At 60.0% G+C, this 57,302-nt stretch carries 53 protein-coding genes (1 of these 53 cut by a window edge); 22 read left to right on the top strand and 31 right to left on the bottom strand.

Going from position 1 to position 57,302, the window contains the following annotated elements:
- Positions 1-137, top strand: the 3' portion of a protein-coding gene (locus ACRZ94_RS01945; RefSeq protein WP_480650722.1) for an NAD(P)-dependent oxidoreductase. The gene continues 1,198 nt to the left of window position 1, outside the view; the window shows 137 of its 1,335 coding nt (coding positions 1,199-1,335); its start codon lies beyond the left edge, outside the window; the stop codon is at positions 135-137.
- A gap of 44 nt (positions 138-181) precedes the next feature.
- A complete protein-coding gene (preA, locus tag ACRZ94_RS01940; protein ID WP_480650724.1) occupies positions 182-1,486 on the top strand; it encodes an NAD-dependent dihydropyrimidine dehydrogenase subunit PreA in 1,305 nt (434 codons plus the stop codon).
- 48 nt (positions 1,487-1,534) lie between these two features.
- On the opposite strand, the gene ACRZ94_RS01935 is transcribed toward preA, so the two are convergent.
- Together ACRZ94_RS01935 and ACRZ94_RS01930 are read right to left on the bottom strand one after the other, a co-directional pair.
- Complete coding sequence (locus ACRZ94_RS01935; RefSeq protein ID WP_480650726.1) at positions 1,535-1,759, bottom strand: N-(5'-phosphoribosyl)anthranilate isomerase; 225 nt, start codon at positions 1,757-1,759, stop codon at positions 1,535-1,537.
- A 35-nt stretch (positions 1,760-1,794) separates the two neighbouring features.
- On the bottom strand, positions 1,795-2,403 hold the full coding sequence (locus ACRZ94_RS01930) for a TetR family transcriptional regulator C-terminal domain-containing protein (protein WP_480650728.1): 609 nt from the start codon (positions 2,401-2,403) through the stop codon (positions 1,795-1,797).
- 171 nt (positions 2,404-2,574) lie between these two features.
- Here ACRZ94_RS01930 and ACRZ94_RS01925 point away from each other — a divergent pair, with 171 nt between their 5' ends.
- The 10 genes from ACRZ94_RS01925 to ACRZ94_RS01880 all read left to right on the top strand — a co-directional run bounded on the left by ACRZ94_RS01925 (position 2,575) and on the right by ACRZ94_RS01880 (position 12,045).
- Positions 2,575-3,825, top strand: a complete 1,251-nt coding sequence (locus ACRZ94_RS01925) for a Zn-dependent hydrolase (protein WP_480796548.1) — start codon at positions 2,575-2,577, stop codon at positions 3,823-3,825.
- A gap of 92 nt (positions 3,826-3,917) precedes the next feature.
- Complete coding sequence (gene hydA / locus ACRZ94_RS01920; RefSeq protein WP_480650732.1) at positions 3,918-5,372, top strand: dihydropyrimidinase; 1,455 nt, start codon at positions 3,918-3,920, stop codon at positions 5,370-5,372.
- 9 nt (positions 5,373-5,381) lie between these two features.
- Positions 5,382-5,876, top strand: coding sequence for a DUF4760 domain-containing protein (locus ACRZ94_RS01915; protein WP_480650734.1), 495 nt, complete (start codon positions 5,382-5,384; stop codon positions 5,874-5,876).
- Positions 5,873-6,664, top strand: a complete 792-nt coding sequence (locus tag ACRZ94_RS01910; protein WP_480650736.1) for an ABC transporter ATP-binding protein — start codon at positions 5,873-5,875, stop codon at positions 6,662-6,664. Before ACRZ94_RS01915 ends, ACRZ94_RS01910 begins: the two co-directional genes overlap by 4 nt.
- A gap of 24 nt (positions 6,665-6,688) precedes the next feature.
- Positions 6,689-7,621, top strand: coding sequence for an ABC transporter permease (locus tag ACRZ94_RS01905; RefSeq protein ID WP_480650738.1), 933 nt, complete (start codon positions 6,689-6,691; stop codon positions 7,619-7,621).
- On the top strand, positions 7,618-8,463 hold the full coding sequence (locus ACRZ94_RS01900; RefSeq protein WP_480650740.1) for an ABC transporter permease: 846 nt from the start codon (positions 7,618-7,620) through the stop codon (positions 8,461-8,463). Before ACRZ94_RS01905 ends, ACRZ94_RS01900 begins: the two co-directional genes overlap by 4 nt.
- A gap of 56 nt (positions 8,464-8,519) precedes the next feature.
- Complete coding sequence (locus ACRZ94_RS01895) at positions 8,520-9,509, top strand: ABC transporter substrate-binding protein (RefSeq protein WP_480650742.1); 990 nt, start codon at positions 8,520-8,522, stop codon at positions 9,507-9,509.
- Between the two features lie 258 nt (positions 9,510-9,767).
- Positions 9,768-10,481 (top strand): ABC transporter permease, encoded by a 714-nt coding sequence (locus ACRZ94_RS01890; protein ID WP_480650744.1) that lies wholly within the window; start codon positions 9,768-9,770, stop codon positions 10,479-10,481.
- Positions 10,474-11,208, top strand: a complete 735-nt coding sequence (locus ACRZ94_RS01885) for an ATP-binding cassette domain-containing protein (RefSeq protein ID WP_480650746.1) — start codon at positions 10,474-10,476, stop codon at positions 11,206-11,208. The genes ACRZ94_RS01890 and ACRZ94_RS01885 overlap by 8 nt, the downstream gene beginning before the upstream one ends.
- A gap of 21 nt (positions 11,209-11,229) precedes the next feature.
- On the top strand, positions 11,230-12,045 hold the full coding sequence (locus ACRZ94_RS01880) for an ABC transporter substrate-binding protein (protein WP_480796547.1): 816 nt from the start codon (positions 11,230-11,232) through the stop codon (positions 12,043-12,045).
- Between the two features lie 6 nt (positions 12,046-12,051).
- Here the strand turns inward: ACRZ94_RS01880 and ACRZ94_RS01875 are convergent, their stop codons facing one another.
- From ACRZ94_RS01875 to ACRZ94_RS01825, 11 genes are all read right to left on the bottom strand, one after another.
- Positions 12,052-12,924, bottom strand: coding sequence for a substrate-binding domain-containing protein (locus tag ACRZ94_RS01875; RefSeq protein WP_480796546.1), 873 nt, complete (start codon positions 12,922-12,924; stop codon positions 12,052-12,054).
- Positions 12,925-13,050, bottom strand: a complete 126-nt coding sequence (locus tag ACRZ94_RS01870) for a hypothetical protein (protein WP_480796545.1) — start codon at positions 13,048-13,050, stop codon at positions 12,925-12,927.
- Positions 13,047-14,327, bottom strand: coding sequence for a c-type cytochrome (locus ACRZ94_RS01865; protein ID WP_480650753.1), 1,281 nt, complete (start codon positions 14,325-14,327; stop codon positions 13,047-13,049). Before ACRZ94_RS01865 ends, ACRZ94_RS01870 begins: the two co-directional genes overlap by 4 nt.
- Complete coding sequence (locus ACRZ94_RS01860; protein WP_480650754.1) at positions 14,328-15,524, bottom strand: formate dehydrogenase subunit gamma; 1,197 nt, start codon at positions 15,522-15,524, stop codon at positions 14,328-14,330.
- Positions 15,525-15,553: 29 nt separating this feature from the next.
- A complete protein-coding gene (locus ACRZ94_RS01855) occupies positions 15,554-15,904 on the bottom strand; it encodes a putative quinol monooxygenase (RefSeq protein WP_480650756.1) in 351 nt (116 codons plus the stop codon).
- Between the two features lie 102 nt (positions 15,905-16,006).
- Complete coding sequence (gene fdh3B, locus ACRZ94_RS01850) at positions 16,007-16,603, bottom strand: formate dehydrogenase FDH3 subunit beta (RefSeq protein WP_039530246.1); 597 nt, start codon at positions 16,601-16,603, stop codon at positions 16,007-16,009.
- 15 nt (positions 16,604-16,618) lie between these two features.
- Positions 16,619-19,513, bottom strand: coding sequence for a formate dehydrogenase subunit alpha (locus tag ACRZ94_RS01845; RefSeq protein ID WP_480650758.1), 2,895 nt, complete (start codon positions 19,511-19,513; stop codon positions 16,619-16,621).
- Between the two features lie 104 nt (positions 19,514-19,617).
- Positions 19,618-19,806, bottom strand: a complete 189-nt coding sequence (locus ACRZ94_RS01840) for a ubiquinol-cytochrome c reductase iron-sulfur subunit N-terminal domain-containing protein (protein WP_480650760.1) — start codon at positions 19,804-19,806, stop codon at positions 19,618-19,620.
- Between the two features lie 57 nt (positions 19,807-19,863).
- Complete coding sequence (locus ACRZ94_RS01835) at positions 19,864-20,472, bottom strand: TorD/DmsD family molecular chaperone (RefSeq protein ID WP_480796544.1); 609 nt, start codon at positions 20,470-20,472, stop codon at positions 19,864-19,866.
- A 4-nt stretch (positions 20,473-20,476) separates the two neighbouring features.
- On the bottom strand, positions 20,477-21,052 hold the full coding sequence (locus tag ACRZ94_RS01830; RefSeq protein ID WP_480650763.1) for a DUF3306 domain-containing protein: 576 nt from the start codon (positions 21,050-21,052) through the stop codon (positions 20,477-20,479).
- Positions 21,049-21,603, bottom strand: coding sequence for a DUF3305 domain-containing protein (locus tag ACRZ94_RS01825; RefSeq protein ID WP_480650764.1), 555 nt, complete (start codon positions 21,601-21,603; stop codon positions 21,049-21,051). Before ACRZ94_RS01825 ends, ACRZ94_RS01830 begins: the two co-directional genes overlap by 4 nt.
- Positions 21,604-21,852: 249 nt before the next feature.
- On the opposite strand from ACRZ94_RS01825, the gene ACRZ94_RS01820 reads away from it, so the two are divergent.
- Positions 21,853-23,805 (top strand): 4Fe-4S binding protein, encoded by a 1,953-nt coding sequence (locus ACRZ94_RS01820; protein WP_480796543.1) that lies wholly within the window; start codon positions 21,853-21,855, stop codon positions 23,803-23,805.
- Here ACRZ94_RS01820 and ACRZ94_RS01815 read toward each other — a convergent pair.
- A complete protein-coding gene (locus ACRZ94_RS01815) occupies positions 23,799-24,527 on the bottom strand; it encodes a c-type cytochrome (RefSeq protein WP_480796542.1) in 729 nt (242 codons plus the stop codon). The two genes, ACRZ94_RS01820 and ACRZ94_RS01815, sit on opposite strands and share 7 nt — an antisense overlap.
- Before the next feature lie 108 nt (positions 24,528-24,635).
- On the opposite strand from ACRZ94_RS01815, the gene ACRZ94_RS01810 reads away from it, so the two are divergent.
- From ACRZ94_RS01810 to ACRZ94_RS01800, 3 genes are read left to right on the top strand one after another with little or no spacing between them, the layout of a single operon-like run.
- Entirely contained in the window at positions 24,636-25,697 is a 1,062-nt protein-coding gene (locus ACRZ94_RS01810) for an Mrp/NBP35 family ATP-binding protein (protein ID WP_480796541.1), read from the top strand.
- Positions 25,694-26,389 carry a biotin/lipoate--protein ligase family protein gene (locus ACRZ94_RS01805; protein WP_480796540.1) on the top strand — a complete coding sequence of 232 codons (696 nt, stop codon included), beginning with the start codon at positions 25,694-25,696 and terminating at the stop codon, positions 26,387-26,389. Before ACRZ94_RS01810 ends, ACRZ94_RS01805 begins: the two co-directional genes overlap by 4 nt.
- Positions 26,386-26,865: a DUF6505 family protein gene (locus tag ACRZ94_RS01800; protein WP_480650774.1), complete on the top strand. Its 480-nt coding sequence runs from the start codon at positions 26,386-26,388 to the stop codon at positions 26,863-26,865. Before ACRZ94_RS01805 ends, ACRZ94_RS01800 begins: the two co-directional genes overlap by 4 nt.
- Before the next feature lie 3 nt (positions 26,866-26,868).
- Here ACRZ94_RS01800 and ACRZ94_RS01795 read toward each other — a convergent pair whose 3' ends face one another.
- From ACRZ94_RS01795 to acs, 8 genes are all read right to left on the bottom strand, one after another.
- Entirely contained in the window at positions 26,869-27,369 is a 501-nt protein-coding gene (locus ACRZ94_RS01795; RefSeq protein WP_480650776.1) for a flavin reductase family protein, read from the bottom strand.
- Positions 27,370-27,458: 89 nt separating this feature from the next.
- Positions 27,459-28,871: a 3'-5' exonuclease gene (locus ACRZ94_RS01790; protein ID WP_480650778.1), complete on the bottom strand. Its 1,413-nt coding sequence runs from the start codon at positions 28,869-28,871 to the stop codon at positions 27,459-27,461.
- Between the two features lies 1 nt (position 28,872).
- Positions 28,873-29,391, bottom strand: coding sequence for a hypothetical protein (locus tag ACRZ94_RS01785; protein ID WP_480650780.1), 519 nt, complete (start codon positions 29,389-29,391; stop codon positions 28,873-28,875).
- A gap of 93 nt (positions 29,392-29,484) precedes the next feature.
- Positions 29,485-31,308 carry a DUF294 nucleotidyltransferase-like domain-containing protein gene (locus tag ACRZ94_RS01780; protein WP_480796539.1) on the bottom strand — a complete coding sequence of 608 codons (1,824 nt, stop codon included), beginning with the start codon at positions 31,306-31,308 and terminating at the stop codon, positions 29,485-29,487.
- Positions 31,309-31,418: 110 nt separating this feature from the next.
- A complete protein-coding gene (locus ACRZ94_RS01775; protein WP_480650784.1) occupies positions 31,419-33,203 on the bottom strand; it encodes a sodium:solute symporter family protein in 1,785 nt (594 codons plus the stop codon).
- A 15-nt stretch (positions 33,204-33,218) separates the two neighbouring features.
- The gene (locus ACRZ94_RS01770; RefSeq protein WP_480650786.1) at positions 33,219-33,503 is read right to left on the bottom strand and encodes a DUF4212 domain-containing protein; all 285 of its coding nucleotides are present in this window, start codon (positions 33,501-33,503) and stop codon (positions 33,219-33,221) included.
- A gap of 182 nt (positions 33,504-33,685) precedes the next feature.
- Positions 33,686-34,369 (bottom strand): adenylate kinase, encoded by a 684-nt coding sequence (locus ACRZ94_RS01765; protein ID WP_480796912.1) that lies wholly within the window; start codon positions 34,367-34,369, stop codon positions 33,686-33,688.
- Positions 34,370-34,376: 7 nt separating this feature from the next.
- Complete coding sequence (gene acs, locus ACRZ94_RS01760) at positions 34,377-36,341, bottom strand: acetate--CoA ligase (RefSeq protein WP_480796538.1); 1,965 nt, start codon at positions 36,339-36,341, stop codon at positions 34,377-34,379.
- 407 nt (positions 36,342-36,748) lie between these two features.
- On the opposite strand from acs, the gene ACRZ94_RS01755 reads away from it, so the two are divergent.
- The 3 genes from ACRZ94_RS01755 to ACRZ94_RS01745 all read left to right on the top strand — a co-directional run bounded on the left by ACRZ94_RS01755 (position 36,749) and on the right by ACRZ94_RS01745 (position 39,866).
- Positions 36,749-37,765, top strand: coding sequence for a C4-dicarboxylate TRAP transporter substrate-binding protein (locus ACRZ94_RS01755; RefSeq protein WP_480650791.1), 1,017 nt, complete (start codon positions 36,749-36,751; stop codon positions 37,763-37,765).
- A gap of 64 nt (positions 37,766-37,829) precedes the next feature.
- The gene (locus ACRZ94_RS01750) at positions 37,830-38,453 is read left to right on the top strand and encodes a TRAP transporter small permease subunit (RefSeq protein ID WP_480796537.1); all 624 of its coding nucleotides are present in this window, start codon (positions 37,830-37,832) and stop codon (positions 38,451-38,453) included.
- Positions 38,454-38,462: 9 nt separating this feature from the next.
- Positions 38,463-39,866: a TRAP transporter large permease gene (locus tag ACRZ94_RS01745; RefSeq protein WP_480796536.1), complete on the top strand. Its 1,404-nt coding sequence runs from the start codon at positions 38,463-38,465 to the stop codon at positions 39,864-39,866.
- Positions 39,867-39,996: 130 nt separating this feature from the next.
- Here ACRZ94_RS01745 and ACRZ94_RS01740 read toward each other — a convergent pair whose 3' ends face one another.
- Positions 39,997-41,040, bottom strand: a complete 1,044-nt coding sequence (locus ACRZ94_RS01740; protein ID WP_480650797.1) for an ornithine cyclodeaminase — start codon at positions 41,038-41,040, stop codon at positions 39,997-39,999.
- Positions 41,040-41,960, bottom strand: a complete 921-nt coding sequence (gene rocF / locus ACRZ94_RS01735; RefSeq protein WP_480796535.1) for an arginase — start codon at positions 41,958-41,960, stop codon at positions 41,040-41,042. The genes ACRZ94_RS01740 and rocF overlap by 1 nt, the downstream gene beginning before the upstream one ends.
- 86 nt (positions 41,961-42,046) lie before the next feature.
- Between rocF and ACRZ94_RS01730 the strand changes: the two genes are divergently transcribed.
- Complete coding sequence (locus ACRZ94_RS01730; protein ID WP_480650801.1) at positions 42,047-42,475, top strand: Lrp/AsnC family transcriptional regulator; 429 nt, start codon at positions 42,047-42,049, stop codon at positions 42,473-42,475.
- 90 nt (positions 42,476-42,565) lie between these two features.
- The gene (gene mprF, locus ACRZ94_RS01725; protein ID WP_480650803.1) at positions 42,566-45,172 is read left to right on the top strand and encodes a bifunctional lysylphosphatidylglycerol flippase/synthetase MprF; all 2,607 of its coding nucleotides are present in this window, start codon (positions 42,566-42,568) and stop codon (positions 45,170-45,172) included.
- 3 nt (positions 45,173-45,175) lie between these two features.
- On the opposite strand, the gene ACRZ94_RS01720 is transcribed toward mprF, so the two are convergent.
- The 4 genes from ACRZ94_RS01720 to ACRZ94_RS01705 all read right to left on the bottom strand — a co-directional run bounded on the left by ACRZ94_RS01720 (position 45,176) and on the right by ACRZ94_RS01705 (position 49,177).
- Positions 45,176-46,738, bottom strand: a complete 1,563-nt coding sequence (locus ACRZ94_RS01720; RefSeq protein ID WP_480796534.1) for an efflux transporter outer membrane subunit — start codon at positions 46,736-46,738, stop codon at positions 45,176-45,178.
- Between the two features lie 11 nt (positions 46,739-46,749).
- Positions 46,750-47,895 (bottom strand): HlyD family secretion protein, encoded by a 1,146-nt coding sequence (locus ACRZ94_RS01715; RefSeq protein ID WP_480796533.1) that lies wholly within the window; start codon positions 47,893-47,895, stop codon positions 46,750-46,752.
- Positions 47,896-47,916: 21 nt separating this feature from the next.
- Entirely contained in the window at positions 47,917-48,279 is a 363-nt protein-coding gene (locus ACRZ94_RS01710) for a DUF3302 domain-containing protein (RefSeq protein WP_480650808.1), read from the bottom strand.
- 136 nt (positions 48,280-48,415) lie between these two features.
- Positions 48,416-49,177, bottom strand: a complete 762-nt coding sequence (locus ACRZ94_RS01705; protein WP_480796532.1) for a DeoR/GlpR family DNA-binding transcription regulator — start codon at positions 49,175-49,177, stop codon at positions 48,416-48,418.
- A gap of 188 nt (positions 49,178-49,365) precedes the next feature.
- On the opposite strand from ACRZ94_RS01705, the gene glpD reads away from it, so the two are divergent.
- The gene (glpD, locus tag ACRZ94_RS01700; protein ID WP_480796531.1) at positions 49,366-50,952 is read left to right on the top strand and encodes a glycerol-3-phosphate dehydrogenase; all 1,587 of its coding nucleotides are present in this window, start codon (positions 49,366-49,368) and stop codon (positions 50,950-50,952) included.
- A 37-nt stretch (positions 50,953-50,989) separates the two neighbouring features.
- On the opposite strand, the gene ACRZ94_RS01695 is transcribed toward glpD, so the two are convergent.
- The 3 genes from ACRZ94_RS01695 to metG all read right to left on the bottom strand — a co-directional run bounded on the left by ACRZ94_RS01695 (position 50,990) and on the right by metG (position 57,282).
- Positions 50,990-54,127: an efflux RND transporter permease subunit gene (locus ACRZ94_RS01695; RefSeq protein ID WP_480796530.1), complete on the bottom strand. Its 3,138-nt coding sequence runs from the start codon at positions 54,125-54,127 to the stop codon at positions 50,990-50,992.
- 3 nt (positions 54,128-54,130) lie between these two features.
- The gene (locus ACRZ94_RS01690) at positions 54,131-55,291 is read right to left on the bottom strand and encodes an efflux RND transporter periplasmic adaptor subunit (protein ID WP_480650816.1); all 1,161 of its coding nucleotides are present in this window, start codon (positions 55,289-55,291) and stop codon (positions 54,131-54,133) included.
- A gap of 269 nt (positions 55,292-55,560) precedes the next feature.
- Positions 55,561-57,282, bottom strand: coding sequence for a methionine--tRNA ligase (gene metG, locus ACRZ94_RS01685; protein ID WP_480796529.1), 1,722 nt, complete (start codon positions 57,280-57,282; stop codon positions 55,561-55,563).
- Between the last annotated feature and the right edge of the window lie 20 nt (positions 57,283-57,302).

Below are 57,302 nucleotides of genomic sequence, written 5' to 3'. Positions count from 1 at the left end.
GCGGGGCCGGGCGGACCTCGGTGGCCGGTGTCTGGGCCGGGGGCGATTGCGCGGCGGGCGGGGAAGACCTGACCGTGACCGCAGTGGCCGAGGGCCGGGATGCCGCGATGGACATTCACGCGACTCTGAGCGCGTGACACTCATGATAAAGATGCTGATCTGCATCAGGGAGGCCGGATAAATGGCTGATTTGAAGACAAACTTTCTGGGCATTGAAAGCCCGAACCCGTATTGGCTGGCCTCGGCGCCGCCGACCGACAAGGAATACAACGTGCGTCGCGCTTTTGAGGCAGGATGGGGCGGCGTGGTCTGGAAAACACTAGGGGCCGAAGGCCCTCCGGTCGTGAATGTGAACGGGCCGCGCTATGGTGCGATCTACGGGGCGGATCGGCGGCTGCTGGGTCTGAACAATATCGAACTGATCACCGACCGGCCGTTGGAGGTGAACCTGGAAGAGATGGCGCGGGTCAAGGCCGACTACCCGGACCGCGCCCTGATCGCGTCGATCATGGTCCCGTGCGAGGAAGAGGCATGGAAAGCCATCCTGCCGCGCGTGGCCGAGACGGGTGCGGACGGGGTCGAACTGAACTTCGGCTGCCCGCATGGCATGAGCGAACGCGGCATGGGCTCTGCCGTCGGGCAGGTGCCGGAATATATTGAGATGGTGACCCGCTGGTGCAAGCAGTACTATGACCGCCCGGTCATCGTGAAGCTGACGCCCAACATCACCGATATTCGCAAGCCGGCCGAGGCCGCAAAGAATGGCGGGGCGGATGCGGTGTCGCTGATCAACACAATCAATTCGATCACCAGCGTCAATCTGGACACGTTCAGCCCCGAGCCTTCGATTGATGGTAAGGGCAGCCATGGCGGCTATTGCGGCCCGGCGGTGAAACCGATTGCGCTGTCGATGGTGTCCGAGATTTCACGTGCACAGGCGACGCATGGCTTGCCGATCTCGGGTATCGGCGGTGTGACCACGTGGCGTGACGCGGCAGAATTCATGGCTTTGGGCTGTGGTACCGTGCAGGTCTGTACGGCTGCGATGACTTATGGGTTCAAGATTATCGACGAACTGACTGCGGGCCTGTCCAAATGGATGGATGAGAAGGGCTATAAGGATGTGTCGGAAGTTGTTGGTCTTGCGGTTCCGAACGTGACGGATTGGCAGTACCTGAACCTGAACTATGTGGCCAAAGCCAAAATCGATCAGGACCAGTGCATTAAGTGTGGACGCTGTTATGCCGCCTGCGAAGACACCAGCCACCAGGCGATTTCGATGTCCGAGGATCGCGTGTTCGAGGTCATGGATGACGAATGCGTCGCCTGCAACCTATGTGTGGATGTCTGTCCGGTGGATGGATGCATCTCGATGGTGCCGATGCAAGCGGGAGAAGTTGATCCGCGCACCGGACGCGAAGTTCAGCCGGATTATGCGAATTGGACGATGCATCCGAACAACCCAATGGTGAAAGCGGCGGAGTAAGAGATTTTTCGACGAAAAATCTCGCTAGAGAAAATTCGTCGAATTTTCTCAGAACGGGATGTCGATCGGGCCGCTGTGGCAGATTACGATGTACTGGTTGGCAGTGCGGATCAGGTGATACCCGCGCTGCCTTATTTCTTTTTGGAAGCGTTCATGCCCAACTTCGCGCTCGACCCAGGAGATTGAACGCCGAACCACCGCGCCGCGCCGCGCGGATTTGGTCGAGAACATCTGAGCAATCCAGGGTTCAGGGTTGGGGCGCAAAGAAACCATGCGGCGACTTTGCTGCGTTCAAGGTTAACAGAGGCTTAAGGGGTAAGCAGTTTGCGATACAGCGTATCGATGAATGTCTCTGCGCCCTCAAAAGGATCTTCGTCGCCCAGCACTGCGCGGACCTGTACATCGAAATCGGCATAGTGCTGAGTGAGCGCCCAGATCGAAAAGATCAGGTGATACGGGTGAATTTGGGCGATCCTGCCGGTCTCCATCCAGTGTTTCAGAATGTCGGTTTTTTCGTCCACCAACTGTTTGAGGTCCTGCGACAGAGCGTCGTGAATGCGGGGCGCACCCTGGACAAGCTCATTGGCGAAGAGGCGGCTTTCGCGCGGCAATTCGCGGCTCATCTGCAGCTTGCGGCGAATATAGCTGAGGATTTCCTCCATCGCGTCGCCGTCCGCATCCAGATCGTGCAGCGGCGCCAGCCAGACATCCAGAAGGCCGGACAGAAGGGCGGTGTGAATCGCCTCTTTGGACGGAAAATAATACAGAAGGTTCGGCTTGCTCAGGCCCGCTTCGGTGGCGATCTGGTCGACCGTGGCACCGCGAAACCCGTGGGCCGAGAACACGTTCAGGGCGGCCTCAAGAATCGCGGCGCGGTTCTTTTTCTGAATTCTGGTCGGAGCGCGATCTTTGGGCATGTTTCCTGACTGTCTTATTTTCCGGCAAGCTGGCGCCGTTTAGGCCAAAAATTCCAACGGCGTCTCGCAATTTCTTGACTGATGACCAACCCGTGATAGCGTGAGTTTGACCAGATGGTCAAATCAAGACACCAAAAGCGAGCCAAATCGCAAGCGACAGGGAAAGACATCATGGCAGCTCCGGCGCAGAACCTCAGGATCAATGGCGACAGGTTGTGGGACAGCCTGATGAAGATGGCCCAGATTGGCCCGGGTGTTGCGGGCGGAAACAACCGGCAAACGCTGACCGATGAGGATGCGCAGGGTCGTGCGCTGTTTCAAAGTTGGTGCGAGGAGGCAGGGTGTTCCATGGGCCTCGACCAGATGGGCAACATGTTCGCCCGCCGCGAGGGCACAGACCCCGAGGCGCTGCCGGTTTATGTGGGTTCTCATCTGGATACGCAGCCGACCGGCGGGAAATATGACGGTGTGCTGGGCGTTTTGGGCGGGCTTGAGATTCTGCGCACTCTGAACGATCTGGGCATCAAGACGAAACACCCTATCGTGGTCACCAACTGGACCAATGAAGAGGGGACGCGGTATGCCCCGGCCATGCTGGCCTCGGGCGTTTTTGCCAGTATTCACACGCAGGACTGGGCCTATGCGCGCGAGGACGCTGAGGGTAAGGCCTTTGGCGATGAATTGCAGCGAATTGGTTGGCGCGGCGAAGAAGAGGTCGGTGCCCGCAAGATGCACGCTTTCTTTGAGCTGCATATTGAACAGGGTCCCATTCTTGAGGCCAAAGGCAAAGACATCGGCGTGGTCACTCATGGACAGGGGCTGAGCTGGACCCAGATCACGGTCACCGGCAAGGATGCGCATACCGGATCAACCCCGATGCCGATGCGCAAGAATGCCGGTCTGGCCATGGCGCGTATTCTTGAGAAAGTGGATGAGATCGCCTGGTCTCATGCGCCGCACGCGGTGGGCGCGGCGGGACATATCGATGTGTTCCCGAACTCTCGCAACGTGATCCCCGGCAAGGCGGTGTTCACGGTCGATTTCCGCTCGCCCGATCTGGAGGTGATCAAGGACATGGAGGCGCGCCTGCACGTGGCGGCCGAGGATATCGTCGAAGAGATGGGCCTGCAGATCGAGTTTGAGAAGGTCGGCGGGTTTGATCCTGTGGAATTCGACAAAGTGTGCGTTTCGGCGGTGCGGAATGCGGCTGAGCGGCTGGGGTATTCGCATACGGATATCATCTCGGGAGCGGGGCACGATGCGTGCTGGATCAACCGCGTGGCGCCGACGGCGATGGTGATGTGCCCATGTGTGGACGGGTTGAGCCATAATGAGGCCGAAGAGATCAGCAAGGACTGGGCGGCTGCCGGGGCGGATGTTCTGTTTCATGCGGTCGTCGAGACGGCGGAGATTGTGGGCTAGGGGGCGCTGCCCCCGTCGCCCGATGGGCGACCCCCCCGGGGATATTTTGGCCAGATGAAGCAAGCGGCGCAGACCGCAACAGGGAGATTGTGATGAGCACTGTTATCAAGAACGGCACGGTTGTGACCGCAGATTTGTCCTACAAGGCGGATGTGATGGTCGAGGGCGGCGTGATCACCGAGATTGGGATGGATCTAAAGGGTGACAAGGAGTTGGATGCGACCGGGTGCTATGTCATGCCGGGAGGGATTGATCCGCATACCCATCTGGAGATGCCGTTCATGGGCACCTATTCCAGCGACGATTTCGAAAGCGGGACGCGGGCGGCTTTGGCCGGGGGAACCACGATGGTGGTGGATTTTGCGCTGCCCAACCCGGGCGAGAGCCTGCTGGATGCGTTGAAGCGCTGGGACAACAAATCGACGCGGGCGAATTGTGACTACTCGTTCCACATGGCGGTGACGTGGTGGGGCGAGCAGGTTTTTGACGACATCAAGACCGTGATCGAGACGCGCGGGATCAACACGTTCAAGCATTTCATGGCCTATAAGGGCGCGTTGATGGTGAATGATGATGAGCTGTTCGCCTCGTTCAAACGTCTGGCTGAGTTGGGCGGGATCGCCATGGTGCATGCTGAGAACGGTGACGTGGTGGCTGAGCTGAGCGCCAAGCTGCTGGCCGAGGGCAATACCGGACCCGAGGCGCATGCCTATTCCCGCCCGCCGCAGGTTGAGGGAGAGGCGACCAACCGCGCCATCATGATTGCCGACATGGCGGGTGTGCCTTTGTATGTGGTGCATACTTCCTGTGAAGAGGCGCATGAGGCCATTCGCCGGGCCAAGATGAATGGCAAACGGGTGTGGGGGGAGCCTCTGATCCAGCATCTGACCCTGGATGAGAGCGAGTATTTCCATCCCGATTGGGATCACGCGGCGCGGCGGGTCATGAGCCCTCCGTTCCGCAACAAGCAGCATCAGGACAGCTTGTGGAACGGGCTGCATTCTGGAACGCTGAGCGTGGTGGCCACCGACCACTGTGCCTTTACCACCGATCAGAAACGCTATGGCGTGGGCGATTTTACCAAGATCCCCAACGGGACCGGAGGGCTGGAAGATCGGATGCCGATGCTGTGGACCTATGGGGTAAACACCGGGCGTCTGACCCCGAATGAGTTTGTGGCTGTTACTTCAACAAACATCGCCAAGATATTGAATTGCTATCCGAAAAAGGGTGCAATTCTGGTTGGCGCGGATGCGGACATCGTGGTTTGGGACCCGGAGAAAACCAAGGTGATCAGCGCGGAAACGCAGCAATCGGCCATCGACTACAACGTGTTCGAAGGCAAAGAGGTCAAAGGTCTGCCGCGTTTTACGCTGACATGCGGTCAGGTGGCGATGCATGATGGGGAAATCCGCACGCAGGAAGGCCATGGTGAGTTTGTTGCGCGTGAGCCAAACGGTCATGTGAACCGGGCGCTGAGTACGTGGAAAGAGTTGACCGCGCCGCGTCCAGTCGAGCGGACGGGTATTCCGGCGACGGGGGTTTGATCGCTGCTGATGGGGCTGGAGTTCTGGCTGGATATCTCGGCGGATGTCGCGGCAATTCTTGCCGCGCTTGCTGTTATGGTGACCGCAGCCTTTGTCTGGCGACAAATGCGCTTGCAAGCACGCGGTCAGGACAAAGATGAGCGCAGGTTTCTTCGAGAGTCGATCCACGTGATCCACGAAACGTTGCAAGCCGCTCAGTTTCGCGAAGCGCGCCAGCACTTCTTTGGTGGTCCGCATCAGCGGGGCTATGATGACTTGGAAAGTGAGGAGCGCGGCTTGGCCCGTTATATCCTGAGTGTCTACGGACTGATGGCCCGGATGATCAAACATGGCGCGATTGACGAGGAAATCCTGCGAGATTATTGGCGCACTGCGCTCTATCGCGATTGGGACAGGCTTGAGAACTTTGTCAGTGGGGAACGCTTAAGAGCGAAGAACGGAAACCTTTTTGCTGCTACCGAGCAAATGGTTTCCCGCTGGAAGACAACGGGAAAAGAGAAATGAACGAAGCGGGCAAAGCTGTAGTTGAAGCCGAAAACCTCGACCTCACCTTCCAAACCAATGACGGTCCGATCCACGCGTTGAAGGACGTCAACCTGACCATCAACAAGGGGGATTTCGTTAGCTTTATCGGCCCCTCGGGCTGTGGCAAGACCACCTTCCTGCGCTGTGTCGCGGCGCTGGAAACCCCGACGGGCGGGACTCTGACCGTCAATGGTATGACCCCGGATGAGGCACGGCGGAAGCGGGCCTATGGCTATGTTTTTCAGGCGGCGGGGCTGTACCCGTGGCGGACCATTGCCAAGAACATCAAACTGCCGCTTGAGATCATGGGGTACTCGGCTGCCGAGCAGGAAGAGCGGGTGAAAAAGGTTCTGGAACTCGTTGATCTGGAAGGGTTTGGCGGCAAGTTCCCGTGGCAGTTGTCGGGCGGGATGCAGCAACGGGCCAGCATCGCGCGGGCGCTGGCGTTTGATGCGGATATCCTGCTGATGGATGAACCCTTTGGCGCGCTGGATGAGATCGTGCGCGATCACCTGAATGAACAGCTTTTGGCGCTGTGGGCGCGGACGGGCAAGACCATCGGGTTTGTGACGCATTCCATCCCCGAGGCGGTCTATCTCAGCACCAGGATCGTGGTGATGAGCCCCCGGCCCGGACGGATCACCGATGTGATCGACAGCCCCTTGCCGAAAGAGCGACCCTTGGACATCCGCGACACGCCGGAATTCATCGAGGTCGCCCATCGCGTACGCGAGGGGCTGCGGGCGGGGCATTCCTATGACGATTGAGACACCCGTGATGCAGGACGCGCCATGAAGAACCTTGTTCCTATATTGGTTGTGCTCGCCGCGATTGTCGCGCTTTGGTATGCGGCCGTGGCCCCGATGAACATCCGTATTTCGCTGGATCAGGCCCAGCGGGCAGGCGAAAGCGTCACCCCCGAGACGGCGTTGGAGCGTCGGGATACCTCGGTCTGGGTGCTGATGGCCTCGAACCCCGGTGCGATCGCGGGCGGGTATGCTCTGGACCGGCCACGACTGCCGACGCCGGGACAGGTGGGGCAGGAATTGTGGAAGACGACCGGGGAAATGGTGGTCAAGGGACGGGCCTTTTCCAAACGGTCCCTCATCTACCACGCGGGTGTGACGCTGAAATCCACTCTGTGGGGCTTTTTGCTGGGCACAACGCTGGGCATTCTGGCCGCCGTTGCCATCGTCTATTCGCGTGTCGCGGATATGAGCCTGATGCCCTGGGCGATCATCAGCCAGACCATTCCCATCGTGGCGCTGGCCCCGATGATCATTGTCGTCAGCTCTCAGATCGGGATCGAGGGGCGCGGGGTGCCCAAGGCCGTGATCTCGGCTTATTTGTGCTATTTCCCGGTGCTGGTGGGGATGGTCAAAGGGTTGCGGTCGCCGTCCTTGCCGCAGCTGGATTTGCTGAAGACGTATAACGCATCCGGGACGCAGGGGTTTTTCAAGCTCAGGCTGCCGTCTTCACTGCCGTATCTGTTCACCTCGCTCAAGGTCGGGATCGCGGCTGCCTTGGTGGGCACCATTGTGGGTGAGCTGCCAACCGGTGCGGTGGCGGGTCTGGGTGCGCGCATCCTGATCGGAGACCAATTTGGCACGCCATTGGCCATCTGGGCCGCGCTTTTGGCTGCCGCTATTCTGGCCGGGTTGTTGGTGACCCTACTGGATCTGTTGCAAAGGCTGGCCCTGCGCCGGATGGGGTTGAGCGCATGACGTGGTTGTCCTTTGCACTTCTGTTCTGGGGTCTTGCCTGGCTGGTCAATTACCGTCTGGCGATTTCCAAACACCGTAAAACCCGTATGGTTCGCATTGTGGTGCCCGTTCTGTTCGGCGTCACGCTGCTGGTCCTGTGGGAGGGGCTGGTGCAGGGGCTTGGTGTTTCGCCCGTGATCCTGCCGCCACCATCCAGCGTGGCGGGAGAGTTCGTCGGTTCGGCAAACCTGCTGTGGGAGGATTTCAAGCAGACCGTCTTCAAGGGCGCGCTGACCGGCTTTGTGATTGGGTGCGCTGCGGCGTTTGTGTGTTCGGTTGCCATTGACCGCTCGGCCTTTCTGACGCGGGGGCTATTGCCCATCGGCAACTTTGCGGCGGCTCTGCCGATCGTCGGGATCGCGCCGATTCTGGTCAGTTGGTTCGGGTTTGACTGGCACTCGAAGGCGGCGGTCGTCGTGGTGATGGTGTTCTTTCCGATCCTGGTCAACACGGTTCAGGGATTGCGTGAGGCGGACGCGATGCAGCGCGATTTGATGCGCACCTACGCAGCCAGCTATTGGCAGACCTTGTGGAAACTGCGACTGCCTGCGGCGATGCCCTTTGTGTTCAACGGGTTGAAGATTGCGACAACCCTTGCTTTGATCGGTGCTATCGTGGCCGAGTATTTCGGATCACCCACGCGCGGGATGGGGTTTCGTATTTCGACAGGTGTCGGCAGCCTCAATATCGGGCTTGTCTGGGCCGAGATCGCCGTTGCCGCCCTGGCGGGGACGGTTTTCTATGGTCTTGTCGCAGCAGCCGAGAAGGCGGTGACATTCTGGCACCCGTCACAACGCGGATAAAAAGAATTCAACAGACCCCGAAAAAGGGGCACACACAGCAACTAGGAGACATGAAGATGAATAAGATTTTCAGTGGGGCGGTCGCCGCCTTTACCCTGGCAGCCAGTTCGGTGCTTGCGGCGGATGAGGTGACTTTGCAACTGAAATGGGTCACGCAGGCGCAGTTCGCGGGGTATTATGTGGCCAAGGACAAGGGGTTCTACGAAGAAGAGGGGCTGGACGTCACGATCCTGCCGGGTGGTCCGGATATAGCGCCGACGCAGGTGATTGCCGGGGGCGGGGCCGATGTGACCGTCGAATGGATGCCCGCCGCGCTGGCCGCCCGTGAAAAGGGGCTGCCGCTGGTGAACATCGCGCAGCCGTTCAAAAGCTCGGGCATGATGCTGACCTGCTGGAAGGATGCGGGCATTGCCTCGCCCGAGGATCTGAAGAACCGCACGCTGGGCGTCTGGTTCTTTGGCAACGAATTCCCGTTCATGAGCTGGATGAGCCAGTTGGGCATCGACACCGGCGGCAAAAGCGAGAACGGGGTCGAAGTTCTGAAACAAGGGTTCAACGTCGACCCGCTGTTGCAGCGTCAGGCCGATTGCATCAGCACCATGACCTATAATGAATACTGGCAGGTGATCGATGCGGGCGTGAACCCCGATGAGCTGGTAACCTTCAAATACGAAGATCAGGGCGTCGCTACGCTGGAAGACGGTCTGTACGTTCTGGAAGAAAACCTGAGCGACGCCGCGTTTACAGACAAGATGGAGCGGTTCGTGCGCGCCTCGATGAAAGGCTGGAAATACGCCGAGGAGCATCCTGACGAAGCCGCCGATATCGTGCTGGAAAATGACGCGACCGGTGCCCAGACCGAACAGCATCAAAAGCGTATGATGGGTGAGATCGCCAAGCTGACCGCCGGGTCCAACGGCGCGCTTGATCCGGCTGATTTTGACCGCACCGTCAGTACCCTGCTGGCCGGTGGCTCTGATCCCGTGATCACCGCACAGCCCGAGGGCGCGTGGACCCACCAGATCACGGATGCGGCGTTGAACTAGAGCGTTTCGGGTTTTACCTGAATCACTCTGTGACACGAATGTCCCGAGAACGCCGCAGGCGTGGCAGGGTATTCGTGTCTCAAGTTAAGCCCGAAACGCTTTAAGCCAACTGCCATTACCTGCGCATGCGCGGCCCCAAAGGGGGCCGCGTTTTCTTTTTCGAATGTCGGAAACGTGTCTGTACTTGGCAGCAGAAACGGTTAGTATTTCCCTGTAATTACGCGCATTTCATACGAAATTGCGGAAAGTGGGAAAATAATGCAGGGATTTGCATCAGAATTCAGCTCAGCTTTTGCTCTGATCCTAAACGGGGATGCCGAGCTGTGGGCGATAGTGTTGCTGTCTCTCGAAGTCTCCCTGTTTGCTGTGCTGATTTCTGCCCTGATTGGCATGCCGGTTGGGGCCGCTTTGGCGGTTGCGCGCTTTCCGGGGCGGCGAGCGCTGATCGTGTTGATGAACGCGCTGATGGGGTTCCCGCCTGTGGTTGTTGGCCTGCTGGTCTATCTGATGCTGTCCCGGTCGGGGCCATTAGGGGTTCTGGAGCTGCTCTATACGCCAACCGCGATGATCATCGCGCAGGTGGTTCTGGTCACACCTATCGTGGCCGCACTGACCCGGCAGGTAATTGAGATGCTGGCCGAGGAATACTCGGAACAACTCCGTTCGCTTGGGGTGTCGCGGCTGGCGTCGGTGCCGGTGCTGTTGTGGGATGCCCGGCTGGCGTTGGTGACAGCCTTGCTTGCCGGGTTCGGTCGCGCCATTGCCGAGGTGGGGGCCGTGATCATTGTGGGCGGCAACATCAATCACGTGACACGCGTGATGACGACGACCATCGCGCTTGAGACGTCTAAGGGCAATCTGGCCCTGGCCCTGGCGCTTGGGGCCATCCTGATTGGGATCGCGGTGGCAGTGAACGCCATGGTCAGCGCGCTGAGCCTGCGGGCCGAACAAGAGGGGCTGCGCCATGCGTGATCTGATTTGCGAAATGACAGGCAGTCTGACTGTGGATGGTGTGAAGATCGTCCGCAAAGGCAGGACGCTGCTGGACGTTGCGCAGCTGTCACTGGATGGCCCCGGACCGACCTTGATCCTGGGGCCAAATGGGGCGGGCAAAAGCCTGTTGCTGCGCTGCTTGCACGGGCTGATCATACCGGATCAGGGGCGTGTCTGTCAGGACGGCGAGGTTCTGAATGACGCGCACAAGGCGCGGCAGGCGATGGTGTTTCAGCAGCCTGTGCTGCTACGCCGCTCGGTCGCGGCAAATCTGGATTTCGTGCTGAAACGGCAGGGCCTGAACCGCAGCACCCGCAAGGCCCGGATCGAAGATCTGCTGGCCGAGGGCGGGCTGGACGGCAAAGCCCGGCAATCCGCACGGTCCCTGTCGGGGGGTGAGGCGCAACGGCTTGCCATCCTGCGTGCGCTCGCTTTGGAGCCGGAAACCCTGTTTCTTGATGAACCAACTAGTGCGCTGGACCCAAGTGCCACCCAGATGATCGAACGCATGATCCAGCGCGCCTCGCGCCGTGGGGTGCGAATTGTCATGGTTACGCATGACATAGGTCAGGCGCGGCGGTTGGCGGCTGATATTGTGATGATGCAGGGCGGTCATGTGGTGGAACACGGCGTGGCCAAACAGGTTCTGGATGCCCCGGACAGCGATGCGTCGCGCCGTTACCTCGCCGGTGGGCTGGTGACTTAATTCAAAAGAATGGAGATCGAAATGATCCGTAATATTGCGCGGGCAGCGCTGGTGTCTCTTGGCCTGATGGCGAACCCAGTAAGCGCCGAGGCGCCGTTTATTGTCTTGCAATCCACCACATCAACGCAGAACTCGGGGCTGCTGGATTACATCCTGCCGGGCTTTGAAGCCGAAAGCGGGATCGATGTGCGTGTGGTCGCGGTTGGGACAGGGCAGGCGATCCGTAACGCCGTCAACGGTGACGGCGATGTCTTGCTGGTGCATGCCAAACAGGCCGAAGACAAATTCGTAGCCGATGGCTGGGGTGTTGAGCGTTTTGACGTGATGTATAACGATTTTGTTCTGGTTGGCCCGAAATCGGACCCGGCACAGGTCAAAGGCGACACGGATATTGTCGCGGCTATGGCCGCCGTGGCCGACGCCCAGGCCCCATTTGCCTCGCGCGGGGATGACAGCGGCACCCATAAGGCCGAGATGCGCCTGTGGGAGTCTTCCGAGATCGACCCGACCGATGCGTCGGGCGAGTGGTACCGCGAGACCGGCTCGGGCATGGGGGCGACGCTGAATGTGGCCAGCGGGATGGACGCCTATGTCCTGACGGATCGCGCAACCTGGCAGTCCTTTGGCAACAAGGGCAATCTTGAGGTGCTGGTCGAAGGCGATCCGCGTCTGTTCAATCAGTATGGCGTCATCCTTGTGAACCCCGAAAAACACCCGAACGTGCGCGCGGCTGCGGGTCAGCGGTTCATTGACTGGCTGGTTGGACCTCACGGACAGGCGGCGATCGAGTCATACAAACGGGATGGGCAGCAATTGTTCTTTCCCAACGCCAAGTGACCAGATTCAACCGCTCGCGCCGTTGTGGTGGATGGTGCCCAAACCGGAAATTTCATAGCCGCCGAATTCGGCGGCGCGGGTGGCAAAGCGATCAGATTGCAGAAAACCCAGCAGTTTGAGCATCGGATCATCGAAATAGGCCCTTCGCCAGATGGCAAGGTCCAGACGTTCAGCATGGGTGGGCACAAAGCCCAGATCATACAAGCTGGCCAGTGCGCCCAACCCGAACCCTGCCTCGGCCTTGCCGTCATGCAGGGCGATGGCCAGCTCTTCTTCGGTGCGGGCGCAGGTGGGTAGGGCATCAAGATCGTCGCGCGTGAGGCCGTGGGCCTCAAGCTGCGTCTCAAACAGGCGCTGGCTGGCGGCGCTGTCCTGTCGCAGGATGACCCGGCGCCCCTTGAGGTCGGCAAAGCCGTTGATCTCTGTGACGTTCGGGGCCAGTAGCAGCCCGCGCTGGCGTTGCGCCACCTCGTACAGAACGACGGGTGCTTCGCCCAGATGATTGCGCAGAGCACCTGCGTTGAACCCATCCTCTTCGTGGATATGCAGGGCGGCGGCCTGCGCGCTGCGGTCCTTCAACCGGGTCAGCCCGTCGAAGGATCCGTCATAATAGGTGGCCAGCCCCGATCCGCTTTCCCGCAAGGCCCAGTCCAGTAGCGGATCGTGGCTGCCGGCGACAATCGGGGGCAGGGGCGGTTCAGCCACGTGCGGGCCCGAGCGTGAGGCGTTCAGCCAGGCCACGACCTCGGCCCGGGGGAACAGCAGTTTGCCCATGGCGCGCACGCATGGCACCTCGCCCGATGAGGCCAGATCATAGGCCTTACGCTCGCCAATGCGCAGCAGGTCGGCCAGTTCCTTTGTGGTCAGGTATTCGGGCATTCAGTCGAGGCGCACGGCGGCTCCGGACCCGGCATCCGCGGCGCTGAACCCGATCTGTTTGAGCGTGAAGGGCGCAGCTATGGTGATCACAATCATGACGGCCGCAGCAGCAAGAAAGGCTTTCATTGGTCTCCTCCGGTTCCGTTCGTTTGTGCCGTGGCGCTGCGCAAAAAGGCGATCAGATCGTCTCGGTCCTGCGCTTGGGTAATTCGCTGCATTGGCATCTTTGATCCCGGAATGTAATGGTCTGGCCCTTCGTCGAAAAGGGCATTTATCGTCTCGTCATTCCAAATGATATCAGAGTCTTGCAGCGTGTCCGAGTAGAAATACCCCGGCAGAGTGCCTGCTTGCCGACCAAAGATGCCATGCAAGGTCGGCCCCGCGCGCCGTTGCCCATCAGGAGTCAGGCTGTGACAGATTGAGCATTTGCGGGCAAACTGACGCTCACCATTGCTCATCTGGTCGGGGTTCTTCAGGAAACTGGGCTCGGCAGCGGCCATGCGTTCCTGATCGCCCAGTGCCGCAACGGGCCAGCTATACATGGCCTCATCGATGCCGCCTGCATGGATGTTGTCACCATCGGCGGAAAAGGCCAGCGCCCAGACCGGCCCGCGCAGGGTGGCGCGGAAATCCTGTGCGATGCGCCAATCCTGCGTGTCGATCAGCATGATGTAGCCTTCGCCATCCCCCACCGCCAGAAGTCTGCGGTCTGGGCTGAGCGCCAATGCCAGAATTGGGCGGCGTTCCAGCGTGAAATCCCGCTCAGATCCGGTTTCAAGGTCGCGGATGCGGGTCACGCCATCCACCGCGCCGTAGGCGATCCAACCGTCCTGTTCGTTCAGGACCAACTCATTGATGCCAAACCCATGCTCAATGATACGCTGCGTTTCCTGACCGCTGGCCACGTCCCAACGGCGCAGAGAGCCATCGACCCCCGCCGAATAGAGCGCCGTCCCGTCCGAGGAAAACGCCACCGCATTTACGCCGCTGCCCGTGGGGCCCAGCGTCATCGGATCGGAGCCATCCACCGGCCACAGACCAATCGTGCCATCCCAACTGGCGGTGGCCACATGAGTTTTCGAGGCCGCGATGCTGACGATCTTGCCTTTGTGCTGGCCGACAATGTCTCCGCCCGGCCACCGGCGCAGGGTAAAGTCGTCGCCTGCGGAATAGATCGCGGTTCCGTTGAAGGCGACGCTGTTCACCGCCGCTTCGTGCCCTTCCAGCCATTCGGGCGTCTGATCCGACCACAGCCCGACCGAGTTGTCGAAACTGGCCGTCGCGATCCGACCATCGGGCGCGGTGGCGATCCCCATGATCGGCCCGCCGTGACCTTTGAGCGTAAAGAACTCGGCCAAAGCGGGCAGGGGAACCAGCGCCAGTGCCAGAACCAGTGCGCGCATTTACTCGGCGGGTGAGGCTGCGGCTTTGCTGGCCTCTTTTTCCTGCACCTCTTCCAGCCAAAGAGAGTGGTGCTCACGCGCCCATTGCTCTTCGACCTCGCCGGTGCCCATGGCGTCAAACGCGCCTTCCATGCCGACCGATCCCAGATAGATATGCGCGATGATGATGGCGATAAAGACATAAGCGACCATCACGTGCCAGACCTGTGCGTACTGCATTTCCTCCTGCGGGGACATTTGCACCGGCAGGTTCAGGCCCATTGCCTGCGGGATGCCGGTGGAATTGGCAATCTCAAAGGTCTTCGCGAACATCGGCAGTTCGAAGGGGAACAACAGCGACAGGCCAGACAGGCTGATCGATACGCCCAGCAACACGCAAGCCCAGAAGATCACCTTTTGACCGGCGTTAAACTTTTTCGCGGGGGGATGGCTGTTCTTGGTGAACAGACCCCCTCCGGCTGCCAACCATTTCAGGTCGGTCTTGTTGGGGATGTTGTGGACGATCCAGTTCAGGGTGATGATGATCAGCCCCAGCATGAACGCCCAGGCCAGGTTGTTGTGCAGCCATTTGCATCCTTGCGCGATGGTGGCAAAGCCCTCTTTCCCGAAGATCGGGATCAGGAAATCGCGGCCATAAAGGCTGAGCAGACCAGTAATTGCCAGCACGATGAATGATCCGGCAAACAGCCAGTGACCAAAGCGTTCAAACCCGTTGAATCGCAGAACAGTGCGGCCGGTTTTTTCACCATCGATGCGGATTTTCCCGCGGATGAGGAAGAACAGCAGGATAATCGCGGCCATGCCTGCAATGATATAGGTCCCATATTCCCGCAATGGCCCGGTGCGGAAGTTCCACCACCACATGCCGCCGTCCTGAATCAACACGCCCGCTGCGGGGCCCTGAGAAGACACGGTGGTATTGGCCGACCCATAGCGGATCGCGCGGTACACGTCGCTGTCAGATGCAATGCCCCGTGTGCCAAACTGACCCAGCAGCCCTTCGACATTACCTTGGCCCGTGTTTTCCGAGCGATAGGTATTGTCCACTTGCTCGCCACGCTGACGCGCAAGGATGTCTTCCAGCGTTGTTGCACCGCCGGTGGTGGCCCGGTCCGGCGCAGGTGGCGGGGTGGTTTCCTGAGCCCATGCGGCGCCGGTCAGGAAAAGTGAGACGAGCAGAAATTGAATCAAACGCATGGGGGAAACTCTCCGAATATGAGTATGGGTCAGCGGTCAAAGCCGCCGATCTGCCGATGAAAGACCGCGCCAACGGGTCCGAGCGCGGCGCGCAGGTCATCTTTTGCGGGGCCATAGACGTCGAGTTGGACCGGGGTCAGCAAAGACAAAAACCGATCCGCGAAATTTGCCCCAAAATTCTGCATGTGGATCATGGCGTCGTCAGAGCTGGCATAACGTTCATAGATGTGCACGGACCCATCGCTTTGGTGCCACTCATAACTTTTGGCACCGCTTTCCTGCAGGGTCGCATTGACCATTTCGGTCATCAGGGCTTCGAACTCAGACTGTTTTTCGGTGTTTAAATCCAGCTTCAACAGCCAATAGACATCGTTGGTCATGTTCGCTCCAGCAGGGTCAGAAATTGCGGCGGCTGACCAGCAGCCACCGGCAAAAGTGGAACAACCCCCAACGCGTGGGGGTTGTCTTTCTTGGTTAAGACCTTAGCCGTCTTTCTGATCGTAGGCCGTGCCCCAACCCCACGCGCCCGAGCCAAAGCCGCGGGCAACGACGCGCTCGCGGTAAATGGCCGAGACCACGTCGCCGTCACCGGCAAGCAGGGCCTTGGTGGAACACATCTCGGCGCAGATGGGCAGTTTGCCCTCGGCGATCCGGTTGCGACCATATTTGGCGAACTCTGCGGTCGAGTGCGTTTCCTCGGGGCCACCGGCGCAGAAGGTACATTTGTCCATCTTGCCGCGTGATCCGAAGTTGCCCGCCTGCGGGTATTGCGGCGCACCGAACGGGCACGCGTAAAAGCAATAGCCACAGCCAATGCACAGGTCCTTGGAATGCAGGACGACCCCTTCTTCGTTTTGATAGAAGCAGTCGACCGGGCACACCGCCATGCAGGGCGCATCCGAGCAATGCATACAGGCCACCGAGATCGAGCGTTCGCCCGGGTCACCGTCATTGATCGTCACCACCCTGCGGCGGTTCACGCCCCACGGCACCTCGTGTTCGTTCTTACACGCGGTGACGCAGGCATTGCACTCGATGCAGCGTTCGGCGTCGCAGAGAAATTTTGCTCTTGCTGCCATGTTCTCTTCTCCTCCTTACGCTGCCCAGATTTTGCAAAGAGTCGCTTTGGTCTCTTGCATCTGGGTCACTGAATCGTAGCCATAGGTCTGGGCGGTGTTGGAACTTTCACCCAAGACATAGGGGTCTGCACCGGCGGGGTATTTGTGCCGCTGATCTTCACCCTGGAAATGGCCGCCAAAGTGGAACGGCATAAAGGCCACACCGGCACCGACCCTGTTGGTCAGCATCGCCATCACCTTGACCTTGCCGCCTTCTGGACCTTCGACCCAGACCTGTTGCCCGTCACGGATACCAAGGTTGTTGGCATCGCGCGGGTTGATCTCGACGAACATGTCCTGCTGCAGCTCGGCCAGCCACGGGTTCGACCGGGTTTCCTCGCCGCCGCCTTCATATTCGACCAGACGACCCGATGTCAGGATTATCGGGTAATCCTTTGAAAAGTCGTTCTTTTGGATCGAAGCATAAAGGGTGGGCAGGCGATAGGCATGCCGGTCCTCATAGGTCGGATAGTCCTCGACCAGATCGCGCCGGTTGGTATAGAGCGGCTCGCGATGCAGCGGGATCGGGTCCGGGAAGGTCCAGACGACCGCGCGGGCCTTTGCGTTCCCGAAGGGCGCACAGCCATGCTTGATCGCAACCCGCTGGATGCCGCCCGACAGGTCGGTTTTCCAGTTGGTTTCCGGCCCCGCAACAGCGTCGATTGCTGCGCGTTCCTCGGCGGTCAGGTCGCCGTCCCAGCCAAGGTCCATCAGCATTTGCATCGTGAATTCCGGATATCCATCCTGAATTTCCGATCCAACGCTATAGACCCCTTCGGCCAGCAGGTTGTCACCATCACGCTCCACACCGAAACGGGCGCGGAAGGTCAGGCCACCTTCGGCCACCGGCTTGGACATATCATACAGGTTCGGTGTCCCCGTATGACCCATCTCGGCCGTTCCCCAGCAGGGCCAGGGCAGACCGTAATACTCGCCGTCGTTGGGTCCACCAATGGCTTGCAGCGTGGTTCTGTCGAACGTGTGCTGGTTGGCCATATGGCTTTTCAGACGTTCCGGCGACTGACCGGTATAGCCGATGGTCCAGAGGCCCGAGTTGAATTCACGCGTGATGCTTTCAACATTCGGGGTTTCGGGGTCGTCCATCTCGATATTGCGGAACAGCCGATCTGCCCAGCCGAACTTATTCGCGAACTTGGCCATGATGACCTCGTCCGGCAGGCTTTCGAACAGGGGCTCGACGATCTTGTCGCGCCACTGCAGCGACCGGTTCGAGGCCGTGACAGAACCACGGGTTTCGAACTGTGTACAGGCCGGCAACAGATAGACGCCATCGGTGCGGTCATGCAGAACGGCGGAAACGGTGGGATACGGGTCGATCACGACCAGCATGTCCAGCTTTTCCATCGCCGTCTTCATTTCCGTCATCCGGGTCTGCGAGTTGGGCGCGTGGCCCCACAGAACCATGGCACGGACGTTATTGTCCTGATCCATGTTGGCCGGGTCTTCGAGAATGCCGTCGATCCAACGAGAGACCGGGATGCCGCGCTCATTCTGAAGCGGTTTATCCTTGCCCTCCTTGTCCTTGATCGTGGCAAACTGACCCGCCAGCCATTCGGGGTCTTCACCCCAAACACGCGACCAGTGACCCCATGCCCCCTTGGACAGGCCATAATAGCCGGGCAGGGTGTGGGACAGAACACCAAGGTCCGTCGCGCCCTGCACGTTGTCATGGCCACGGAAGATGTTGGTGCCACCACCCGAGGTGCCCATGTTGCCCAGCGCAAGCTGAAGCACGCAGTAAGCGCGGGTGTTGTTGTTGCCGTTGGTGTGTTGCGTACCACCCATGCACCAGACGACGGTGCCGGGGCGGTTGTTCACCATGGTCCGGGCGACGCGGCGCAGCTGCGAGCCGGGCGTACCAGTGACGCGCTCAACCTCTTCGGGGTTCCACTTGGCAACCTCTTCGCGGATCTGGTCCATACCCCAGACACGGGTGCGGATGAACTCTTTGTCCTCCCAGCCGTTGTCGAAGATGTGCCACAGGATACCCCAAACCAATGCAACGTCGGTGCCGGGGCGGAAACGGACATATTCATCCGCATGGGCCGCGGTGCGCGTAAAGCGCGGGTCGCAGACGATCAGAGGGGCGTTGTTCTGCTCTTTCGCACGCAGGATATGCAGCAGCGAGACGGGGTGCGCCTCGGCCGGGTTACCACCGATGATAAAGATGGCCCGGCTGTTGTGCATGTCGTTATACGAGTTGGTCATGGCGCCGTAGCCCCATGTGTTCGCAACGCCCGCAACCGTGGTCGAGTGGCAGATACGGGCCTGGTGGTCCACGTTGTTCGTGCCCCAGTAGGCGGCGAACTTGCGGAACAGATAGGCCTGTTCGTTGTTATGTTTCGCGGAGCCCAGCCAGTACACGCTGTCCGGCCCGGATTCCTGACGGATGTTCATCATGCCGTCGCCGATCTCGTCGATCGCCTGTTCCCAGCTGATGCGCTTCCACTCTCCGCCTTCCTTTTTCATCGGATATTTCAGGCGGCGCTCGCCATGAGCGTGCTCGCGGACGGATGCCCCCTTGGCGCAGTGCGCACCCAGGTTGAACGGGCTGTCCCAGCCGGGTTCCTGCCCGACCCAGACGCCGTTAGACACTTCGGCCACAACGGTACAGCCGACCGAGCAGTGTGTGCAGACGGATTTTACAAGATCAACCGCGCCCGTTGCCGAGGCGGCTGCACTGGCCTGTGTCACGGTTCCGCCCGTGGCGCTGATCGCGGCAAGGCCGCCGATCGTCAGGCCTGATCCGCGCAGGAATGCGCGGCGATCGACGGTTTTCTCGCCGACCTGGGACAGGATACTTGTCCGCTGGGGGCGTCTCGCAACCCCGTTGGTCTTTTTCCTAAGCATTTCTTTCCTCCCTTGCGCGCCGTGTCAGCCACGGCTGGCTTGGTACTGTGCAAACCGACGTCAGGGCCAATCGCAACCGTCAGTCGGGGGTGACAACGTCCGGGTCAGAACCGGGCGCTCTCCAGATAGGCGCGGGTATGCGCGGTGTCCTGCATCCGGGTTTCGTCCGTAGGCAGCTCGGCTGCTTCGGCCTGTCCGGTCAGGCTGGCGGCGGCGACGGCAGCGGGTGCTGCGGTTCCGGCCAGTTTGAGGAAGTCGCGGCGCGTCGCGCCTTCTTCCTTGGTCTTGCTCATGGGGGTCTCCTTTCCCATTTGCTGTTTGGCACCTGTCGGGCACCGGCGAGTGGCGGGTTACGCCGTCATCCGAAAGGCTTCGCGTTCGATCTCCATAAAGACCCGACCGGCAGTGCCGATCGAGGCATAGAGGACCGAGTTTTCGGCACCTTCCAAATCCGAGTAAAAATGCGCGGCCCAGGGGCCGATATGCTTGTTCCAGAACGTTTTCTGATCGTCCAAGGTGACAGGTGCACGGAAGCGGCCAACGATCATGCCTGCCATCATCTCCATCAGTGAGGCGATGTTGTCTTCGGGTTCAAACACGTTCCTGGCGCGGGTGATGCCGCGCAGGGCCATGTCATTGCGCAGTTGCGCCAATGGTTTTTCGTTCAGGAAGCCGGTCAGGTAAAAACTGGCGTAAGGCAGCAGCTCACCCCGGCCCAGCCCGATGAACAGCGCGTTAAACTCACGCTCGGCCGCAGCGGGTTTGGTGACTTTGGCCACCCGCGCCATTGCCTGAATGGCCTGACCCAGATCGGTTTCATCGCCGCCAAGACCCGCCACCTGATCCAGCAACAGCTGATCGGGCGGGGCGGACAGCAGCAGCCCCAGGAAATTGTAGAAATCCGCGCGCAGACGATCCTCGGCCGAGACATCCAATTTTTGCGCTTCGCTTGCGGTCATTGCGTTATCCTTCGAATTCAAATTTCATGCGACGCGGGGACGGGGGGTGGGCGTCTTCTTCTTCCGGCTCTTCGATCTGGGCCATCTGCACCGGTTCGGGCTCGGGCGTGGGCTCTTCGACGACCTCTGGTTCCGGCAACAGTTCTTCGACCGGTGCCTCGCTTTCGTCTTCCTCGGCCTTCGCGGCCAGGGCTTCGACATGCGCCAGCATCCCCTTGCCAACCTGATAGGCCGTTTGAAGGTTTTCGATGACACAGGCCGCGTCGGTATAGTCTTCGCCATAATCGACCAGCCCGTCGACATTGGCCAGCACCGGGTTCAGACGCCACAACCGCCGCAGGGCACGGCGGCGCAGGCGGTCGGGCACGGCCTTGGCCATAAAGCCCGAGACATCATCGCCCGCCTGCAGCTGATCGGGGTCGGGCAGGTTGAACTCGGCCAGAATCTCGGCGTCTGTCTTTTCCTCCAACTCGGCGCGCTGTTCGGCAACGGCCAGTTCCTCGGCGGCGATCACCTCTGCTTCGGCCTCGGCCTGAACGGCGGCCTTGCGGCGAGACCAGAAATCGCGCGGCTGGGTCATTGGATGATCCTCCGCGGTGCACGATACACGTCCGAGTCCTGCCGGATGCGCGCATCGCCTTTGCCATCCTCGACCAAGTCGGTGCGCTTTTTGTCCCGGCGACGTTTGACAAAGACCTCGTCGCGGTGATGTTCCAAAGCGAAATCCCGAACCCAGGCGATCAGCCCTTCGGTCATGGGGATTTTCTCGACAATCTCTTCGCCGGTATCCGCGTAATCCTGCCCCTCGAACGGAGAGGCGGTGACCAAAACCGCATCCATCGGGCGCTGCCCATCCAGCGCATCCCGCAGAACAAGATAGATCGAGGGCTGACCGTCAGACAGGTTCACCATGTAAGCCTCGGTCTCATCCGCCCACAGGGTCAGGGGCAGGGTGGCTGCGTGGTATTCAACAGCCTCACCTTCGCGCCGCATCTCATGCCAATCCGCCGGGCCTGCGCCCGGCAAAACGGCGACGGCACGCCAGTTCCATTTCGCCCAGCGGGTTACACCGGGTGTTTTGCGCACGACGACGCCGATTGGCATTTCAATCTGGTTTGCGGCCTCCGCCACGTAGTCCTCCCCTGAAGGCTCTCCCCTGCCTTCTCCAAGTCCACTATGGTACACAATTTGATCTTCTGCCAAGTCCTAGCACTACGACTTTAGTCGTACATGGTGGTAGCGTGTTCGTGAGGGGGCTTGCCCGGCGCCATCAAATAAGGGCTTTTGAGCGGCGTCGGGATGAAAATCGGTGGCCTTTACATTGCCGCCCCCGAAGGACAGCCTAATGTGCGAGGGATGGACCGCGTTCGGGGAGGGACTATGGGCACCAAGATTCTGCTGTGTGATTGCGAAGGAACGCAGTCGCTGGATGCCGAACAGATCGCATCGACCTGTGGCACAAGCTGTTCCAAGGTGCATACAGCGTTGTGCACGCGCGAGCTGAACAGCGCCGCAGCGCTGATGCAAGAGGGCGACACGATCATCGCCTGCGGGCAGGAACAAGAGGTGTTCTCGGCACTGGCCGAAGAATTGCAGATCGAAACGCCGGGTTTCGTTGATCTGCGTGATCGTGCGGGGTGGTCTGACCAAGGGGATGATGCAACGCCCAAGATGGCGGCACTGGCGGCCGAGGCGCTGTTGCCGCAGCCCATCACGCCCAGCGTGGATGTGTTCAGCGAAGGCACCTGTTTCATCATCGGCGCAGGTGAGGTCTGTTTTGATCTGGCCCAGCGGTTGGCCGCAACGCTGGCCGTAACCGTTCTGGTGACGGATGACAGCCAACCCCTGTCGCGTGACTTTGATGTTGTGCGGGGGCGCGTGCGGTCGGTGAATGGGGCCTTGGGAGGGTTCTCGTTGCAACTGGATGCGTTGCAGCAGGTTGAGCCCGGCGGGCGCGGGGCCTTTCAATGGTCCGAGCCGCGCGATGGGGCAAAATCCACCTGCGACATCGTGATTGATCTGGCGGGTGACATGGCCTTTGTACCGGCCCCAGAAAAGCGCGAAGGATACCTGAGGGCGGATCCCAAAGATAAGGTGGCGGTCGAACGTCTGGCCTTTGACGCGGTGCAACTGGTCGGTACGTTCGAAAAACCGCTTTATGTGCGGATGGAGGAAACGCTGTGTGCCCATTCGCGGGCCGAACAGGTGGCCTGCACGAATTGCCTGGACATCTGCCCGACCGGTGCAATCTCGCCCGATGGCGAACACGTGTCCATCGATCCGATGGTCTGTGCGGGCTGTGGGGCGTGTGCTGCGGTCTGTCCGTCTACGGCAATTACTTACGAAGACCCTCAGATCGCGGCCATCGTATCGCGTATGCACATTCTGGCGCGGACCTATCGGCGCGCGGGCGGAACCGCGCCCCGGCTGCTGGTGCATGATGCCCATGGGGCTGAGATGATCCGGCTTGCCGCCCGCTTTGGGCGCGGCCTGCCAGCGGATGTGATCCCCATGCAACTGAACGTGATCTCGGGCTTTGGCCATGCCGAGATGCTGGCCGGGCTGGCCCATGGGTTTGCCCGTGTCGATGTCTTGCTGGCACCCACCACCGAACGCGATGCCCTTGACCGAGAGCTTGAGCTGGCACAGGCGATTGCCGGGGCCGGGGGCTTGGGTCTGATCGACGAGGCTGACCCGGACGCCATGGCTGAGCGGCTCTATGCGCAAGACGTACCGCGGCCACTGGCCGATCCGGTTCTGCCGCTGGGCAACCGCAGGCAAATCACGCGGCTGTCGGCGCAGGCGCTGAACCCGCAGGCCGAAGACCCTCTGCCGCTGCCCGAAAACGCGCCATACGGTGCGTTGGCGATTGATACCGATGCCTGCACACTGTGCCTTAGCTGCGTGTCGCTGTGTCCGTCGGGCGCTTTGGTGGACAACCCCGACAAGCCTCAGTTGAACTTCCAGCAGGATGCCTGTCTGCAATGTGGCCTGTGCAAGAACATCTGTCCCGAGGACGCGATTGCGCTGGTTCCGCAACTGGACCTGAGCGATGCGGCCCTGTCACAGCGGGTGCTGAATGAGGAAGAACCCTTTGCCTGCGTTGAATGCGGGGCGCTGTTCGGGGTGAAATCCACGGTGGAACGCATCATGGAGAAACTGTCGGGGACGCATCCGATGTTTGCAACCTCGGACAAGGCCCGGATGATCCAGATGTGCGACAATTGCCGCGTGAACGCGCAGTTCCAGCACACAGATAACCCGTTTCAGTCAAATCCCAAACCGCGCGTCGTCACGACCGAGGATTATTTCTCGAAGCGGAAGGATCATTGAAGCTGCAGAGGTGCCCCAAGATCGGCGGCCTCAAGGGCCGACACGAAGGCCAGAATGGCCTCCAACTCGTCCAGCGTCATTTCCACCGGCTGGATCGGCGAGGGGCGTTCAGGGTCAAACGGTGCCGTCAGCCCGTCGATCTGCGTGAAAGCCGGGTGGGGGTTCAGAACAAAAAACGCCTCGAACCGTTCCGACCAGTCGGACATCGCGCGCAACACGCCAAAGGACGGGGTAGAGCCCAGACCGTTCATCCGGTTTTTCGGCCCGATCACATGGCACCGGCCGCAATGGGTCATCGACAGTTCCTCACCCAAGATAACGTCGCCGTCGATTGTGGTGTCTTCGGATGCAGTCGCGACTTCGAAACTGGCCGAGAAGGGCGCGCCCTGATCCGGTGCAAAGCTTTCGATGGTACGTTTGCCGATATCCGATTGAAGCCAGTCAAGGAACCGTTCCTGCTTGGCGTCATCTTGGGTCTGCAGGTGATAGACCACATCACCGCGCGCAAAGACCGGATCGCCCGGAGGGGCCGTGTTCAGCACCAGAACGCCATCATCGTCTGCAACAATCCGAATACCGGTCTTGAGTGAGAAGCGCGGAAGAATATGTTGCAAAAGACCAGAGTCTTTCACTTCGGGCGGAGCGGCAAGGCCAATCGTCTCTTGTGGCCAAGAGGGGGTGGCACACAGCGTCAGGCTCAGGCACAAAAGGACAAAACGCATGGCTCAGCCTACCGGCCCGATCCCACATGCGTCAAATAAACTGAACGGGATCGAGGTAAGTACAATGAAAATCAACCACATGGTTGGAAAGAATAGTAGGGGAAAGGCATGAGTGTCCGCGACGCGGTTCTTGCGAATCTGAAAAAAATCACTGACCCGGTTTCCGGTCAGGACATTGTCAGCGCCGGTGTTGTGCGGGCGCTGAATGTCGAAGGCGATACCGTGCGTTTCGTACTTGAGATCGACCCCAAACATGCCGAAAAGATGGAGCCCGTGCGCGCGACCGCTGAACAAGCCGCGCAAATGGTGGATGGTGTCGCCAAAGTGTCAGCGATGATGACCGCGCATTCGGACAAGGCGCCACCGGAATTGAAACCCAAGCCCAAGCCATCGCAAACCGGCCCGCAGGCTGTGCCGGGGGTGGACCGGATCATCGCCGTTGCCTCGGGCAAGGGGGGTGTGGGCAAGTCGACCGTGTCCGCCAACCTCGCCTGTGCGCTGGCAGCCGAAGGGCGGCGCGTGGGTCTGCTGGATGCGGATGTTTACGGCCCCTCGCAGCCCCGGATGCTGGGTGTCTCGGGCCGCCCGGCCAGCCCGGATGGCAAGACCATTCTGCCCCTGCGCAACCACGGCGTTACCATGATGTCCATGGGCCTGATGACCAATGAAGGGCAGGCGGTTGTCTGGCGCGGTCCGATGCTGATGGGCGCACTGCAACAGATGATGAACCAGGTGCAGTGGGGCGCACTGGACGTGCTGATCGTCGACCTGCCGCCCGGCACCGGCGATGTGCAGTTGACGCTGAGCCAGAAATTCAAGGTGGACGGGGCCATAGTCGTCTCGACCCCGCAGGATGTGGCCCTGATCGACGCCCGCAAGGGGATCGACATGTTCAACCAGCTCAAGACGCCCATCGTTGGGATGATCGAAAACATGTCCACGCATATCTGTTCGAATTGCGGCCATGAAGAACATGTCTTTGGTCATGGCGGTGTCGCGGCCGAGGCGGCGTCGCTGGGCGTGCCTTTGCTGGGGGAAATCCCATTGAATCTGGACATTCGTATTGCGGCTGATGAAGGCGCGCCGATTGTCGTCAGCAAACCCGACAGCCCGCAGGCCGAGGCGTTCCGCAAGATCGCCCGCGATCTGATCGCCAAAGGCAACGCATGACCGAGCCTGTATTCCCCCCTTTGCTGACAGGCCACCCCGTCCAGCACGGGGAGGACCCGTTCGAGCGTGCGCTCGCCATGGCTGCGCTGGGATGCGATGCGGGGTCGGTCGTCTACAACATTCAGGCAGACCGGCTGCGCGTGGCGATTGTCTTCGCCCCCGAGGTGCCGCTGCAGGATGCGATGGCGATGCTGCCCTTGTGTTCTGTCGGTTTCCAGAACGCGCTGGGCGCTCTGGCACCGCCCGAGGTGGCCGTGCATCTGGGCTGGGATGGGGTGATTTGCGTGAACGGCGCGACCTGCGGCCTGTTTCGGACCGCCGCATCTGACACTGCCCCTGAGGCTCAGCCCGATTGGCTGGTCATCGGGTGGGAGCTGGCCTTGCTCCAAACCAGTGATGCGCCGGGCGAAAACCCGGATGTCACCGCGCTCTATGACGAAGGCTGTGCTGAGGTTTCGGCGGTGCAGCTGGTCGAAAGCTGGTCGCGCCATATGCTGACCTGGCTCAATCGCTGGCAAGAGGACGGCAACGCGCCGCTGCATGCCGAATGGATGGGTCTTTTGCGGGGCGTGGGTGAACCTTACGACTCGGGGGTTTTTCTGGGAACGGATGAGCGGTTTGGCATGCTGATCCGCGACGGTTCCGAGACCCGACTGCGCCCCCTGACCGAACTGTTGGAGAACGACACATGAAACTGGCCCGCGCGATCCATTTCGATGAAAGCGACATGAATGTCTTTCATTCTCCGGCCCGAACAGGGGAGTGGTGCATCTCGGGCGGTTTCGAGTTTTCGAACTGGGGCGAGGGCGATCTGGACGGCAAGGCGCGGCAGGCTTTTGCCAATGGCTGGCTGGGGGTTGAGACCTTCGGGCGCGTCACCTTTGTCGCCGTCACTCAGATCGAACAGGCCGAATTGGATCAGATTGCGCAGAATCTGGCCCAACATTTCACGCAGCTTTATGGCGCGCCGTCGATTGAGGCTGCAATGGGTGTGGCACAAGCCGAAATCGCCCATATGTCAGAGCTGTGCGAGGAACATGCGCCCAACACTCTGCTGACCGTCGCGCGTGAGCTGTCCGAGTCAGGTGTGCGCGAAGCCTTTCGCATCATCACGCCGCAGGAAACCCAGCTTGAGGCGCTGGCGGTGCATGGTTCTCTGGACGAGTGACGCCTAAAGCAGATCGGCAAACCCGCCGAACTGACCGCGTTTGAAGATCAGACCCTTGCCGGTGCGGTACATCACCTGTTCGACTTCGCCCACCAGGATCAGGTGGTCGCCTGCTTCGTGCCTAGCATCCAACTTACAATCGAACCGGGCCAGACATTTGGCCAGTTGCGGGCGGCCTTTGTGGTCGGATACCCATTCAGCATGAGAGAAATCCAACCCGTCGCGGGCGAATCTCAGCGCCTGATCCTGCTGTTCTTCGGCCATCACATGGATCGAATAGTGCTGGCAGGCATTGAACGCATCAAACCGATATGAGTCTTTGGCAAGGCACCACAGGACCAACGGCGGGTCCAGTGATACGGACGAAAAGGAATTGACGGTGATGGCACGCGGTCCATTTTCGGTCTGTGTCGTGACAACAGTGACACCGGTGCCAAAGCATCCCAACGCTTCGCGATAGGCAAGGGTGTGGTCCGGAGTGGGGGTGAAGGTCTTTTCCGTCATCGCGCGCTCATGCAGTGGTCGCGCCTCAGGTGCCACGGCCCGCCGGGATTGTCCATGAAAAGCTGGACGCAATCCGCACATTTTGGGGCTCAGTTCAGGTCTTCCAACAGACGGCCATGTTGGCGCGTCGCCTCGATCACGGCCCCAAAGGTGGTCATGCCGCGCGCTTGCAACATCGGCAGCATCTTGACCAGCGCCTCTGCGGTCGCGACAGCATCCCCCAGCGCGGTGTGGCGCAGTTCATGCGGGATGGTGATCTCCAGCCTGTCGCAAAGGGCGTCCAGCGTATGTTTGTCGCTGGCACCGAACAAAACAGCTGACAGCAGCACCGTATCCAGAATGGGGTGATCCCACTCAACCCCCATGCTTTTGGCGTGACGCCGCAGAAAGGCCATGTCGAATGGTGCGTTGTGGGCGACAATCACTGCATCACGGGCGAATTGGTGAAAAGCGCGCCCTGCCGTGGCAATGTCCGGAGCATCCTGCACCATAAGGTCGCTGATCTTGTGAACCTTGGTCGAGGCAGGCGGAATCGGCATGCCCGGATTGACCAGCTGGTCCATCTGTTCGCCCTCGACAATCCGGCCATTCACGACACGCACCGCGCCGATCTGAACAATCTCATCCTTATGCGGCAGCAGGCCGGTGGTTTCGGTGTCAAAGACGACAAAACACAAATCCTGCAGGGCGAGGGTTTCGAACTGCCCGTCCGAGGCGTTGTTCAGCAGATCGAAATCATAGACCAGAGGCCGGGCGGATTCGGGTGAGATATTGGCCGCGCTTTCGTCAAAAATCAGCAGGTATCCCGGCGCGTCGCCCAGCGGCTTCATCCGCGCCGTGTAAGATTGCGCGCCGTCGATGCTGGTCAGCGTGCAATCAACCTCTAGCCCGGTTTTGATCAGCTTTTCATAGGCGTCCTGCAGGGCGTTGGGTTGCAGATACTCAAACAGCGATGCGTTCAGTCGGGGATGTCCGATCTGGGCCAGAACCCCGGCGGCCTGACCATCATAAAGAACGATCTTATGCGTCGGGCTGGCCAGTACCATCGCGACCGGTATCTCGGTCAACAGCGCGGTCAGCCTTTGTTTTTCTGCGGCCAGATGGGCGGTTTCTGTGGCGACTGCCTCGGCAACATCCATAGTCTTTCCCGACAACTGATCGGCCAGACCAGCCGCGGCCGGGGCCAGGTCGCCCAGATAACGCGCCGCCTGCATGTCGACATCCGTGCTGACGCCCGCATGCGCGCGCGCGCGCAGCTGCGCGGACAGACGTTCAATCGGCTTTGCCACGTTGTCATCAAACAGCAGCCAGACCGCGACGATCAGGGCGACAAAGCCAAACCCCATGATGATCTCGGCAAACAAGAACGCATTGATCAACTCGGGGTCTGCAATACGCCGATAGCTGATCCACAGCGCCAGAGAGCTGACCAGCAGCGCGCCCACCGCCAGCAGGCAGAAGAACAGGAATATGCGCAGTCGCAAACTCAGCCGGTGTAGCATTTTAAGCTCCGCAGGTTGCCTTGATGACAGGATCGTCCGAAGCCGCGTTGATCCAGTCGGCATCGACAATGCGGCCGTCGTCAGTGAACTCGACCCCGTCCGCCAGGTTGGCGCGGCTAAAATCGGCGCAATTCACGGCCACGGGCACCATGGATCGGGGGGCCCAGCGTCCAAAGAAATAGAGATCGACCAGACGTTGTTCCGGCACTTTTTCATTTGTGCGCACCGACACGGTGTCAATCGCGGCAAATCGGTCAACAAAAGGCACCGCATAGGTCCACGGGCGGTAGAACGTCCGGCTTTCGACCTCCTGTACGATCTCCAACCCTTCGGGCAGGGTCTCAACGGTGCGCCCGTACCAGGAATACTCACTGGCGATGGTCATGCCGATCATGCCCAGACCTGCCGCCACAGGCATGGCCCAACGGGGCAGGCGGCCACCGGTCAGCTTGTTCACGATCATCGCCACGCCTGCAAATGCAATCCCTGCGAATATCGTGCCGATCAGCTCAATAAACATGTGAACCTTCCTCCGTTCCGGCGCGTGTCGCCGCTTCTTCTCGTTCCAAATACGGTCGCCGAAGGCGATCCTCCGCTCTCCGCGCGCACGATGCTAGCCCAGCATACCTTTGCCATGCCCCACAGCTGATTGCATCGTTTTTACAACAACAAACGCATCGCGCAGATGGCTGCGCTCAAAGTCCGACAAGGCCGAGGGCGGCAAGTAATTGTCCGGCTTTTCGCCGGATTTCACCAGCCGCACCTGATGTTCCAGCCGGGTTTCTGCAATCAGATCATAGGCATCCAGAATATCGCGTGCGCCGGATGGGCTCAGCACTCCAGCCGCCTCGGCGGCTTTGAGACGGGCCCGGGTGTTGGCCTCGGTCAGCTTGCCCTGCAGGCTGTAGACACGCGCCAGATCGACAATGGGCACAACGCCATTATGCTTTAAATCCAGCGTATTACGATGCTCGCCGGACCGGATGGTGGCGAACCCGCGCAGCAGCCCCAACGGAGGCGTGTGTTTCAACGAATTCGAGATCATATGCGCGACAAAGATCGAATTCGCATTTGCCGCGGCCAGCGTATCGGTTTGAAGGTCCTCAAACAGTTCGAACGTGCCGCCAATGGGGCGCAGATCGAACATGACCGAGGCCAGCATCTGTGCCTCGGGGTTCGGCTTGGCGATCCAGCCGTTGAAATAGTCGCGCCAGACGCGCACGGGCTGACACCAGCGCGGGTTGGTCGCCATCATGTCGCCGGGGCAATAGAAATACCCGCAGACATCCAACCCGTCCGAGACGAACTTGGCCAGCTCGGCGAAATAGGGCATCTGCGCTTCGGTCACGCTGTCATCCAGCACAAGGCAATTGTCCTGATCCGATACGCCGGTCTGCTCCTGACGCCCCTGCGATCCGCAGGCCAGCCACAGATAGGGCACGGGCGCGGGGCCCAGTTTCTGTTCGGCCAGGGCCAGCAGGCGCCGGGTCGCGGTGTCGGCGATGTCGGTGATCAGACGGGTGACGATCTCATGCCGGTTGCCACCTGCAACCAGCTGCACCAGCAGCTGAGGGATTTCCGCCGTGACCAACGCCATCTCGGTCGCTGAAGCGGCATGTGCAATGCGGCGCACCAGTTCGGCCGAATTGACGGCCTGATAATGGGTCAGGTCGGTCTGGGTCACGATGCCGACCAGTTTACCACCTTCTGAGATCGGAATGTGCCCGATCCCGCGCTCCATCATCACATGCAGCACGTCCGACCCGATGTCGGACGGCGACAGGGTCACGGGATCAGCGGTCATGATGTCCGAGATAGGCGTGCTGTCGGGCAGGCCGTCGGCCACAAATTTTCCGGCGATATCGCGCAGGGTCGCGATCCCAAGGAAACGATCCCCTTCGGTGATGCACAGAGATGAGATATGGCGGTCGCGCATCAGCCGGGCAGCGTCGCGCACGGGCAGGGCAGGCGGGCATGTGGCGGGGTTGCGGGCCATAAGCACGTCAATCGCACTGGTGGCGAGACTTTGCGGACCGGCTTTCTCACCGCGCGTTCTGTTGAAGAATTTGGCGACAACGTCGTGGTTGTCGATCAGCGCGCGAACCAGAGCCGGTGGCAGAATAAGCAAGATGGACGGCGCGTCAGCATGTGCATGGGTCGCGGCCTTCCCATCCCTGAGCAAACCGCGTTCGCCAAAGGAATTGCGCAATCCCAAATGTGAGACGACAGCGCCGTTTTCATCGGTGACCTCGACCTGTCCTTCATAGATCAGGAAGACGCCGGGCAAATCGTTGCCCAATTCATAAACGGGGGCGCCTGCCTCCAGTTCCCACACTTCGATCTGTTCGGCCAGATCCGCCAGCGTATCGTGTGGCAGGGCATCATACGGATGTACGGATTTCAGAAACCGGGTGATCTGGTCTAGGGGGAGGGGCATCAGACGACCTCGTATTTCTGGTTAAAAAATCCCGCCCGGTGGTGTGCCGGGCGGGGACAGTCGATCGAAAAACGCGGCATATGGAAGTTGACCATATGCCGCATCATAACTCAGTGATCCTGAGCTGCGCCCGCACCACGGGGAATGCGGATGCTTTCGACCATATCCTTGATCTCCTGCGGGGTCTCTTTGGTCATGCCTGCAACGACGTAGGCGACGCCGAAGTTGACCATCGCACCGATTGCGCCGAACGAAGTCGACTTGATCGGACCCAACAGCGGATCAGCATCGGTGAACGAGTTGGTGCCCGGAATGAACAGCCAGCCCTTGTGCAGGAAGATGTAGACCAGGGTCACAACCAGACCAGCCAGCATACCCGCGACCGCACCGGTGTTGTTGATGCGGGTCGAGAAGATCCCCATCATCAGCGCCGGGAAGATCGAGGCTGCCGCCAGACCAAAGGCCAGGGCCACTGTCTGCGCCGCGAAGCCCGGAGGATTCAGACCCAGATAGGTCGCCACAACGATGGCAACGGCCATTGCGACACGGGCCGACATCAGCTCGCCTTTTTCCGAGATCTGCGGATTGATCGCGCCCTTGATCAGGTCGTGGGACACAGCCGACGAAATCGCCAGCAACAGGCCCGCAGCGGTCGACAGAGCGGCCGCCAGACCACCGGCAGCGACCAGACCGATCACCCAACCCGGCAGGTTGGCGATCTCGGGGTTGGCCAGAACCAGGATGTCGCGGTTGAACTTGGTCAGCTCATTGCCAACCCAGCCTTTTTCTTCCGCGATTGCGTTCATGGCTTCGGACTTGTCGTTGTAGTACTGGATTTTGCCGTCGCCGTTCTTGTCTTCCCAGTCCAGCAGACCGGTTTTCTGCCACGTGGCCATCCAGTCATAGCGCGGATCGGTGTCGATTTCCTCGACCGAGACAGCACCACCTTCGATGCCACCATTGGGCCACATCATGTCGGTGATGTTCAGACGGGCCATTGCACCAACAGCAGGAGCGGTCAGGTACAGCAGCGCGATGAAGACCAGCGCCCAGCCAGCAGACCAACGCGCGTCAGACACTTTCGGCACCGTAAAGAAACGCATGATGACGTGGGGCAGACCCGCTGTACCGATCATCAGCGACAGGGTGAACAGCACCATGTTCAGCGTGTTCGAGTGGTGGGCGGTGTAGTCGTTAAAGCCCAGCTCGGTCACGATGGCGTCCAGTTTGGTCAGCAGCGGCTCACCACCGGCGGTGTCACCGAACAGACCCAGTGCCGGGATCGGCGTGCCGGTCAGCTGCAGCGAGATGAAGATCGCCGGGATGGTGTAGGCGGTGATCAGCACGCAGTACTGAGCGACCTGAGTATAGGTCACGCCTTTCATCCCGCCGAACACCGCGTAGGCAAACACAACCGCAGCACCGATCAGCAGACCCGAGGTGTTGGAAACCTCAAGGAAGCGGCCAAAGGCAACGCCAACGCCGGTCATCTGACCGATCACGTAGGTCACCGAGGCCACGATCAGACAGATCACCGCCACGATACGCGCGGTCTGGCTGTAGAAACGGTCGCCGATGAATTCCGAGACGGTGAACTTGCCGAACTTACGCAGGTAAGGCGCAAGCAGCAGAGCCAGCAGCACGTAGCCACCGGTCCAACCCATCAGGAAGGTCGAGTTGTCATAGCCGGTAAAGGCAATCAGGCCCGCCATCGAGATGAACGAGGCCGCAGACATCCAGTCCGCCGCTGTCGCCATACCGTTGGTGACCGGGTGAACGCCGCGACCGGCGGCGTAGAATTCAGATGTGGAACCCGCACGGGCCCAGATCGCGATGCCGATGTATAGCGCGAACGACGCGCCAACAAACAGCAGGTTGATGGTAAACTGATCCATGTTTCCCGCTCTCCCTTATTCTTCTTCTACGCCGAACTCAGCGTCCAGCTTGTTCATGCGCCAGGCGTAGTTGAAGATCAGCACCAGAAAGACCAAGATCGATCCCTGCTGAGCGAACCAAAAGCCCAGATCGGTTCCGCCGACGGCGATACCCGACAGCAGCGGACGCAGCAGAATGCCGAATCCAAACGACACCAGAGCCCAGATCACCAGGCTGATGTAGATAAGGCGCAGGTTGGCCTGCCAATAGCCCTTGTCGGACTCGGCAGTCTGCGCGGAGTTTGTTGAATGATCCGCCATTGCGGGTTCCTCCTTCGCTTTCTCGTTGGCGGCCCATTGCCCAACTCCTCCAGTGCGTTGGGCCGCTTCTCGAATGTGCCAGACGCCCCGTGACGTCAGGCAAAACTCCTCTGGTCCGCCAAGGCGGGTCCATTGAAGTATTCTGTTGTAGGAGCAAAGCCCTTGGGGCTTATCTCCTCCCCTTAACTCATGACTTCGCGCACCAGCCCTTGCAGGTCGGTTGCGATGTCGTCGATCTGACCCATGGCATCGATGCCTTTCAGCACGCCCTGGGCCCGGTAATAGTCAATCAGCGGCGCCGTTTGCGCGTGGTAGGCGCTGAGCCGGGATGCAACGGTTTCGGCATTGTCATCCGCACGGCGCTTGAATTCGGTGTGGCCACACTTGTCGCACTCGCCCTCTTTGGCGGGCTGCTTGAACGTGTCGTGATAGCCTTCGCCGCAGCCCGCGCAGGTGTAACGGCCCGAGATGCGGATCACCATTTCAGCATCTTGAACTTCAAGACTGATGGCGGCGCTGATTTTTTGATCTGATGTAGCCAGCAGCCCGTCCAGCGCCTCGGCCTGGACCGTGGTGCGGGGGAAGCCATCCAGAATGACACCCTTGTTGCAATCATCCTGAGCCATTCGGTCGCGCAGGATGGCGATAACGATCTCATCACTGACAAGATCGCCTGCTTCCATAACGGCCTTGGCGGCTTTGCCTGCTTCGGTACCGGCAGCAACTGCCTCGCGCAGCAGATCGCCGGTGCTGAGTTGAACCAGACCGAACTTGTCTTCCAGCATACGGGCCTGGGTGCCCTTCCCAGCGCCCGGGGGGCCGAGAAGGATCAGAACAGCGGGGGTGGTGGTAACAGCAGCGTCCATCATTCCCTCACTTATTCGCGCGGTTTGCAATCAGGTCATCGACCACCGACGGATCAGCCAGAGTCGAAGTGTCACCCAGCGAGCCAAAGTCATTCTCGGCGATCTTGCGCAGGATACGGCGCATGATCTTGCCTGAACGTGTCTTGGGCAGGCCCGGGGACCACTGGATCACGTCCGGGCTGGCGATCGGGCCAATCTCGGTCCGGACCCAGCTGCGCAGCTCTTTGAGCAGCTCATCGCTGGGCTCGCGGTCATTCATCAGAGTGACATAGCAATAGATGCCTTGCCCTTTGATTTCATGGGGATAGCCAACCACGGCGGCTTCGGCGACGGCGGCATGTGCCACCAGCGCGCTTTCAACCTCGGCAGTGCCCATACGGTGGCCCGAGACGTTGATCACGTCATCGACGCGGCCGGTGATCCAGTAATCGCCACCTTCGTCGCGACGGCAGCCGTCACCGGTGAAGTAGTACCCTTTATAGTCCGAGAAATAGGTCTTCTCGAACCGTTCGTGATCACCCCAGACGGTGCGCATCTGGCCGGGCCAGCTGTCCTTGATGCACAGCACGCCTTCGACACCGTCACCGCTGATCTCAACGCCGGACTGAGGGTCCAGAACCACAGGCTGGATGCCAAAGAACGGCTTCATCGCGGCACCGGGCTTCAACGCATGCGCGCCGGGCAGGGGGGTCATCAGATGCCCGCCGGTTTCGGTCTGCCACCAGGTGTCAACGATGGGACATTTGCCTTTGCCGATCACGTCATTGTACCAGTTCCACGCTTCGGGGTTGATCGGCTCACCCACGGTGCCCAGTAGGCGCAGATCGCTGAGATCGTGCTTTTCGACAAATTCATTGCCTTGACCCATCAGCGCGCGGATCGCTGTGGGGGCGGTGTAGAACTGGTTGACCTTGTGCTTGGCGCACACCTCCCAGAAACGACCTGCGTCCGGATAGGTTGGAACACCTTCGAACATCACCGAGGTCGCGCCATTGGCCAGCGGGCCATAGACGATATAGCTGTGGCCCGTGACCCAGCCGACATCGGCCGTACACCAGTAGATATCGCCTTCGTGGTAGTCAAAGGTGATCTCATGGGTCATCGCCGCATAGACGATATAGCCGCCGGTGGTGTGCACCACGCCCTTGGGCTGACCAGTCGAGCCCGAGGTGTACAGAATAAACAGGGGGTCTTCGGCGTTCATTTCGGCGGGCGCGCAATAGTCGTCCGCTTCCAGCGCCATTTCGTTGTAGTCATAGTCGCGACCGTCGATCCAGGTGGTCTGACCACCGGTGCGTTTGACCACCAGACATTTCACAGTGTCCTTGCAGTGCAGCAGCGCCGCGTCGGCATTGGACTTCAGCGGGGTCTTGCGGCCACCACGCGGGGCCTCATCTGCGGTGATGATGACTTTGGCGCCGCACCCGTTGACCCGCGCCGCCAGAGCGTCAGGTGAGAAGCCCGCGAAAACGATTGAATGGATTGCACCGATACGGGCGCAGGCCAGCATCGCATAGGCGGCCTCGGGGATCATGGGCAGATAGATGACAACACGGTCGCCTTTGCGAACGCCCATCGATTCCAGAATATTTGCCATCCGGCAGGTGCGGCGGTGCAATTCGGCATAGGTGATATGTTGTGCGGCGTCCTGCGGATCATCCGGTTCCCAGATGATGGCGGTCTGATCGCCACGGGTTTCCAAGTGGCGGTCCAGGCAGTTGGCGGAAACGTTCAGCGTACCATCTGCGAACCAGTTGATTTTGACCGAACCGAAATCGTAGTTGACGTCTTTGACCTGAGTGTAGGGCTTGATCCAGTCGATCCGTTTGCCCTGTTCACCCCAGAACGCAACGGGATCTTCGATCGAGGCCGTGTACATCGCATTGTACTTTTCGGCGTCGACATGCGCGCGTGCAATGGTGTCAGCGGACGGCGGATATACGTTAGCATCTGCCTGGGCAGCGGTTGTCATTCTGAGGCTCCTCCCTCTGGACTGAAATCATCGGATCAATCTGTGCCCCCAAAAGCAGACTCTGTCGATCCTGTTCCTCCCCAATACGGATAATACGGAGAACTGAAAACAATGAAATAAATTACCGAAATCACAGCATTTGTTTGTAAACAAATTTTACGCCCGCCGGGAAAACTGTAAATAAAATCAGAAGAAGGTGAAATAACGCAATAAAATCAACATGAAAAATGTCACTAAGTATCTCGCGTAGTCTCAGGGCGGAATTTCTCAGGTTGCTATCAGCTTTTGGTTGTTAGCGCCCACAGTCGCCCCGGTTGCCGCATGTCCGGGGTTGGCAGGTTTTGATGTTGGCGCTAGCTTTGGCTGCAAGCGCTTGGACAAGAAGCGCATCAAAGGGAGAAACCATTATGAAAAAATTGTTCAGCGGCGCAGCCGCCGCAGCGTTGTGCGTGGCCTTCGTGTCCGAGGCCGCCGCCACAGAATGGAGCGCCTCGGTCTGGGGCAAGCGCCGCGCCTTTACCGAGCATGTTGAGAAACTGGCTGAACTGGTCAGCGAGAAAACCAATGGCGAATTCACCATCAATGTCAGCTATGGCGGCCTGTCCAAGCCGCGTGAGAATCTGGACGGGATTGAGATCGGCGCCTTCGAGATGGCCCAGTTCTGTGCAGGCTACCACCGCGACAAGAACCGCGCCATTACCGTTCTGGAACTGCCGTTTCTGGGCGTGAACACTCTGGCAGAAGAGGTGGCCGTCAGCCATGCGGTCTATGATCACCCGGCGGTTCAGGATGAAATGGCGCAGTGGAACGCGCGGCTGCTCATGACCTCGCCCATGCCACAGTACAACATTGTCGGCACAGGTGATCCGCGCGATGAACTGGCCGATTTCGACGGTATGCGCGTCCGGGCCACTGGCGGTTTGGGTCAGGCGTTTGAGGCCGTGGGCGGCGTGCCGACCTCGGTCCCGGCGACCGAAGCCTTCAATGCGATGGAATCAGGTGTCGTCGATACAGTCGCCTTTGCTCAGCACGCGCACCTGTCCTTCGGCACCATCAATGAAGCCGATTGGTGGACCGCCAACCTGAACCCGGGCACGGTGAACTGCCCGGTCGTGGTGAATATCGACGCCTATGAGGCACTGCCCGCCGACCATCGCGAGGCGTTGGACAGCTCGGTCGCTGAGGCGATTGATCACTACCTCGCCAACTATGACGGTTTGCTGGAACAGTGGGACAGCGTCTTGTCCGAGAAGGGCGTGCAGAAGGTCGAAATCGACGATGCCGTGATCGAAGAGTTCCGCACCAAGGCCGCCGATCCGATCCGCGAGCAGTGGATTGCGGATATGACCGCTCAGGGTCTGCCTGCGCAGGATCTCTATGATCTGGTTCAGGCAACACTTGAACAGCAGCGCAGCGGCAACTGAATGCCCGATCCGGGTGCCTGACCGGGCACCCGGACACTAATCATAAAAACAGGGGATCACCGGGATGGCAGGACAGGCCACGGTGCTTGAGGACAGCAGTCGCCTAAGTCGGCTGGACCGTCATCTATTAAAACTGGAACAGTTTCTGGCCCTGATCAGCGGGATTGCCGTCTTTGGACTGATGGTCTTGGCGGTGGTCTCGGTCAGTGGGCGCAACGCGATCAACGCACCGCTGCCGGGCTACGTGGACTGGATCGAGCAGATGATGCCGCTGATTGCGTTTCTGGGCATCTCTTACGTTCAGCGCAGTGGCGGCCACATTCGCATGGACATTATGATTGCACGCCTGCACGGTCGGGCGCTTTGGCTGTTCGAGCTGATCTCGGTCGTGTTGATCCTTGTGCTGATGCTGGCGCTGGTTTGGGGCAGCTGGTCCCATTTCGACCGCTCCTTCGACTTTGGCGCGCCGCTGTGGAGCCGGGATAGCTCTATCGATATCGGCATTCCCCTCTGGCCCGCCAAGCTGCTGGCACCGGTCGCTTTCTCGGTCCTGTGCGCGCGGCTAGTCCTGCAAATCTGGGGCTACGGCCGGGCGTTGGTTCTTGGGTTGGAGCACCCGGTGGCGGTGCCTTTGATTCAGGATGCCGCCGCACAGGCCGCAGCTGAGGCCGAGCAATTCGAAGGGTAGGACTAGCGCATGGACACGATAGACATCGGCCTTTGGGTCACAGCTGGCCTGCTGGTTCTGGTGGTCACGGGCATGCGCGTGGCCTTCGCGGCGGGGTTGGCCGGATTGGTTGGGCTGGTCTGGATTTTCTGGGCCAAGTTCGGATATGACCCGGACCGTTTCGGCAAGGCCCTGACAGTGGCCGTCAAAACAGCAGGGCAGGTGCCCCATTCCAAAGTGGCGGCCCATACGCTCAGCCTGATCCCGACCTTTATCCTGATCGGTTATCTTGCTTACTACGCGGGCCTCACGCGGGCTTTGTTCGAGGCTGCCAAACGCTGGGTCGCCTGGGTTCCGGGCGGTCTTGCCGTCTCGACCGTTTTCGCGACGGCGGGTTTTGCGGCCGTTTCGGGCGCATCGGTCGCCACATCGGCGGTGTTTGCGCGGATCGCCATCCCCGAGATGCTGAAGGTCGGCTATAACAAGCAATTCGCCGCCGGAGTGGTGGCTGCAGGGGGCACGCTCGCCTCGCTGATCCCGCCCTCGGCCATCCTTGTGATCTACGCCATCATCGTCGAACAAGACGTAGGCAAACTGCTACTGGCCGGGTTCATACCGGGCGCGTTCTCGGCGGTGATCTACGGGTTGCTGATCGTTGGCATCGCCGTGTTGTTCAAAAACGTTGGTCCCCCGGTCACTGGTTTTACATGGAAGCAGCGTTTCGCGGCCTTGCCTGGAGCCTTTCCGATCGTCGCCGTGATCCTGATCATCATCTGCTTTGTCTACAACCCGTTCGGGGAAAAAGCCTGGGGCACCCCCACCGAAGGCGGCGCCATCGGGGCCTTCATCGTTTTCTGCTTTGCCCTGTTTCACGGCATGCGGTGGAAAGAGTTAAAATCGGCCTTATTGGAAACTGCCAAGCTGACGGCGATGATCTTCTCGATCATCTGGGGCGTTCTGATCTACGTGCGGTTCCTGGGCTTTGCCGACCTGCCGGGTGCATTCTCGGACTGGATCACCTCGCTAGAGATGTCGCCCATGCTGATCCTGATCTGCATCTTGCTGGCCTATGCCGTGCTGGGCATGTTCATGGACGCCATCGGCATGCTGCTTTTGACATTGCCCGTGGTCTATCCGGCGGTAATGGCCCTGAACGGAGGCGAGACGGTCAGCGCGGCAGACAGCGCCTTTGGTATGTCGGGGCCGATGTGCGCCATCTGGTTCGGCATTCTGGTCGTCAAAATGGCCGAGTTCTGTTTGATCACGCCCCCCATCGGTCTGAACTGTTTCGTGGTGGCAGGCGTGCGCCCGGACCTGAGCGTTCAGGATGTGTTCAAAGGCGTTACCCCGTTCTTTATCGCGGACGGGGTTACAATTGCGCTGCTTGTGGCGTTTCCGGGGATTGTTCTCTATCTGCCGTCCTTGGCAGGTTGAGGGGATCATTGCGAGGCTCTGCCTCGCGCTCCGGGATATTTCTGGACAGATGAAGAAGCGGATCCAAACTTCATCTGTCTGTAAATACCCCGGGGGAGGCGCGCAAAGCGCGGCGGGGGCAGAGCCCCCTTTATCCCGCCCGCATCAGCATTCCGTACAGATCGCGCGGATCGTCAGGGTCGGCCAGCATATCCAGAGGTTCAAAGAAATCGGTGCCTTCGATGGCCGACTTGATGAAGCGCAGGGCTGAGAAGTCCTCGATCGCAAAGCCTACGCTGTCGAACAGAGTGATCTGGCGGTCGTCGCGGCGTCCTTTTGCCTGTCCGGTCATGACCTGCCACATCTCGGTCACCGGGTGGTCAGCCGGAAGGGCCTGAATTTCCCCTTCAATGCGTGTTTGTTCGGGGTATTCGACAAAGATGTCCGAGCGTAAAAGAATGTCGTGGTGCAGTTCTGTCTTGCCGGGGCAATCGCCGCCAATGGCGTTGATGTGGACGCCGGGGCCAACCATGTTGTCAGTCAGGATCGTGGCGTTCTTCTTGTCTGCGGTGCAGGTGGTTATGATCTCTGCGCCCTCAATGGCGTCTTCGGGCGTTTTGCACAGAACCACCGTCAGGCCCGAGTTTTTCAGGTTCGCCGCGCATTTCTCAGTTGCGTTGGGATCGGTGTCATAGAGGCGCACGGCCTTGATCCCACACATCGCCTTGAAGGCAAGGCACTGGAATTCCGACTGTGCCCCGTTGCCAATCATCGCCATAGTCGTCGCGGATTTCGGTGCAAGATAGCTGCCGACCAATGCCGAAGTTGCAGCCGTCCGCAAGGCTGTCAGCAGGGTCATTTCGGTCAACAGGGTCGGGTAGCCGGTATAGACATCGGCCAGCAGACCAAAGGCGGTAACGGTCTGCAGCCCTTCGGACGTGTTTTTGGGGTGGCCGTTGACGTATTTGAAGCCATAGGCCTCGCCATCCGAAGTAGGCATCAGTTCGATCACGCCATGGGGTGAATGGGCGGGGATGCGCGGGGTTTTGTCGAAGCTTTCCCAACGTTTGAAATCAGCTTCGATCTGCGCCGCGATTTGCGTGATCATCCGCTCGACGCCCACGTGATGCACCAGCCTCATCATGTTGTCGACGGATACGAAAGGCACCAGCGCCTTGTCAGAAGGTTGGGTCATCAAAAGCTCCGGGTTGGGCGGTCAAAGATGCGGCGGCCCAGCAATGAGGCGGCCAGATTGACCATGAGTTTCGCGGTGCGGCCGCGTTCGTCGAGGAAGGGGTTCAGCTCAACAAGGTCCAGCGAGCAGACAAGACCGCTTTCATGCAGCAGTTCCATGACCAGATGGGCCTCACGCTCGGTGGCACCACCGGGGACGGTGGTGCCGACGGCAGGCGCGATGGAGGGGTCGAGGAAATCCACGTCCAGCGAGACATGCAGGATGCCATCTGCCGCCCGGACCCGGTCCAGAAACGCCATCAGGGGGGTCTTGATCCCGTGTTCGTCGATGCTGCGCATATCGGCCAGCATGGCGTGATCCTGTTCCAGCCGCGCGCGTTCCGCCGGATCGACCGAGCGCAGGCCGATCATCCCCACGCGGTCGGTTGGAACAGGTGTCGGGACAGGTGGGAAGGCGTCGAAACCGGGCTGGCCGGTGAAATAGGCCACCGGCGTGCCATGCAGATTGCCGCTGCCGGTGCTGTCGGGGGTGTGAAAGTCGCTATGGGCGTCCAGCCACAGCACGAACAGGGGGCGTCCGAGCCGGTCCGCGTGGGCGGCCATGCCTGCAACGGTTCCCATCGACAGCGCGTGATCGCCTCCCATGAAAATCGGCAGACCCTTCGGTGCCGTATCCTGTGCAGCGCGGCTGAGGGCGCTGGTCCAGCCAACGACCTGAGGCAGAGCGAACAAATGCGCATCCTCGGGGGTTTGCGACGGGTCCGGAGTGATATCGCCCAGATCGGTCACCCGGTGACCCAGATCGCCCAGGGCCTGATCCAATCCGGCTACCCGATAGGCATCCGGCCCCATGCGGCAGCCCTGACGTCGCTTGCCTGCATCCATCGGGGCACCGATCAGTATTACATGTGTTTTGTCCATATGCTGATTTAGGATCAAACCTTGGGTTGCTAGAAGACATCAAAATGTTCAAAATGAAACTGAACTGATCGATATGGCGGTAATACATGGACGATTTGGATAACAGGCTGCTCAGCGCCCTTCACCGCGACGCGCGCGCGTCTTTATCAGAACTTGCGGAGTCGCTGGGCGTGACCAGAACAACGGTGCGCAGCCGGTTGCAGAGGTTGAAGCAATCCGGTGAGATTGTCGGCTTTACCGTGCTCACCCGGCGGGATGTGGCGGAAAGCCCGGTGCGGGGGCTGATGATGCTGGAAATCGAAGGCCGCGGGACCGAGCGGACAATGGCAAGGATCGCGGCCTTGCGTCAGGTGCGGGCGGTGCACACGACCAATGGCAGCTGGGACCTGATTGCTGAAATCGGCACCGAAACGCTTGCTGAACTGGACGAAGTTCTGTTCCAGATTCGCCGGATGGAGGGCATAACCCGATCCGAAACCAATCTGCTGCTATCCACGCGCAAAGGGCGGGTCTGATCGGGCCATAGCGCTTTGAGGTTCAACGAAATTGTGCGACAGTCGCGCAGCGCATGAGGCCTCAGCCGTCCCTCAGTTCAGGAAAGCCATATGACCCAAGAGACAGACACAGACCTTTGGGCTGTACGATGGGCGCAGCGGATCACCGGGCTTTTGGAAAAGCCTGCGGTGCGGATTGCCATTCCAATTCTGGTGACCCTGATCGCGCTGATGGTGCTGCACGAGCTGTCGCAGCACGTCAAATGGTCTGACGTCCAGACTGACGTGGCGAATATGTCGTGGAAGCTGATGTTCTTCGCCTTTTGCTGGACCTGTTTCAGTTTTCTGTCCCTGTCGATGTATGACGTGCTGGCCGTGCAGAGCGTGGCAAAGGGTGAGGTGCCTCTGACCGTCGCGGGAATGGCCGGGGCCAGTGGCTATGCGGTGTCGAATTGTCTTGGGTTTTCCTACATCACCGGCACGGCGATCCGGTATCGCATATACGCGTCGTTGGGGCTGGACCTGAGCCGGGTTGCGGGGGTTATTGCGACCTCGTGGATCGCGTTCTGGTCAGGGTTGGTCTTGTTGCTAGGGATCTTACTGACCCTGCATCCTGACGGGATATCCAAGGTTTTGCCGATCAGTGATACCACCGAGACGGTGATCGGGCTGTGTCTGCTGGCCGCTTTGGTAGCGCTGTTTGTCTGGCTGGCACGTGGCGGGCGCAAGCTGGCCTATGGCGGGTTTGGCTTTAACCTGCCCGGCGGCAAGCTGGCGGGGCTGCTGACCGTGGCCGCGATTGGCGACCTGTTTGGTGCGTCGATGGTTCTGTACACCTTGATGCCCGACGACCTTGGGGTCGGGTATCCCTATTTCTTCACGATCTTCATTGGCGCAATTGCGGTTGGCATCCTCAGTCACGCGCCGGGCGGGATTGGCGCCTTTGAGGCCACCGTGATCGCGGGGCTTGGGGCCTCGGGCCGGTCTGACGTGATCGCGGCGCTGCTGCTTTACCGGCTGGTCTATACCTTCTTGCCATTTGTCATCGCCAGCCTGTCGATTGCCGTCGCCTCGGCGCTGACCCATCGCCACCACATCAGCGGGGCTGCGACATGGGTGTATCGCGCGATCCGGCCGATTGTGCCGATGGTGGCCGCCGGTGTCACAGCGGCGGCCGGGATCATTCTGCTGGTGTCGGGGGCCTTGCCGTCCAGCAGCCAGAATCTGGGCGTGTTGCGGGATTTTCTGCCGCTGTCTTTCATCGAAGCCTCACACCTGACCGGCAGCGTGGTCGGCGTATTGCTGATCCTTGTGTCGCGCGGGCTGTTTCGCAAACTCTACCGCGCGTGGATCGTGGCGATGTTGCTGATGGTGGCGGGGTTCTTTGCCTCGTTGACCAAGGGGCTGGACACGCATGAGGCCATCGGCATGTTGGCCGCGATCGCCATTCTGGCCACGTTCCGGGGGGCGTTTTATCGCGTCAGCGGCGCGTCGATCTTCCGCCTGAACATCCCGTGGCTGGTCAGCGTGATGGCCCTGATGCTGGTGATTTTCTGGGTCGGGCTGTTCTCATATTCTCATGTCGAATACCAAAATTCCCTGTGGTGGGAGTTTGCCTGGAATGGCGACGCCTCGCGGTTCCTGCGGTCCAGCCTTGTGGTCGCGGTCATTCTGGGTGTGGTCGCAGTGAATTCGTTGTTCGGTCGTGAAATCCCCGAAGTGGCCCGCACCGTGATCCCCGAAGCCGTCGAACGCCTTGCGCTTGAGGCCGAAGATACCGAGGCGCAGATTTCCCTGACCGGGGACAAGCAGTTTCTGATCGCACCTGATGACAGCGCGTTTTTGGCCTATGCCGATACGGGCAATGCCCTGATCACCAAGGGCGAACCGGTGGGTGACGAAAAGGCAGGCCAGCAACTGATCTGGCAATTGCGCGAAATGGCCGACCGCGAAGGCAAGCTGTGTGCGTTTTACAGCGTGTCCACCAAGTATCTGCCGACCTTCCTGGACCTTGGCCTGTCGATCCTGAAAATAGGTGAGGTGGCGCGTGTGCCGCTTGGTGATTTCTCGCTGGACGGTAAATCGCGCAAGCGGTTCCGTCAGGCCAAGAACCGGGCCGAGCGGGAAGGCTATGTGTTCGAGATTATCCCGAAGGAAAACCTTGCCCCGATCCTGCCCGAGCTGCGTAAAATCTCGGATGACTGGCTGCAGAACAAGGCGGGCGCGGAAAAGGGCTTTGCCCTTGGCGGATTTGATGAAGAATACCTGTCCTACTTCGATCATGCGGTTCTGAAAAACGGCGAGACAGGCCAGATCGTGGCCTTTGCTAACCTGTTTCAGGGCGGCCACAAGTCCGAGCTGTCGCTGGACCTGATGCGATATGAGCCCGACAGCCCCAGTTTCGTGATGGACGCGCTTTTTGCCGAGATGATGGCCTGGGGGGCCGAGCAGGGGTTCCACTGGTTTTCGCTGGGCGCTGCGCCGTTTTCCGGGATCGAAAACCGGCAGCTGGCCTCATTCTGGAACCGGGTGGGCGGGTTCGTCTATGAACATGGTGAACAGTTCTATCACTTTGAGGGGCTGCGCAGTTTCAAACAGAAATTCGACCCGGAATGGAGCCCGAACTATCTGGCCAGCCCCGGTGGGTTTGCGGCCCCACGCATTCTGTATGAAGTGAATATCCTGATCTCGGGCGGGCTGCGGGGCCTGACCAAGTAAGGCTTAGTTCAGGCTGGCCTGCGTGGGGTCCTGTTGCAGCAGGTCGCCCCAATCGGTGCGATAGGCCATCTCGGCCAGTACCGTATCAGGCAGGAATTCCCGGTTCTGACGGATTTGCCAGCCGCCACCCAACCCCTTGTAGACAGCAACCAGATTGCTTGAGACTTGCTGGCGCGCATCGATCAGGTTCGCTTGTGAATTCAGCAGCGCGGTTTGCGTGTTCAGGATGCGGGAATAATCTGCGATGCCGTCGCGATACTGATCCACCGCGATGTCCGCCGCCTTGCGCGAGGCGGCGACGCTGTTTTCATAAAACGCCACCTGTTTGCGCGATTGTGCATAGGCGACCATGGCGCTTTCGACCTCGGAATAGGCGGTCAGGACGGTGTTCTGGTAATTGGCGATCAGCGCCTGATAAGCCGCATCCTGCGCGCGCACATTGTTTTTGATGCGCCCGTAATTCAGCACATTCCAGACGACACCGGCATTGGCCAACCCCGTTGAGCTTGCCGACGAGAACAAATCGCGCCCGCCCGACGCCTGCAGGCCGATGGACCCCGACAGAACAAATTGCGGATAGAGATCGGCCATTGCAATGCCAACCTCAGCCGATTGCGTGGCGGCGGCCAGTTCTGCGGCGCGTACATCCGGGCGGCGGCGCAGCAGCTCGGCCGGGACGCCCACAGCCACATTCGCGCGGGCCGAAGGGATACGCCCGGAATTGCCCAGCAGGCTGGTCATCCGCGATGGCGTTGTACCCAGCAGAACCGCCAGCGCGTTCTTGGCCTGTTGCAGATCGCTCTCCAACCCCGGCACCAGCGCTTTGGTGTTGTTGAGCAGGGCGGTGGATTCCTGCACGTCCAGCTCGGTCGTCACGCCATTGTCGAACCGCAGCTGTGTCAGATCGGCGGATTCCTGTTGCAGCTGGATGTTTTCCCGGGCAACGACCAGCGCCTCTTGCAGGGCGCGTATGTTGACATACAGCGCAGCCACATCCCCGGTCAGGGTCACAAGCGCGTCGTCATAGTTCGCGACCTGCAGCGCCAGATTGGACCGCGCCGCCTGAACACCGCGCCGCTGCTGGCCCCAGACGTCCAGTTCCCACTGCGCATCAAAACCCACTTGCGAGGTCGAAAACTCGGTATCCAGCGGAATAATCTCTCGAATATCGGCAATCGGCCCCAGATTGTCGCTGACCTGACGGCGTTCGATCGAGGCACCGACAGCTTGAGACTGAGGATAGAGCTCGCCGAAGGCGATGCCCAATTGAGCGCGGGCCTGCAGGACACGGGCCCCGGCCACTTGCAGGTCAAGGTTCTGGGCATAGGCCTCATTGACCAGCTTGTTAAGGGTGGGGTCGTTGAACGTCTCCCACCATTTGACCACGGGCGCGCTGCGCGAGGTCAGGCCGCTGGGGCCGGCGCTGGGGCTGTTGACCTCGATCCATTCCTTCACGACCGGAGAGTTCGGGCGTACGAAATCCGGCCCAACGGGCGCGCATCCGATCAACAGGGCTGCGCAGACCACGGTGCCTGTCAATCCGCGTAAAAGTCTGGCCCGGGTCATGTCATGTGTCCTCAGATATTCAGGGGTCGGATGAAGTTGGCAAAGGAATAGAGGCGGATATTGATGCGGCGCAGAAATTCAAAGCTTTGGCCCTGACCGGTATAGATTGCCACCGCCGCATGCCCACCGGCGGGAAAAGTGTGCCCCTCGGGCACATCGACCGAGATTTGCACCGCGATGCGTCCGGGCAGTTTTGGCAACTCAAAGCCGGGCAGGCGGCCTGAGGGCAGGTATTGCCCCTGACGAGTGGCCCACCAGATCGCCTCGACCTTGCCGGTCAGAATCTCGCCGGGATACAGGTCGAGCGCGACCTCAACCTCTTGGCCCGGTTCGACAAATTTCAGGTTCTGCTGGCGGTACGTGGCCAGAATATATGGGTTTTCCTTGGTGACAAAGCTGGCAATCGCGCCCAGTCGTATCTCGCCCACAACCATACCCGGACGGGCCTGTTGAGACACGATCATGCCGTCCTCGGGGGCGTAGATGGTGGTGTTTTCCAGAAAATACTCGGCCTTACCAAGCTGCGCCTGCGCCTGAAGGATACCCGTGTTCACCCCGTCAATCTGCGAATCCAGCGCCAGTTCGGCCTTTTCAAGATTGGCTTCGGCCTCTTTCACCAGCGCTTCGTCTTCGGTGACCTGTTCGTTCCAGCGATCCAGCTCATCCTGGCGGGCGCCGCCTGAGGGCACAAGGTTCTCATAGCGGGCCTGCTGGGTCAGGGCATAGGCCAGCTGCGCATTTGCGCGCTCAACCGCCTCTGACGCGGCGATCACGTCTTGCTCAAGGATCTTGGCGTTCTGCTGGGCCGCCACCAATTGCGCGGTGGCCTCTTCAACCTCAAGCGCAAAGACCGTGTCGTCAAACCGATACAGCGGGTCGCCCTTCTTGACCTCGACATTGGGTTCGACCAGCACCTCTTTCAGGATGGTGGGCTGTGTCAGGCGCGGCACGATCTGGATGGTCGAACGAACCACGTGGCTGTCGACCGAGAAGGGTTGGAAGAACCGAAGCGCGACGAGGAAAATCAGCAGAAGATGCGCACCGACCCAGAACGAGACGATGCCCCAGGTGATGTTGAATTTCAGCCATTTCGCTTTGAAGAAAATGAACCAGACAAAGATGAGGTAGAACAGCGTAATGCCGAGGGCGACAAACATAGTCTTGGATTTCCTTTGGCCTTAGCTTTTCTGCGTCTCGTCCGGGTCAAGCGGATCACGGTATTCTTCATTCACAGTACCGCCCAAGCGCTTGATTTCCTTTCGGATTGCGTCTTTCTCATCGTCGGGATTGCGTCGGATGTCTACGGTGACGCCATCGTGGAACGCCCACATAAAGGCATGCACCCACGGGACCACGGCCAGAAAGCCCATCCAGCCCATGATTTTGACGGCCTCGGCATGCGGGTGATTGCGCTTGATCGCGATGCGCCCCGGCAATCCCATGATGAACAGAAACAGAGCCATCACCGCTGCCAGCAGCAAAATCAGCGCTACAAATGTCAGATAGTCGTAAAAGCCAAGCGGCTGTCCTATGAGTCCCACGCTCGTGCCCCCTTTTTGGGAAGGTTGCCCTATCCTTTGCGGTTGCCGTGCGGTTCGTCAATCAATTTGTAGTTGGGCGCGGTGTCCGGCAGCAAAAGCGCCAACGTCCCAGCGCGGCTTTTGCCGCGTTGGGGCCTCAGCTGCTCAAAGCGACCCTTGTCCGCCATTGCTGACATTTGGTTGCCAAGGGTTGGGGCAGGGGTTGATCCGTATAGAACACATCCACATCCGACAACGACGCGATCCGCGCCGGGGCCGAGCGTTGGAATTTCGAGTGATCCGCCACAAGGCATGTCCGCCGCGCCTGCGCGATGATGGTCTGGCTAACCCGGACCTCCTGAAAGTCGAAATCCAGAAGGTCGCCCTGCATATCCAGCGCCGAGCACCCGATGACGGCATAATCGAATTTGAACTGCTCGATGGTCGATATGGTCAGGTTCCCGATTAGCCCCCCATCTGAACGGCGCAGCACGCCGCCCGCCACAACGATCTGACAATTGACGTTATCGACCAGAATATTGGCCACGTTCATATTGTTGGTCACGACCATGAGGTCCTTGTGGTCCAGCAACTGCCGGGCCACGGCCTCGGTCGAAGTACCGATATTCATGAAAACCGACGCCCCGTCGGGGATGTCCTGCGCGCAGGCTTGCGCGATGCGCGTCTTGGTGTCGGCATTCAGGGCGCGGCGGTCCTCATACCCGATATTCGACACGCCGGATCGCAGGACCGCGCCGCCGTGCACGCGGTCCAGCTTGCCCATATCGGCCAGTTCGGACAGGTCGCGCCGGATGGTCTGAACGGTCACGTCAAACCGCGCCGCCAGATCGTCGACCATCACCCGGCCGTCCTGTTTGGCGATATTCAGAATGTCGGACTGGCGAAAAGATAGGGACAAATCTGCGCTCCTGCTTGGGTTTGTTCGTTTTTGTTCTTTTCGGGCGGCATTTCAATGGAAACCAGAGTTTTTCGACAGGTTTTTGGTTGTATATGTGATAAAACGAACATAAACGAAAGCAGACATGCGCGAAACGAGGGTTCGCAGCGGTGTCAGGTGCATTTTCAACAACGGAGGCTTTGCCGGTCATGGAACAGTCACAGGATAAGGCCGTCGATCTTTTCATCATCGGTGGCGGCATCAATGGCTGCGGCATCGCGCGTGATGCGGCGGGGCGGGGGCTGTCGGTGGCATTGGCCGAGATGAATGATCTGGCCTCGGCGACGTCTTCGGCCTCGACCAAGCTGTTTCACGGCGGGCTGCGGTATCTTGAGTATTTCGAAATCTGTCTGGTACGCGAGGCGCTGATCGAACGCGAAACCCTGTTGCGGGCGATGCCGCATATCAGCTGGCCGATGCGGTTCGTGTTGCCCTACCACAAGGATATGCGGTTTGATTCCGACACGCCGACCTCACGTTTGCTGAGCACGGTGATGCCGTGGATGAAGGGCTGCCGCCCGGCCTGGCTGATCCGGTTGGGTCTGTTCATGTATGACAATCTGGGCGGGCGCAAAATCCTGCCGGGCGCGTCTGCGCTGAACCTGAAGACCGCGCCCGAGGGGCGGCCTCTGCAGGACAAGTTCGAAACGGCTTATGAGTATTCGGATTGCTGGATTGAAGACTCGCGCCTTGTTGTCCTGAACGCCCGCGATGCTGAGGCGCGCGGCGCGGACATCATGGTACGCACACAAGTTATTGCGGCCAGACGCGTGGACGAGCTGTGGGAAATCACCGTTCAGGATCGCGACACGGATGAGGTGCGCGTGATCAAGGCTAAAATGCTGATCAATGCGGGCGGGCCATGGGTCGGGGACATCATCCAGACCAAAATCCACGTGAACTCGCGCGAGGGCGTCCGGTTGGTCCGAGGCAGCCATATCGTGACCCGCAAGCTCTTCGATCATGACAAATGCTATTTCTTTCAGGGCGAGGATGGCCGCATCATCTTTGCCATTCCTTATGAGCGTGACTTTACGCTGATCGGTACGACAGATCAGGACCATCCCGATCCCGCCGAACCCCCGATCTGCACCGAGGCAGAGCAGGACTATCTCTGTGCCTTCGCCAGCAAGTATTTCGAAACGCCGGTGACCCGAGACGATGTCGTCTGGACCTATTCTGGTGTGCGGCCGCTTTATGATGACGGGGCCAGTAGCGCGACGGCGGCAACGCGGGATTATACGCTGAAGGTCGACGCGCAGGGCGGGGCGCCGGTGCTGAACGTCTTTGGCGGCAAGATCACCACCTATCGACGTCTGGCCGAAAGCGCGCTTGAGAAAGTGGGCGAACACTTCCCGAACCTGCCCGGCCCTTGGACCGCAGGGGTTGCCTTGCCCGGCGGGGATTTCCCGGTGGATGGCGTACAGGCGCTGGTGAGCGGGCTTGAGGCGGATTTCGCGTTTCTGGATCGGGCGTGGGCGGAACGCCTTGTGCGCGCTTACGGAACCGAAGCGCGGGTGATCCTTGGCGATGCAACCTCGGCCGCCGATATGGGAGAGGATTTCGGAGCCACGCTGACCGAACGGGAACTCAACTGGTTGATGGATAAGGAATATGCCCGCAGCGCCGAGGATGTGGTTTGGCGGCGCAACAAGCTGGGCCTGCGCCTGTCCGGGGACCAGATTGCCCGGATACAAGAGGCGATGGAACAGCGCCTTACGCACGCAGTTGCTTAAAAAAAGCCCCGCCGATCTGGCGGGGCTTATTGTTGTGTCAGGCCGCTTCTTCGGACGGGCCGGGATCGTTCTTGGACCCTTTGAGCCATTCCCTGAGGCTCTGCATCAGGGCATAGAGCACGGGCACCAGGATGACGCCGACCAAAGTGGCCGCCAGCATGCCGCCGAACACGGCAACACCGATGGCCTTTTGGCTGGCCGCCCCCGCACCGCTGGCCGCCAACAGCGGCACAACACCCAGCAAGAAGGACAGGGCGGTCATCATCACGGCGCGGAAACGCTGATAGGCGGCCTCGGCAGCGGCGTCCTTGATCGACAGGCCCTTGGCCCGCTGCTCCATCGCGAACTCGACGATGAGGATGCCGTTCTTTGAGGCCAGACCCACCAGCATGATCATCCCGATCTGCGTATAGAGGTTGATGTCACTGCCCACGATGGCCACCGCAGCCACGGCACCGAACAGGGCGACGATCACCGACAGCAGGATCGACACAGGCATCGACCAGCTTTCATATTGCCCCACAAGGAACAGATAGCCGAACAGGATCGCCAGCCCCAGAATGATGATCACCAGACTGCCCGAGGCCAGCTGCTGCTGCGCGGTCCCGGTCCACTCAAAGGCGTATCCGGGGGGCAGGGCGGTGGCCGATTCCTCGGTCATCACGCTGATCGCATCGCCGGTCGATAGCCCCGGTGCCGGCACCGCTGTGACCGTGGCTGAACGGAACAGGTTGTGGCGTTTCAGCAGGACCGGGCCCAAGACGTTTTCCACATCGATCAGCGTGCCCAGCGGCACCATCTCACCCTGTTCCGAGCGGACATAGAGGTTCGAGATATCCTCAACATTGTCGCGATAGCTGCCATCCGCTTGGATCATCACGCGATAAACCCGTCCGAACAGGTTGAAGTCATTCACATAGTACGACCCCAGTTGCGCCTGCATGGTCTGGAACACTTCAGCCACCGAGACCTGCAGTGTCTTGGCCTTTTCACGGTCCAGATCGACGAACAATTGCGGGACGTTTGCGCGGAAGGTGGTATAGGCCTGACCGATCTCGGGTCGCTGGTTCGCCGCATAGACGAAGGACCCCACGGCTGACGCCAGATCCTGCGGTGTGCCACCACCGGTTTGCTGCACCTCCATCTCAACCCCGGCCGAGTTGCCAAGGCCCTGAATCGGCGGAGGGTTGAACGCCACGATCGAGGCCGCGGATTCCCCATTCGCAATCGCCAGAACCTTTTGCAGAATGGCATTCGCGCTCAGGTCATCGTCCTGACGCTCATCCCAGTTTTCAAGGTTCACAAAGATCGCCGCGCCATTGGTCGTGGTGCCGTTCAGGATCGAAAACCCGTTGATCAGAACGGTGCTGGAAACGCCGGGGATTTGCTGAACCTGTTCATCCACGCGGGCCGAGACGATTTCGGTGCGTTCCAGCGTTGCCGCGTCGGGCAGCTGGATGTCGACAAAGAGGTATCCGTTATCCTCAAGCGGCAGGAACCCGCTGGAGGTGTTGGACATGATCGTACCGGTGCCCATGGCAAAGGCGGCGATAATGCCCAGCCCCACGACCGGCAGGATCAGTAGTTTTCGCACAATTGCCACATAGCCGCCGCGAATGGTGCCGATGAACTTTTCGAACACCGCCAATATACCCTTGGGCGGACCGGACCGGGCCCGCAGAACCAATCCGCACAGGGCGGGGGACAGGGTCAGCGCGTTGATCGACGAGATCACAACAGCGGTCGAGATCGTCACCGCGAATTGCGAATAAAGCCGCCCCGAGATGCCGGGCATGAAGGTCACGGGCACAAACACAGCCAGAAGAACCAGCGTGGTGGCAATCACCGGGCCGGTGATCTGACCCATGGCCTTGCGGGTCGCCTCGGCGGGGGGCAACCCCTCATCCGCGATGATCCGTTCGACGTTTTCAACCACAACGATGGCGTCATCCACCACAATCCCGATGGCCAGCACCAGCGCAAACAGCGAGATCGTGTTCAGCGACATGCCAAAGGCCAGAAGAAAGGCAAATGTCCCGATCAATGAGACCGGGATGGCCACGGCGGGAATGATCGTCGCGCGCCAACTGCCCAGGAAAACGAACACGACCGAGATCACCAGAATGAAGGTCAGGATCAGGGTCGAGACCACGTCGTTCAGCGATTGCTCGACAAAGTCGGTGGTGTTGAACGGCACGTCAAATTCGACATCGGTGGGGAAGGTGCGCGAGAGGCGTTCCAGCTCGGCCTCGACCCGTTCGGACACGGCCAGCGCGTTTGCGCCGGGGGCCTGGTAGATGCCGATCACTGTGGCGGGCACGCTGTCGAAATAACCGGACGCCGCGTAGAACTGGGCCCCAAGTTCGACCCGCGCGACATCCTTTACCCGAACGATGGACCCTGCGTCGCCTGTGCGAATGACAATCTCGCCAAATTCCTCGGGCGAGGTCAGGCGGCCCTTGGTCTTGATCGTATACTGAAAGGTCTGCCCCTCGGGCACGGGCGGCGCACCGATCGAACCTGCCGAGACCTCGGCATTCTGCTCGCGGATGGCGTTGATCACGTCACCCGGCGTGATGGACAGAGCCGCCATCTGATCCGGGTCCATCCAGATCCGCATCGCGTATTCCAGATTGGTCAGAACGTCGGCCTTACCAACACCCTGAACCCGCGCCAGCGCGTCTTTGAGGTTGATCGACGCATAGTTCGACAGGAACACGCTGTCATACGTGCCGTTGGGCGAGGTCAGCGTGACCAGAAGCAGCATGTTGGTCGACGCCTTCTGCGTGACCACGCCCGAAGACGTCACCTCGGCCGGCAGCGAAGACATGGCCTGCGCCACACGGTTTTGCACGTTGACTGATGCAATATCAGGGTCGGTGCCCACCTCGAACGTCACGTTCAGCGAATAAGAGCCGTTGTCGGATGAGGTGGACGTCATATAGATCATGTCGTCCACACCGTTCACCTGCGCCTCAATAGGCGCGGCAACGGTGTTTTCCACGGTTTCCGCATTTGCACCTGTGTAGGTGGTTGTGACACTGACCACCGGCGGGGTGATGTCGGGAAACTGCGCGACCGGCAGAACCAGATAGCCGATCCCGCCCAGAATGGTCAGGACCAGCGAAATAACGAGCGCCAGCTTGGGCCGGCTGATGAACAGGGCTGAGAACATCTGTTACTCTCCCGGCTGCTCAGACGCCACGACTGCGTCGACAGCCACGCCGGGGCGCACCCTTTGCAGGCCCTCGACAATGACGCTTTCGCCCTCGCGCAGGCCATCGTTGACGATGACCGCCGTCTCAACATTGTCGCCGGTGGTGATATAGCGCTGCTCGACCATCTGCTGGTCGTTCACGACCAGAACAAACTCACCCCGCTGGTCCCGTTGCAGGGCGGCCTGCGGGATCAGAACCTCAAGCGTGGGTTCCAATGCCTCAATCTGGACGTTCAGGAATGCGCCGTCCACGATCAGACGGTTGGTGTTGTCAAACTGGGCCCGAATGGTGATCGCGCCGGTCAGAGGGTCAATCCGGTTGTCCACAAAGACGATCTGGCCGGTCTCATCCAGATCGGTGCCGTTGGGCAATGTCAGGTGCACGTTCGGGCTTTGGGTGCTGTCAGCCAGCGAGGCCGCAGTCTCACCATATTGCTCAAGCACCGAGGTGAACTGCTTTTCGTTCAGTGAGAAATTCACATAGATCGGCGCTTCGCTGACCAGATTTACAAGCGCCGGATTGTTTGGCCCGACCACATCGCCAACGCTGGTCGTGATCCGCCCGATCCGGCCTGCAAAGGGGGCGTGAATTTCGGTATAGCTCAGGTCCAGTTCGGCCTGCTGGATCGCGGCTTGCGCGGCTTTGACCTCGGCCTCGGCCACTAGTTCGTTGGCGCGCGCGATGTCTCGTTCGGATTCCGGGGTCGCGTCGCGCAAGAAAAGCTCTTGTTTACGCGCCAGTTCCACCTTGGCCAGTTCCAGGTTGGCATTGGCGCGGTCCAGATCGGCTTTGCGCGCGTCCAGCGTGGCCTGATACAGATCGGGTTCGATGGTGAACAAAAGATCATCCTTGTTCACAAGCGAGCCTTCGGTCACGTCCTGCGTTTCCAGAAACCCGTTGACGCGGGCAACGATGTCTACCTTGTCGATCGCCTCGGCCCGGCCAATGAATGTGGCTTCTTCGGTGATCTCTTGTGTATAGGCCGCTGCAATCGAAACCTTAGGCGGCGGCGCGTCACTTTGATCCTGCGCCCAGGCCGCATGTGCCATACCCACGCAGGCCACGGCGGCAAGGGCGGGCCGGAACAGGCGGAGTCTCGGTTTCTTCGATGCAGGGGACATGGCAAGGGCCTCGTTAAAAAAGACAGGATATCTGCCCGGATCGACAGGATATCCGGACGAGTCGTATGGATTTTGTCTCAGGATGACTTTTTTGCGCTCATATCTCAAGCGTCATGAATGTGTCCGGCATCGGGGCAGGTGTGGATTTTTTGAAGGCGGCAGGCTGACTTACGCAGAGCCCCTCACGCTCGGGTACAGGGGCATGGCGCCCCGAAACAAAAACGGGGGCCGCGTGTGCCCCCGTTCTTTCCGTTGCGAATGTCGCGGTCTCAGTCGCGCGTTCCGGCAAAGCGGGTCTGCCAATCCTCACGCTGTTCGTCGGTGATTTTGGCGAACAGAACGTCAGGTACGGTGAACGCATGACCGGCGGGCAGGGCCTCCAACACGGCCGGGATGTTATCGGGATCGGGCCAATCCGCATTTGTGACGTTCATCGCCTTCAGCATCGCAGCCGCGCTGCTGGGGATGAACGGGCTGCTCAGCACGGCAAACAGGCGGATCAGGTTCAGACCTACAGCGACCTGAGCCGCAGCGGTGCTGGGGTCGGTCTTGAAGGTCGTCCACGGCGCAACCCGTTGCAAATACTCATTGCCTGCCGCCCAGATAGCACGCAACTCCTGAGCGGACTTGCGAACCTCCATTGCCTCCATATGCCCGTAATAGGCGTGAATACGGCCCGACAGTTCGGTGATCAGATCGCCTTCATCGGCTGAAATCGTTCCTTCGGGTACCGTCTCACCGAATTTCGAGCGGCAGAACTTGGTGATCCGGCTGACAAAGTTGCCCAACACGTCGGCGAGGTCCTTGTTCACCGATTGCTGGAAGTTCTCCCATGTGAACTCGCTGTCGCTGCTTTCGGGCGCATGGCTCAGCAACCACCAGCGCCAGTAGTCGGCAGGCAGGATGTCCAGCGCCTGATCCATGAAGACGCCTCGGCCCTGGCTGGTCGAGAATTGACCGCCATCATAGTTCAGGTAGTTGAAGGACTTCAGGTGATCGACCATCTTCCACGGCTCGCCCGAGCCCAGAATCGTCGCGGGGAAGCTGAGCGTGTGGAACGGCACGTTGTCCTTGCCCATGAACTGAACATAGCGCACGTCGTCGGCACCTTTGTCGGTGCGCCACCAGCGTTCCCAATCGGCATCCATTTTACCATTGGCATCCGCCCATTCCCTGGCGCAGGCGATGTATTCGATGGGGGCGTCGAACCAGACATAGAAGACTTTGCCCTCCATCCCCGGCCAGTCCTGATCGCCTTTCTTGACCGGAACACCCCAGTCCAGATCGCGGGTGATGCCACGGTCTTGCAAACCATCGCCGTCATGCAGCCACTTCTTGGCAATTGAGGTGGTCAGGATCGGCCAATCGGTCTTGCTGTCGATCCACGCATCCAGTTGATCCTTCATCGCGGATTGGCGCAGGTACAGGTGCTTGGTTTCGCGCACTTCCAGATCGGTCGAGCCGCTGATCGCGCTGCGCGGCTCGATCAGGTCGGTCGGGTCCAATTGCTTGGTGCAGTTTTCGCACTGATCGCCGCGTGCGCGGTCATAACCGCAATTGGGGCAGGTGCCCTCAATATAGCGATCCGGCAGGAACCGTCCGTCGGCGTTGGAATAGACCTGCTTTTCACTGACCTCTCGGATCAAACCGGCCTCATCCAGCTTGCCCGCGAAATGCTGGGTCAGCTGGCGGTTCTGCGCGCTGGAGGATCGGCCAAAGTGATCGAAACTCAGGCCAAAGCGCTGCGCGATGTCCGCCTGAACCGCATACATGTCAGCACAATATTCGGCCACTGGCTTGCCTGCCTTCGCGGCGGCCAGTTCTGCCGGGGTGCCGTGTTCATCGGTGGCGCAAAGGAACATGACCTCGTTCCCCCGGCCACGCTGATAGCGCGCGTACAGATCGGCCGGCAATTGCGAGCCGATCAGGTTGCCGAGGTGTTTGATCCCGTTGATGTAGGGGATCGCCGAGGTAATGAGTATCCGAGCCATTTTGCGTGTCCACGTATCTG

The sequence above is a fragment of the Ruegeria sp. CH10 genome (genome assembly GCF_056537125.1).
The sequence above is the reverse complement of the archived record's forward strand: the minus strand, read 5'-3'. Positions and strand labels throughout refer to the sequence as shown.

Coding starts and splice junctions, on each gene's coding strand:
- preA (WP_480650724.1), top strand. CDS start 182: ATGGCTGATTTGAAGACAAACTTTCTGGGCATTGAAAGCCCGAACCCG.
- ACRZ94_RS01935 (WP_480650726.1), bottom strand. CDS start 1,759: ATGGTTTCTTTGCGCCCCAACCCTGAACCCTGGATTGCTCAGATGTTC.
- ACRZ94_RS01930 (WP_480650728.1), bottom strand. CDS start 2,403: ATGCCCAAAGATCGCGCTCCGACCAGAATTCAGAAAAAGAACCGCGCC.
- ACRZ94_RS01925 (WP_480796548.1), top strand. CDS start 2,575: ATGGCAGCTCCGGCGCAGAACCTCAGGATCAATGGCGACAGGTTGTGG.
- hydA (WP_480650732.1), top strand. CDS start 3,918: ATGAGCACTGTTATCAAGAACGGCACGGTTGTGACCGCAGATTTGTCC.
- ACRZ94_RS01915 (WP_480650734.1), top strand. CDS start 5,382: ATGGGGCTGGAGTTCTGGCTGGATATCTCGGCGGATGTCGCGGCAATT.
- ACRZ94_RS01910 (WP_480650736.1), top strand. CDS start 5,873: ATGAACGAAGCGGGCAAAGCTGTAGTTGAAGCCGAAAACCTCGACCTC.
- ACRZ94_RS01905 (WP_480650738.1), top strand. CDS start 6,689: ATGAAGAACCTTGTTCCTATATTGGTTGTGCTCGCCGCGATTGTCGCG.
- ACRZ94_RS01900 (WP_480650740.1), top strand. CDS start 7,618: ATGACGTGGTTGTCCTTTGCACTTCTGTTCTGGGGTCTTGCCTGGCTG.
- ACRZ94_RS01895 (WP_480650742.1), top strand. CDS start 8,520: ATGAATAAGATTTTCAGTGGGGCGGTCGCCGCCTTTACCCTGGCAGCC.
- ACRZ94_RS01890 (WP_480650744.1), top strand. CDS start 9,768: ATGCAGGGATTTGCATCAGAATTCAGCTCAGCTTTTGCTCTGATCCTA.
- ACRZ94_RS01885 (WP_480650746.1), top strand. CDS start 10,474: ATGCGTGATCTGATTTGCGAAATGACAGGCAGTCTGACTGTGGATGGT.
- ACRZ94_RS01880 (WP_480796547.1), top strand. CDS start 11,230: ATGATCCGTAATATTGCGCGGGCAGCGCTGGTGTCTCTTGGCCTGATG.
- ACRZ94_RS01875 (WP_480796546.1), bottom strand. CDS start 12,924: ATGCCCGAATACCTGACCACAAAGGAACTGGCCGACCTGCTGCGCATT.
- ACRZ94_RS01870 (WP_480796545.1), bottom strand. CDS start 13,050: ATGAAAGCCTTTCTTGCTGCTGCGGCCGTCATGATTGTGATCACCATA.
- ACRZ94_RS01865 (WP_480650753.1), bottom strand. CDS start 14,327: ATGCGCGCACTGGTTCTGGCACTGGCGCTGGTTCCCCTGCCCGCTTTG.
- ACRZ94_RS01860 (WP_480650754.1), bottom strand. CDS start 15,524: ATGCGTTTGATTCAATTTCTGCTCGTCTCACTTTTCCTGACCGGCGCC.
- ACRZ94_RS01855 (WP_480650756.1), bottom strand. CDS start 15,904: ATGACCAACGATGTCTATTGGCTGTTGAAGCTGGATTTAAACACCGAA.
- fdh3B (WP_039530246.1), bottom strand. CDS start 16,603: ATGGCAGCAAGAGCAAAATTTCTCTGCGACGCCGAACGCTGCATCGAG.
- ACRZ94_RS01845 (WP_480650758.1), bottom strand. CDS start 19,513: ATGCTTAGGAAAAAGACCAACGGGGTTGCGAGACGCCCCCAGCGGACA.
- ACRZ94_RS01840 (WP_480650760.1), bottom strand. CDS start 19,806: ATGAGCAAGACCAAGGAAGAAGGCGCGACGCGCCGCGACTTCCTCAAA.
- ACRZ94_RS01835 (WP_480796544.1), bottom strand. CDS start 20,472: ATGACCGCAAGCGAAGCGCAAAAATTGGATGTCTCGGCCGAGGATCGT.
- ACRZ94_RS01830 (WP_480650763.1), bottom strand. CDS start 21,052: ATGACCCAGCCGCGCGATTTCTGGTCTCGCCGCAAGGCCGCCGTTCAG.
- ACRZ94_RS01820 (WP_480796543.1), top strand. CDS start 21,853: ATGGGCACCAAGATTCTGCTGTGTGATTGCGAAGGAACGCAGTCGCTG.
- ACRZ94_RS01815 (WP_480796542.1), bottom strand. CDS start 24,527: ATGCGTTTTGTCCTTTTGTGCCTGAGCCTGACGCTGTGTGCCACCCCC.
- ACRZ94_RS01810 (WP_480796541.1), top strand. CDS start 24,636: ATGAGTGTCCGCGACGCGGTTCTTGCGAATCTGAAAAAAATCACTGAC.
- ACRZ94_RS01805 (WP_480796540.1), top strand. CDS start 25,694: ATGACCGAGCCTGTATTCCCCCCTTTGCTGACAGGCCACCCCGTCCAG.
- ACRZ94_RS01800 (WP_480650774.1), top strand. CDS start 26,386: ATGAAACTGGCCCGCGCGATCCATTTCGATGAAAGCGACATGAATGTC.
- ACRZ94_RS01795 (WP_480650776.1), bottom strand. CDS start 27,369: ATGACGGAAAAGACCTTCACCCCCACTCCGGACCACACCCTTGCCTAT.
- ACRZ94_RS01790 (WP_480650778.1), bottom strand. CDS start 28,871: ATGCTACACCGGCTGAGTTTGCGACTGCGCATATTCCTGTTCTTCTGC.
- ACRZ94_RS01785 (WP_480650780.1), bottom strand. CDS start 29,391: ATGTTTATTGAGCTGATCGGCACGATATTCGCAGGGATTGCATTTGCA.
- ACRZ94_RS01780 (WP_480796539.1), bottom strand. CDS start 31,308: ATGCCCCTCCCCCTAGACCAGATCACCCGGTTTCTGAAATCCGTACAT.
- ACRZ94_RS01775 (WP_480650784.1), bottom strand. CDS start 33,203: ATGGATCAGTTTACCATCAACCTGCTGTTTGTTGGCGCGTCGTTCGCG.
- ACRZ94_RS01770 (WP_480650786.1), bottom strand. CDS start 33,503: ATGGCGGATCATTCAACAAACTCCGCGCAGACTGCCGAGTCCGACAAG.
- ACRZ94_RS01765 (WP_480796912.1), bottom strand. CDS start 34,369: ATGGACGCTGCTGTTACCACCACCCCCGCTGTTCTGATCCTTCTCGGC.
- acs (WP_480796538.1), bottom strand. CDS start 36,341: ATGACAACCGCTGCCCAGGCAGATGCTAACGTATATCCGCCGTCCGCT.
- ACRZ94_RS01755 (WP_480650791.1), top strand. CDS start 36,749: ATGAAAAAATTGTTCAGCGGCGCAGCCGCCGCAGCGTTGTGCGTGGCC.
- ACRZ94_RS01750 (WP_480796537.1), top strand. CDS start 37,830: ATGGCAGGACAGGCCACGGTGCTTGAGGACAGCAGTCGCCTAAGTCGG.
- ACRZ94_RS01745 (WP_480796536.1), top strand. CDS start 38,463: ATGGACACGATAGACATCGGCCTTTGGGTCACAGCTGGCCTGCTGGTT.
- ACRZ94_RS01740 (WP_480650797.1), bottom strand. CDS start 41,040: ATGACCCAACCTTCTGACAAGGCGCTGGTGCCTTTCGTATCCGTCGAC.
- rocF (WP_480796535.1), bottom strand. CDS start 41,960: ATGGACAAAACACATGTAATACTGATCGGTGCCCCGATGGATGCAGGC.
- ACRZ94_RS01730 (WP_480650801.1), top strand. CDS start 42,047: ATGGACGATTTGGATAACAGGCTGCTCAGCGCCCTTCACCGCGACGCG.
- mprF (WP_480650803.1), top strand. CDS start 42,566: ATGACCCAAGAGACAGACACAGACCTTTGGGCTGTACGATGGGCGCAG.
- ACRZ94_RS01720 (WP_480796534.1), bottom strand. CDS start 46,738: ATGACCCGGGCCAGACTTTTACGCGGATTGACAGGCACCGTGGTCTGC.
- ACRZ94_RS01715 (WP_480796533.1), bottom strand. CDS start 47,895: ATGTTTGTCGCCCTCGGCATTACGCTGTTCTACCTCATCTTTGTCTGG.
- glpD (WP_480796531.1), top strand. CDS start 49,366: ATGGAACAGTCACAGGATAAGGCCGTCGATCTTTTCATCATCGGTGGC.
- ACRZ94_RS01695 (WP_480796530.1), bottom strand. CDS start 54,127: ATGTTCTCAGCCCTGTTCATCAGCCGGCCCAAGCTGGCGCTCGTTATT.
- ACRZ94_RS01690 (WP_480650816.1), bottom strand. CDS start 55,291: ATGTCCCCTGCATCGAAGAAACCGAGACTCCGCCTGTTCCGGCCCGCC.
- metG (WP_480796529.1), bottom strand. CDS start 57,282: ATGGCTCGGATACTCATTACCTCGGCGATCCCCTACATCAACGGGATC.